This is a genomic window from Paracoccus mangrovi (assembly GCF_042648425.1).
GTDB classification, from domain to species: Bacteria; Pseudomonadota; Alphaproteobacteria; order Rhodobacterales; family Rhodobacteraceae; genus Paracoccus; species Paracoccus mangrovi.
The window spans coordinates 1-57,004 of sequence record NZ_JBHRXJ010000001.1 but is presented as its reverse complement, the minus strand read 5'-3'; the positions used below and the strand labels follow the sequence as shown (position 1 = coordinate 57,004).

Below are 57,004 nucleotides of genomic sequence, written 5' to 3'. Positions count from 1 at the left end.
GGCACCATCGGTGTCGATCAGCGCGCCAAGCCCGACGACTGCGCCAGCCAGAAGGGTACCGAGGTCACCACCATCTTTGAACTGGCCGAGGCGGCCGGACTGGCGACCGGGATCGTTTCGACCGCGCGCATCACCCATGCCACCCCCGCCGCCACCTATGCCAAGGTCGCCGGCCGCGACTGGGAGGCGGATACCAATCTGCCCGAGGGCGCCGGCGGCGTCTGCAAGGACATCGCGGCCCAGCTGGTCGACTGGCCGGCGGGGGACGGGTTCGAGGTGGTTCTGGGCGGCGGCCGCGCCAATTTCATGCTTGAGGATCAGAAAGACCCCGAGGACGAGACCAAGACCGGCAAGCGCAAGTCGCGCGATCTGGTCGCGGAATGGAAGGCGCGCCACAATGACGGCGCCTATATCTGGAACAAGCAGGAATTCGACGCGCTCGACCCGGCGGCGACCGGCCGTGTGCTGGGTCTGTTCAACGCCAGCCACATGCAATACGAGGCCGACCGCGAAAAGGATGCCGGCGGCGAGCCGTCGCTGGCGGAAATGTCGTCCAAGGCCATCGACATGCTGTCGCGCGACGAGGACGGTTTCGTGCTGATGATCGAGGCGGGCCGCATCGACCATGCCCATCACGCCGGCAATGCCGCGCGCGCGATGGTCGATACCGTGGCGCTGGCCGATGCGGTCAAGGCGGTCTATGACAAGGTTGATCCGGCCGAGACGCTGATCATCGTCACCGCCGACCACGCCCATACCTTCAACATCGCGGGCTATCCGAAACGCAACAACCCGATCCTCGGGATCGCGGGCATGGGCGATGACGGCAAACCCTATACCACGCTGGGCTATATGAACGGCCCCGGCGCCCGCATGGACGAGCCGCGCGCCGATCTGAGCGGGGTCGACACCACCGATCTGGACTTTCTGCAACAGGCGCTGGTGCCGCTGGGCGAAAGCGAAACCCATGCCGGCGACGATGTCGCGATCCTCGCACAGGGTCCCTGGGCGCATCTGTTCCACGGTGTGGTCGAACAGAACCTGATCTATCACGTCATGGATCAGGCCTCCGGGCTTGCGACCCGCGCCGCGCTTGCCGCGAAATAAGGGCAGGGATGTCCGGCCGCCGCGCCCGCAAGGCGCGGCGGCAGATCGCCGTTTCGGGACTATTGCCATGACGACGCGCCGTGACCTTTTGACCGCGCCCCTTCTGACCGCGCCCTTCTGGCTTTCATTGCTGGGCCGGCCGGCGCTTGCCGCGCCCGAGGTGCTGAAATTCCGCGATCTCTATCTGCGCGGCCGCGCCCTGACCCCGCGCGCGCAGGGCCTGCAAGGGCAAGAGGTCGAGATGGTCGGCTATATGGCGCCGCCGCTGAAGCCCGAAATCAATTTTTTCGTGCTGACCCGCTTGCCGATGTCGGTCTGTCCGTTTTGCGAATCCGCCGCCGAATGGCCCACCGATATCGTGCTGGCGCTGACCGATGATCCGGTGCGTCCGGTGCGTTACACCGACCTGATCCGGGTCTCCGGCCGCTTTGAGACCGGGTTCGAGACCGATCCCGAAACCGGCTTTGTCAGCTTTCTGCGCCTGCGGGCCGCCCGGTATGCGCGGCTGTGATGGGTGCGGCCGGGGTTTCACGCCAGCGGGATCCGGTCTTGGGACCCCAGGGTCCGGGACTGCGCGTCCTGGGCCTGCGGCATGGGTTCGATGGCGGCATGGCGATCGAGTTGGGCGAGCTGTCTTTGTCGCCGGGGGCGCTGGTGGTGCTGACCGGGGCTTCGGGTTCGGGCAAGAGCACGCTGCTTTACCTTTTATCGGGGCTGATCGCGCCACAGGCGGGACAGGTGCTTTGGGGCGGCACCGATCTGGCGCGATTGTCGGAACGGGCGCGCGACCGCTGGCGGCGGCAGAATGCCGGCTTTGTGTTTCAGGATTTTCATCTTCTGACCGAGCTGTCGCCCCTGCAAAACGTGCTGATCCCGGCGGGCTTTGGCCGCTTTTCGGCGCGGGCGCTGCGGGGGCGGGCGGAAACGCTCTTGGCGCGGTTTGGCGTGCCCGCCCGGCCGCGCGCCGCAGTTTTGTCGCGCGGCGAACAGCAGCGCACGGCCTTGGCGCGCGCCTTGCTGGGCGATCCCGCGATCCTTTTCGCCGATGAGCCGACGGCCAGCCTTGATGCCGGGGCCGGGCGCGAGGTCGCCGATTGCCTGCATCAGCTTGCCGGCGAGGGGCGCCTGATCATCGCGGCCAGCCATGATCCGGCGCTGATCGCGCGGGCCGATCTGCGGCTGCATCTGGCCCATGGCCGGATCGGGGGCGCGCCATGAACCCGCTGCCATTCGTTCGCGCGCTTCTGGCCCGCAATCCGCGCACCGTCTGGCTTTTCGCGGCTCTGGTGGCGCTGGCCTCGGCGCTTGGCATCGCCATCAGCGCGCAGGAACGCGCGCTGCGACAGGGGTCGGCCCGGGCGGCGGACGGGTTCGACCTGATCGTGGCGGCGCCGGGCAGCCAGACCGATCTGTTGATGGCCACGGTCTATCTGCGCCCCGGCGCGGTCGAGCTGTTGCCGGGGCCGGTCGCGCATCGGGTGCTGAACGACCCGGACGCGGCCTTTGCCGCGCCGCTGGCATTCGGCGACAGCCATGGCGAGTCCCCCGTCGTCGGGACGACCGCAGAGCTGGTCCAGCATCTGGGCTGCGATCTGGCCGAGGGGCGCGTCTTTGCCCGGATGAACGAGGCCGTTGTCGGCGCGCTGGTCGAGACGCCCATCGGCGCGGAACTGGCCATTCATCACGGGCATGGCATCGAACCCGGCGCGGGACTGGATGCCGATCTTGCCGCCGACCTTCCGGCCGCGCCGACGCATCACGATGACCACCCGCAAGGCGCGCATGGAGACCATCACGAGGGTGACCATGAGGGGGTCCTGGTCACTGGGCGCATGCGTCCGACCGGCACGCCCTGGGACCGGGCGGTGATCGTGCCGGTCGAATATGTCTGGTCGGCCCATGTCATGGGCACCGGCCATGCACCGGGCGACGACCGCATCGGCCCGCCCTGGCAGGCCGAATTGATGCCGGGCCTGCCCGCCATCGTCATGAAGCCAGAGGGCATCGCCGATGCCTATGGCTTGCGCGCGCGCTATCGCGACGCCGAGACCATGGCCTTCTTTCCGGCCGAGACCCTGACCGGGCTTTACGAGGTGATGGGGCAGGCGGCGCAGGTCATGCTGGCGCTGACGCTTGCGGCACAGATACTGGTCATAGCCGCCATTTTCGCCGGCATTCTGGCGGTGCTGGGCTTGCAGCGGCGCAGTTTCGCGGTGCTGCGCGCGCTGGGGGCGCCGGCGGGCTATGTATTTCTGTCGGTCTGGCTTTATGTCGCCATCATGGTGATGGGGGGTGCTGCGGTCGGGCTGCCGCTGGGCTGGGCGGCGGCGCATCTGGTCTCGGCGATGGTCGCGCAGCGGACCGGGATCGCCATCGTGCCCATGCTTGGCGCGCCCGAGCTGATGTTGGCGGGGCTCATGGTCTTTTGCGGGCTGGTGCTGGCCTTGTTGCCGGCATGGCTGTGCTATCGCCGGCCGGTGGTCGAGGCGCTGCGCTAGCGCGCGTCGGGTTCCGTCGGCGTGATATGGACCGCCCGATGCGCCTCGTCCGATGCGTCCAATTGCCTCTTTCTCAGCCGGGCGATTTCTGGCATTTGTCTGCGCGGTTGGGCGGATCAGGGCGGTTTGCCCGCGCGGGACATGCTGTGAACGGACGCAATGACATCGGCCCTGCGCGCAGGCGCGCCGTGGCAAGGGCGCGGGGCGGGATGCATCCGCTGCGCTGGCTCTTGGTCGTGCCGTTTCTGCTGTTGTCGCTGGTGTCGCAGGGCACGATGCTGACGCAGGATGCGCAGGGCGGGGTGACCGTGGTGCTGTGTTCGGGCGACGGGCTGGTCGAGATGGTGCTCGACCCGGATGGCGGTCTGCGCGACAAGGCGCCGGGATCCGCGCATCAACCCTGTGACTGGTCGCTGCATGCCCAGGCCGCCATGGCCCATGCCGATGCCGCGCTGCGCGTTCCGCTAGAGCCGCCGATCCTCCAGAATTTCCGACCCGCGCCCCCCGATCACCTGCGCCGCGCCGAGATCCTTGCCCCCTCGGCCCGCGGGCCGCCATCCGTCGTCTGATCGCCTGACTTTTTCATGCGCGCCACGGCGATGTGCCGCAGCGCCGGATCCTTCGACATCAGATGAGAGCTATCATGCAGAAATCCCTTTCCGTGGCGCTTTGCGCCCTGACGCTTGGCCTTTCGGGCGGCGCGGTCCAGGCCCATGTCACGCTGGAACAGCCCGAGGCGGCGGCCGGTTCGACCTATCGCGCGGTTCTGCGCGTCGGGCATGGCTGTGACGGCCAGGCCACCCAGACCCTGCGCGTGACCTTGCCCGAGGGCTTTTACAACGCCAAGCCGATGCCCAAGGCGGGCTGGTCGCTGAAGGTCGAACAGGGGCCCTATGCGACGCCCTTTGACAATCACGGCAAGGAAATGACCTCGGGGGCGCGGGAAATCAGCTGGTCGGGCGGCGAACTGGCCGATGACTGGTATGACGAATTCATCATTCGCGGCACCGTCGGCCCCGAGGTCGCGCCCGGTACGGTGCTCTATTTCGCCGCCGTTCAGGAATGCGCAAAGGGCACGGCCGACTGGACCGATGTGTCGGGACGTTCCGACGTGGAAAATCCGGCCCCCGGCGTGACGGTGACCATGGCCAGCGTAGGCATGGATCACGGCCATAATCACGGCGCGCCGGCCCATGACGCGCAGGCCGCCGGCCATGGCCACGACCATGCGGCCGGGCATGACGCCGCCATGGGCGCCGCGCCCGGGGCGGCTTTGCGGCTGGGCGATCTGACCCTGTCGGGGCCCTTCAGCCGCGCCACCCCGCCCGGCGCGCCCGTGGCCGGCGGTTTCGTGACCATCGCCAATGGCGGCGCAGAGGACGACCGGCTTATCTCGGTGCGCGCCGATGAGGTCACCGACCGCGCGGAAATCCATGAAATGGCGATGCAGGATGCGGTGATGACCATGCGCCAGATGCCCGAGGGCCTGCCCATTCCGGCCGGCGCCACCGTCGAGCTGAAGCCCGGCGGCTATCACATGATGTTCTTTGATCTGAAACAGCCGCTGGCCGAGGGGCAGATCGTCAAGGTCACGCTGGAATTCGAAAAGGCCGGCGAGATCGAGCTGCCGCTCGTGGTCGGCCCGCGCAATGCCGGAGCAGGCGGCGACAAGGCAATGAAAGGTGGTGAACATGCCGGACACTAAACAGGGATCGGGCGGTTTGCGCCGGGTGCGCTATGTGCTTTGGGGGCTGGTCATCCTGGCCCTTGGCGCCATTGGCTGGCTGAAATTCGGCGCGCCCGCGCTTGAGGACATGGCCGATGCCGGGACCGCCGCGCTGGGGCAGGGCGAATATCGCCTTGCCGCCACCGATGGCGGCGAATTCACCGCCGAGACGTTGAAGGGACAGCCTTCGGCGGTGTTTTTCGGCTTTACCCATTGCCCGGATGTCTGTCCGACCACGCTGGGCGATATCGCCGGCTGGCAAGAGGAGCTGGGCGATGCGGCCAAGGATCTGCGGGTCTTTTTCGTCACCGTCGACCCCGAACGCGACTCGGTCGAGACGCTGCGCGAATATGTGTCCTGGGTGCCCGGCGTGATCGGCGTCTCGGGCAGCCCCGAAGAGATCGCCAAGGCGGTCAAGGCGTTCCGCATCTATGCCCGCAAGTCGCTGTTGGCGGGCGGCGGCTATAATATGGACCATTCCTCAATGCTGTTGCTGTTTGACCGCAACGGCGAATATGCCGGGCTGATCGGCTATCAAGAGGAAGACGCCCGCGCGCTGGCCAGCCTGCGCAAGCTGCTGGGCAGCTGATCGAACGTTAGATCGGCGGCCCGGACCTTTGATCCGCCCCGCCTATCCGCCCCGCCTATCCGCCGCCCATGGGGCATGCGCGGGGCATCCGCCGCCGATGCGCAGGGGCCGGGCGGCAAGGTTTCCGAAATGTTTTGGATAAGGCGATTGGGCCGGATTGGTGCGCCATAACCGGCGGTCGCACCGGAAACCGGCGCCCCATATCCGGCGTTCGGGCGGAAATCCGGCATTTCATCGCCATTCCCGGTCGTTCCTCGCGAATAAATCCCGCCGCGTGGCGCGGATTCGCCCATGCGTTGTTTTCCGCATTCACGAATCGTTGACCGTATGGGGTGAATCGGTTAATTATTCCGAAAGGTTTCGGATGACGTCCCCAACCGGGAATGCCAGCCAGGCACGGTGCTGGGAGGCACCTAATCTGAGGGAGGATTGCATGACGAAATTTACCCCGCGCGGGCAATGGATGCTGCGCCCTGTCGCGATGGCGGCGCTTATGGGTTGTGTGGCGCTGCCCGCCATGGCCGATGAGCTCTTCTATGTCTCGGGCGGTGTCGGCAAAGAGGCCGAGGTCTTTAAGCAGGTCGTCGCCCCCTGGGAGGAAAAGACCGGCCATAAGGTGACCGTGGTGCCGATGCCGAATTCCAGCTCGGACCAGTTCGCGCAATACCGCCTGTGGCTGGCCGCCGGCACCACCGATGTCGATCTGTATCAGACCGACGTCATCTGGGCGCCGCAGCTTTCGGAATATTTCGTCGATCTCAGCGGGCCGGCCAAGGATCTGATCGGCCAGCATTTCCCCTCGGTCATCGAAAGCCAGACCTCGGATGGCAAGCTGGTCGCGCTGCCCTTGTTCACCGACGCACCGGCGCTTTATTACCGCACCGACCTGCTGGAAAAATACGGCAAAGAGGTTCCCAAGACCTGGGCCGAACTGAAGGCCACGGCGCAGGAAATCCAGGACGGCGAACGCGCCGCCGGACAGGCCGATCTCTGGGGCTTTGTCTGGCAGGGCAATGCCTATGAGGGGCTGACCTGCAACGCGCTGGAATGGATCAAATCCTATGGCGGCGGCCAGATCGTCGAGCCGGACGGCACGATTTCGGTCAACAACCCGCAGGCGGCTGCGGCTCTGGAAGAGGCCAAAAGCTGGGTTGGCACCATCAGCCCCGAGGGCGTCCTTGCCCACAAGGAAGAGGATGCGCGCGGCGTCTGGCAGACCGGCAACGCGGTGTTCATGCGCAACTGGCCCTATGCCTATGCGCTGAGCGCGGGCGATGACAGCGCGGTCAAGGACAAGTTCGACGTGGCCCCGCTGCCGGCCGGCACCGCCGAGGGCGGCTCGGCCGCGACGCTGGGCGGCTGGAACGTGGCGGTGTCCAAGTTCTCGACCAAGCAAGATGCGGCAATCGAGCTGGCGCTGTATCTGGCCTCGCCCGAGGCGCAGAAGCTGCGCACCGAACTCAGCGGCCAGCTGCCGACCGTGATGGCGCTTTACGACGACCCCGACATCGCTGCCGCCGCCCCTCTGGTGCCGCGCTGGAAAGAGGTCTTTGCCAATGCCGTTCCGCGCCCCTCGGGCCCGACGCGCAGCAAATATAACGAGGTTTCGGCCAAGTTCTGGTCGGCTGTGCATGACACGCTGTCCGGGAATGGCACGGCTGCCGAAAACCTTGAAGTTCTTGAACTGGACCTGACCGATATCGAAGGTTCCGGCTGGTAATCCGGCCCACGCGCCAAGGGGCTGGCGAGACCTCGCGCCAGTCCCGTGCCCCGGCCCCTGTGGCCCCATGAGGAGTTTCCCAATGACTGACCGTATTGCGGGCCATGCAGATGGTCCCAGCCTGCGGCAGCGTCGGCAAAGGGCGGCATTCTGGTTTCTGGCCCCCATGCTGTTTGCGCTGTTTCTTGTCGCGGCCTGGCCGCTTGGACGCACGATCTGGTTTTCGCTTACGAACACCACGCTGTCGAACCTTTACGGCGGCGAATGGATCGGCTTTGACAATTATCTTTCCATGCGCACGCTTGGCTCGGGCAAGGTGATCTGGCGCGGCACGCTGGTCGATCCGGCCTGGTGGAACGCGGTCTGGAACACGCTGCGCTTTTCCTTTGTCTCGGTGTTTTTCGAAACCTGTCTGGGCCTGATCGTGGCCCTGGTGCTGAATGCCGAATTCAAGGGCCGCGCTTTCGTGCGCGCCGCCATCCTGATCCCCTGGGCGATCCCGACCATCGTGTCGGCCAAGATGTGGGCATGGATGCTGAACGACCAGTTCGGGATCCTGAACGACATCATGCTGAATCTGGGCCTGATCAGCCACAAAATCGCCTGGACCGCCAGCCCGGACACCGCAATGACGGCGGTGCTGATCGTCGATATCTGGAAAACCACGCCTTTCATGGCGCTGCTGATCCTGGCCGGTCTGCAGATGGTGCCCCGCGACATTTATGAGGCGGCAAAGATCGACGGCATCAACCCGGTCAAGGTGTTTTTCAAGGTCACGCTGCCCTTGATCAAGCCGGCGCTGATGGTCGCGGTCATCTTCCGCATGCTGGACGCGCTGCGCATCTTTGACCTGGTCTATGTGCTGACGCCCAACTCGACGGCGACCAAGACCATGTCGGTGATCAGCCGTGAAAACATGATCGACTTTGACAAGTTCGCCTATGGGGCCGCGCAATCGACCCTGCTGTTCGCCATCATCGCCGTGTTCGTCAGCCTGTATATCTGGCTGGGCCGCGTCGACCTGTCGGGGGAGCGTGGCTGATGACCCAGCACAAGCTTTTGAAGCAGATCGGCTTTTACGCGCTGGTCGTGGTGATCGTCGTGTTTTCGGTGTTCCCGTTCTATTACGCCATTGTCACCAGCTTTACCTCGGGGACGGCGCTGTTTCAGATCAATTACTGGCCGAAATCGCTGGATCTGAGCAATTATCACGCGGTTCTGACCAGCCGGAACTTTCTGCTGTCGATCCTGAATTCGCTGATCATCGCGACGGCGACGGTGGGCTTCTCGCTGCTTTTGGGCGTCACCGCGTCCTATGCGCTGGCGCGGGTGCGGTTCCGGGGGCGGGGCCTTTTGCTGATGACCATTCTGGCGGTCTCGATGTTTCCGCAGATCGCGGTGCTGGCGGGGCTGTTCGAGCTGGTGCGGTTTCTGGGCATCTTCAACACCCATTGGGCGATGATCCTCAGCTATACGATCTTTACGCTGCCCTTTACGGTCTGGGTGCTGACCACATTCATGCGCGACCTGCCGGTCGAGATCGAAGAGGCGGCGATTGTCGATGGCGCGACCCCCTGGGTCATCATCACCCAGGTGTTCCTGCCGCTTTTATGGCCGGCGATGGTGACCACGGGGCTGCTGGCCTTTATCGGGGCATGGAACGAATTCCTGTTCGCGCTGACATTCACCAGCACGGAATCCATGCGCACGGTGCCGGTCGCCATTGGGTTGCTTTCGGGCGCCTCGGCACAGGAAATCCCATGGGGTCCGATCATGGCGGCATCCGTCATCGTGACCGTGCCGCTGATCATCCTTGTTCTTATTTTCCAACGCAAGATCGTGGCGGGCCTGACCGCCGGCGGCGTGAAAGGTTAAGTCATGGCCAAGATCGAACTGAAGAACGTCACCAAATCCTATGGTGCGGTGAATGTCATCAAGGGCATCGACCTTGAGATCCGCAAGGGCGAATTCATGGTCTTTGTCGGTCCCTCGGGCTGCGGCAAGTCCACGCTCTTGCGGTTGATCGCGGGGCTTGAGGAGATCAGCACCGGCGACATGACCTTCGACGGCCAGCGGGTGAACAACCTCGTGCCCTCGGATCGCGGCATTGCCATGGTGTTCCAAAGCTATGCGCTTTATCCGCATATGAAAGTCTATGACAACATGGCTTTCGGCATGAAGCTGGCCAAGACCGACAAGGCCGAAACCGACCGCCGGGTCCGCGCGGCCGCCAAGATGCTTCAGATCGAGCACCTGCTGGACCGGCTGCCCAAGCAGCTGTCGGGCGGCCAGCGCCAGCGCGTGGCCATCGGCCGTGCCATCGTGCGCGATCCGCGGGTGTTTCTGTTCGACGAGCCGCTGTCGAACCTTGACGCCGCGCTCAGGGTGGCGACGCGTCTGGAAATCGCCAAGCTGCACCATGACATGGGCAGCGCGACCATGATCTATGTGACCCATGATCAGGTCGAGGCGATGACGCTGGCCGACCGCATCGCTGTTCTGCGCGACGGGCGGCTGGAACAGGTCGGCACCCCCGAGGAACTGTATGAACGGCCCAATTCCGTCTTTGTCGCGGGGTTCATCGGCAGTCCCAAGATGAACTTCCTGACCGGCGCGCATGCCGAACGGCACGATTGCGCGACGCTGGGCATCCGCCCCGAACATATCGACATCGTTCCCGAAGGGACGGGGATGTGGACGGGACAGGTCATCCATGCCGAGGATCTGGGTTCGGACAATTTCCTGTTCGTCGATATCGGCGCGGCCGAGCCTCTGGTCGTGCGTCAGCCCGGCAAGCAGGCGGTGACGCTGGGCACGCATCTGACGCTGGCGCCGCGGCCCGGTCACATGCATCGTTTCGATGCCAATGACGCGCCGATCCGCTGATCAGCCCTCTTTCAACCGATCCCTTCGCTGGGAAATCAGGAGCATTCTATGACTATCCGTGTCACCGTCTGGGGCGAGAACGTCCATGAACATGAAAACGAAATCGTCGCCGGCATCTATCCCAAGGGCATGCACACCACCATCGCCGACGCGCTGAACCGCGACAGCGGCGTGTCGGCCAGCACCGTCGTCATGCAGGACACCGATCACGGCATCACCCCCGAAAAGCTGGCCGATACCGATGTGCTGATCTGGTGGGGTCACAAGGCGCATGGCGAGGTCAGCGATGCCGTGGTCGAGCGCGTGGCCAATGCCGTCTGGTCGGGGATGGGCGTGATCTTTCTGCATTCGGCGCATTTCTCGAAACCCTTCAAGCGGCTGATGGGCACGCCCTGCAACCTCTCGTGGCGCGAGGCGGGCGAACGCGAACGGCTTTGGCTGACCTCGCGCAACCACCCCATCGCCGCCGGCCTGCCCGATCATTTCGAGCTTGAGAACGAGGAAATGTATGGCGAGCCCTTTGGCGTGCCCGAGCCGCTGGAAACCGTGTTCGTCAGCTGGTTCGCGGGTGGCGAGGTGTTCCGGTCCGGCCTGACCTACAAGCGCGGCGCGGGCAATGTGTTCTATTTCCGCCCCGGCCATGAAACCTATCCGACCTATCACGACGCCAATGTGCAGCGGGTGATCCTGAACGCGGTGAAATGGGCCTATAACCCTGCGCCCCGCATCGCCGATCCCAGCGCCGCGCCGAATGTGCCGGTCGAAAGCGCGCTCGAACCGATCGTCGAGCGTGGCCCGAAACTGCATAAGGATGGCGAAGAGGGGTATCGTTGATGGTTCGTGTTCTGATCCTTGGCACCGGCGGCATGGCCGCCAACCATGCCAGCGCATTCGCCGCCATTCCGGGCGTCGAGGTGGTGGCGGGCGTCGATACGCGGCCCGAACAGCTGGCCGAATTCAACGCCACCCATGACATCCCGCGCGGCTTTGCCTCGGTCGACGAGGCCCTGGCCTGGGGGCAATTCGACGCGGTCGCCAATACCACGCCCGACGGCGCGCATTACCCCACGACCATGCCGCTTCTGGCCGCGGGCAAGCATGTGCTGTGCGAAAAGCCCCTTGCCACCAATGCCGCCCATGCCGAGGCGATGGCGGATGCCGCCGCAAGGGCGCGTGTGGTGAACATGGTCAATCTCAGCTATCGCGACGTGCCGGCCCTGCAAAAGGCGGCCGCCATGGTCCGCGAGGGTGCGATCGGCAATGTCCGCCATTTCGAGGCCAGCTATCTGCAAAGCTGGCTGACCCAGCCCGCCTGGGGCGATTGGAAGACCGATCCGAAATGGCTGTGGCGGGTGTCGACCGCGCATGGCTCCAAGGGGGTTCTGGGCGATGTCGGCATCCATATCCTGGATTTCGCGACCTTCATCGCGGCCCAGGATGCGGCCGAGGTGTCCTGCATCCTGAAAACCTTTGACAAGGCGCCGGGGGGCCGGATCGGCGACTATGTTCTGGACGCCAATGACAGCGCGACCATGCAGATCGTGCTGGAAAACGGCGGGCTTGGCACGGTGGCCGCGACGCGTTTCGCCACCGGGCATCTGAACGATCTGCGGCTGCGGCTGTTTGGCGACGAAGGCGGGCTCGAGGTCAGTTTCGAGAACCGCGTCAGCCGCCTGCGCGCCTGTCTTTCACCGGATCTGGAAACCGCCACCTGGCACGAGGTCGAGGCGCCGCCGGTGCCGACCATGTATCAGCGTTTCATCGCCGCCATTCGCGGCGAAGGCGCCATGGATCCCGATTTTGCCCGTGGGGCGGCCTTGCAGCGCCTGATGGACCGGGCCGAGGAATCCTCGGCCGATGCCGGTCGCGCGCTGGCCGTCTAGGGGCCAACCTCTCCGGCGGCGGGCCCTCCCAGCCGCCGCCGGAACCTTTTGCACGAGGAGATGACGCCATGACCCAGACCACCCCCGCGAAAGCCCGTTCGCCCCGCATCCGGCTGGGCATGGTCGGCGGCGGGCAGGGCGCCTTTATCGGCGCCGTCCACCGCATCGCCGCGCGGCTTGACGATCAATATGACCTCGTCGCCGGCTGCTTCTCGTCCTCGCCCGAAAAAAGCGCCGCCTCGGCGGCCGAGCTGGGCGTGCCGCGCGCCTATGACGATTTCGCCCAGATGGCCCTGCGCGAGGCGCGCCGCCGCGACGGGATCGAGGCGGTGGCCATCGTCACCCCGAACCACATGCACGCCCCCGTCGCCCGCCAGTTTCTGAAACGCGGCATCCATGTCATTTGCGACAAGCCCCTGACCGCGACGCTGACCGAGGCCAAGCAGCTGGCGCGCGCGGCGGGGGAATCGGACGCGCTTTTTGTGCTGACCCATAATTATACCGGCTATCCGATGATCCGGCAGGCCCGCGCCATGATCGCGGCGGGCGATCTGGGCGAGATCCGGCTGGTCCAGGTCGAATATGCCCAGGACTGGCTGGCCGAACCGCTTGAGGCATCGGGCAACAAACAGGCCAGCTGGCGCACCGATCCGGCCAAAAGCGGCCTGGGCGGCGCCATCGGCGATATCGGCACCCATGCCTTTAACCTTGCGGGGTTCGTGACCGGGCTGGAACTCGATGCGCTGGCCGCCGATCTGCAAAGCTTTGTCCCCGGGCGACAGGTCGATGACAACGCCCATGTCATGCTGCGCTATCAGGGGGGGGCGCGGGGGATGCTCTGGTGTTCGCAGGTCGCCTCGGGCTGCGAAAATGCGCTGCGGCTGCGGGTTTACGGCACCAAAGCCGGCATCGAATGGTCGCAGGAGGATCCGAATTACCTGTGGGTCACGCCCCTGGGCCAGCCGCGTTACCGGCTGTCGCGGGGGGGCGCGGGCACCGGGCCGGATGCCGCGCGTGTGACCCGCGTGCCCGCCGGCCACCCCGAGGGTTATCTGGAAGGTTTCGCCAATATCTATGCCGAGGCCGCCCGCGCCATCCTTGCCCGGCGCGAGGGCGCGGCCCCCGATCCCGCCATCACCTATCCGGGCCTGAAAGAGGGGCTTGAGGGCGTGGCCTTTGTCGATGCCTGCGTGCGCTCGTCACGGCGCAACGGGGCCTGGGTCAAGCTGGCGCTATGAGCCGCCGGCCGCGCGGTCGCGCGCATGGCGGCGCAGGCCCGGAAACACCGGCAGCCAGGCTTCGCGGCGGCTGACCCATAGCTCATAGGTCGGCCGGAACTGGTCGGGGGCGTCCAGCGATCCCAGATTGACCTCGATCTCGTCTCCGGTGCGGCCAAAGACCGAGGACCCGCAATCGGGACAGAAATGCCGCCCGCCGTAATCGCTGGTCACGCCCGTGACCGTGACCGCATCGCTGCGAAAGATCGCCGAGGCGTGAAACAGCGCGCCGTGATGCTTGCGACAGTCGAGGCAATGACAGAGCCCGACCCGCAAGGGGGCGCCATTGGCGATGATGCGGATATTCCCGCAAAGACAGCCGCCGGGATATGATGTCATGCCTTGCCTCTTTGTCGGTCGGGGGATTCGGGAACAGCATATACCCGATGCGCCGGTTGCGGATGCGGGGCGCGCTTGCCTGTGCAGCCGCGCGGCCGATCAGGCATTGTTCCGCAAGCCGGCGCCGTGCTAGCTGCGCCGCGCGGGAATGGAGATGCGCGTGATCCTTTGCGAATTCGGACCGGATGGGGGGGCTTGCCTGTTTCGGGATCCCGACGAATTGCTGGTCGTCGAGCGCCCGGACGAGGTTGCGCCGGCACTCGCGCGGCTTGAGACGCGCCGCCGCGCCGGGGCATGGATCGCGGGCTATCTGTCCTATGAACTCGGCTATGCGCTGGAACCGGCGCTGGCGGCGTTGATGCCTGCGGGCCGGCGGGTGCCGTTGATGGTCTTTGGCATATACGCCCGCGCGCCGGTGCCCGCGCCGGAGCTGTTGGACGGGATCGCAAACGGGGCTGAAAACGGCGGCGGGGCGCGGCTTGCGCCCCTGGCGCCGCTGATCCATGAGGCGGATTATGCCCGCGCATTCGCGCGCACCCGCGACTATATCGCGGCGGGCGATTGCTATCAGATCAACCTGACATTCCCGCTGAGCTCACGCCTTGTCTCGGGCACGCCGCTTGACCTTTACGCCGCGCTTGCGGCGCATCAGCCGGTGGGCTTTGGCGCCTTTGCCGATCTGGGACAGGGGCCGGCGATCCTGTCGCGTTCGCCCGAGCTGTTCTTTCGGCTGGACGCGCGGGGCCGGATCGAGGCGCGCCCGATGAAGGGCACCGCGCCCCGCGACCCCGATCCTGTGCGTGACGCGGCCTTGGCGGCCGGGCTTGCGGCCTCGGAAAAGAACCGGGCCGAGAATCTGATGATCGTCGATCTGTTGCGCAACGATATCGGGCGCATCGCGCGGGTGGGTTCGGTCCGGGTGCCCGAGCTTTTCACCGTCGAAAGCTATGACACCCTGCATCAGATGACCTCGCATGTGGTGGGGGAACTGGCGCGGCCGGCCGATCTGGCGACGCTTCTGGGGTCGCTCTTTCCCTGTGGCTCGATCACCGGCGCGCCCAAGATCCGCGCCATGCAGATCATCCGCGAGGTCGAACCCTATCCGCGCGGCGTCTATTGCGGCAGCATCGGCTGGATGGCGCCGGATGGCTCGGCCTGTTTTTCGGTGGCGATCCGCACGCTGACGGTCTGGCCCGATGGTGAGGTGATGCTGAATGTGGGCGGCGGCGTCGTGCAGGATTCGACCGCCCCCGGCGAATGGGAGGAGGCGTTGTGGAAAGCCCGCTACGCGCAGGCGCTGACGCGCCCGGACTGAGGCTGATCGAGACCGCGCTTTGGGATGGCGCGGCCTGTCCCCGGCTGGCCGGGCATCTGGCGCGGCTGTCGGAAAGCGCCGCCCTGCTGGGCTGGCCCTGTGACGGGGATGCGGCGCGCGCCGCGCTGACCGGCCCGCCGGGCGCGCCCGCGCGGCTGCGTCTGGCGCTGGACCGGCGGGGCGGGATCGAGGTGACCCGGGCCGCGCTGCCGCCCGCGCAAACCGAATGGCGGCTGGGTCTGGCCGGGGCGCGGCTGGATTCGCGCGATCCCTGGCTGCGGATCAAGACCACCCGCCGCGCCGCCTATGACGAGGCCCGCACCTCTTTGCCGCAGGGGGTGGATGAGCTGATCTTTCTGAACGAACGCGACGAGGTCTGTGACGGCACCATAACGACGCTGTTCTTTGACCGGGGACAGGGGATGCGGACGCCGCCGCTGGCATCCGGGTTGCTGGCGGGCGTGCTGCGGGCCGAATTGCTGGCCCGGGGCGCCTGTCACGAGGAAAACCTGAGCCGGGCCGATCTGCCACGGGTCAGGCTTTGGGTCGGGAATGCGCTGCGCGGCCTGATCGCGGCGCGCTGGATCGGCTAGATTTGCCCGGAAAACAGGCATCCCGCATCGTTTTGGCCGGTCTTTGTCGGGCCTCTTGCCCCAGATCTGGCCAATCAAGTTGCCCATGCGTCAATCATTCGCTACCTGACGCCCGAGCGGCGCGCCTGTGCATAATCGTCTGGCCGGGCCGTCATCGCGCTGTATAAGCAAAGCTCTTCGATGCGGGCGGAATGGGGGGACCACATGCTCGATCTGACATCCATCCGGGACGAACTGGCCCGGCATTACGATCTGGCGGCCTCGCTGGAGCTGGCGGAAAGCATGAAGGAGATTCATGCCCGCATGGACCGGGTCATGCCCTGGCCCGATTGGGCGATCCATGCCCCCTATGTCGCCGCGATCAACCGGCTGAAACGCGAACGCAATGCGGTGGTGCTGGCGCATAACTACATGACGCCGCAGATTTATCACGGCATCGCGGATGTGGTCGGCGACAGCCTGCATCTGGCGATCAAGGCGACCGAGGTTCAGGCCGATGTGATCGTGCAATGCGGTGTGCATTTCATGGCCGAGACCTCGAAGATCCTGAACCCCGCGAAAACCGTGCTGATGCCGGATCTGGAGGCGGGCTGTTCGCTGGCCGAAAGCATCACCGCCGAGGGCATTGCGCAGATGCGCGCGCGTTTTCCCGGCGCGCCGGTGGTGAGCTATGTCAACACCACCGCCGAGGTGAAGGCCGCCTCCGACATCTGCTGCACCTCGGCCAATGCGGCCCAGATCGTCGCGGCGATGGAGGGCGATACCGTCATCATGACCCCCGACAAGTGGCTGGCGCAGAATGTCGCCAATCAGGTGCCGCAGAAACGCGTGGTCTGGTGGGATGGCGCCTGCATCGTGCATGAACGCTTTACCGCCCAGGATCTGCGCGATTTCCGCGACTGGCATCCGGGGCTTAAGATCATCGCCCATCCCGAATGCCCGCCCGATGTGGTGGCCGAGGCCGATTATGCCGGCTCGACCGCCAATATTCAGGGCTGGGTCGAACAGGAACGCCCTAGGCAGGTGATGCTGGTCACCGAATGTTCGATGGCGGGCAATATCTCGGACGCGAACCCCGAGGTCGAGTTTCTCGGCCCCTGCAACATGTGCCCCTATATGCAGAAGATCACGCTGGAAAAGGTGCTTTGGTCGCTGCATTCCATGACCGGCGCGGTCGAGGTCGAACCCGGGGTCGCCCGGCGCGCCCGCGTGGCCGTCGAGCGCATGATCGATCTGTCGCGCCGGCTGGCGGCGGCCTGATCCGATGACCGAAACCATCGCGACGCCCCGCGTCATCATCGTCGGCGCCGGGCTTGGGGCGCTTTATGCGGCGCTTGAGCTGGCGCCGCGCCCGGTGCTGGTTATTTCGCCCGAGGCTTTGGGGCAGGGGGCAAGCTCGGCCTGGGCGCAGGGGGGCGTGGCCGCGGCCATGGATCCGGTCGATACCGCCGCCGCCCATGCCCGCGACACGATGGGCGCCGGGGCCGGGACCGTGGATGCGGCCGTGGCCGACATGGTCACGCAGGACGCGCGCCAGCACATCCTTGACCTGACCCGGCTTGGCACCCCCTTCGACCGCCAGCCCGATGGCGGCTATGTCATGTCGCGCGAGGCCGCGCACAGCTTTGCCCGCGTCGTGCGGGTGCGCGGCGATCAGGCCGGGGCCGAGATCATGCGCGCATTGATCGCGCAGGTGCGCAATGCGCCCTCGGTTCAGGTGCTTGAGGGGGTGACGGCGACCGGGCTTCGGATGCAGGACGGGCGCGTCACGGGCGTCGAGGTGACGCGGGCCGACGGCTCGCAGCCCGTGGCGATCACGGGGCCGGCGGTGCTTTTGGCGGGGGGCGGTTCGGGCGGGCTTTACGCGGTCACGACCAATCCGCCGCGCATCCGTGGACAGGTGATCGGCATGGCGGCGCGCGCGGGCGCGGTGATCGCGGATGCGGAATTCGTGCAGTTTCACCCGACCGCCATCGCCAGCGGCGAAGACCCCGCACCCCTTGCGACCGAGGCCCTGCGCGGCGAGGGTGCGCATCTGGTGAACCGGCGGGACGAACGCTTCATGCCGGCCGTGCATCCCGACGCCGAACTTGCGCCCCGCGACATCGTCGCCCGCGCGGTCTATGCCCAGAGGCAGGCCGGGCTGGAACCGGCGCTGGACACGCGCGATTGCCTTGGCGCGCGCATTCTTGACGAATTTCCCGCCGTGGCGGGGGCCTGTACGCGGGCCGGGATCGATCCCACCCGCACCCCGATCCCGGTCGCGGCGGCGGCGCATTACCATATGGGCGGGGTCGCGGTGGATGTGGACGGGCGCGCCAGCCTGCCGGGGCTTTGGGTCTGTGGCGAGGCGTCTTCGACCGGGCTGCATGGCGCGAACCGGCTGGCCTCGAACGGCCTGCTCGAGGCGCTGGTCTATGCCCGCCGCGCGGCGGGATCGATCAAGGCAGCCTTGGGGACGGATCCGGGGGACGCGGCCTTGATCCGCTTGCCGGATCTGGCCCCTGCGGAGCTGCCCGATCCGGCGCTGGTCGCGCGGCTGCGCCGGGCGATGACCGATGGCGCGGGCGTGGTGCGCGATGGCGCGGGCCTTGCTGCGTGCTTGCGCCGGATCGCGGAAATCGAGGCCGCCCAGCCCGATTGCCCGGCGCTTTTGAACATGACCGCCACCGCCACATTGATCGCGGCGGCGGCGCTGATGCGGCGCGAAAGCCGCGGCGCGCATTTCCGCACCGATTTTCCCCAGACCGCCCCCGAGGGGCGCCGCTCGCGCCTGACCCTGGCCCAGGCGCTGGCCCTGCGCGACGGCCCCACGTCACCGGAGACCCCATGACGCCCGCTTTCCCCCCGTTGCCCGACCTTATCCTTGAGCCGCTGGTCCGCGCCGCGCTGGACGAGGATCTGGGCACATATGGCGACATTACCACCCGCACCGTGATCCCTGCCGGCACCCGCTACAAGGCCCGCATCCGCGCGCGCGAGGCCGGCATCGTATCGGGGATGCAACTGGCCGCCATCGCCTTTCGGCTGATCGATCCGGCGCTGGTGCTGCGCGTCCATTGCCCCGATGGCGCGCCCTTTGGCCCCGGCGACACGCTGGCCGAGATCGAGGGCGAGGCGGCCTCGATCCTTTCGGCGGAACGGGTGGCGCTGAATTTCGCCGGGCGGCTTTGCGGCATCGCCACGCTGACCGCCGCCTTTGTCGCCGAGACGCGCGGCACGCGGACCCGCATCACCTGTACCCGCAAGACCACGCCCGGATTGCGGCTGGTCGAAAAACAGGCCGTGCTGCATGGCGGCGGCTTCAACCACCGCTTTTCGCTCTCTGACGCCATTCTGATCAAGGACAACCATATCGCGGCGGCGGGCGGCATTGCCCCGGTGCTGGCGGCGGTCAAGGCCCGCGCCTCGCATATGATGCGGGTCGAGATCGAGGTCGACCGGCTGGAGCAATTGGCCGAGGTGCTGGATCAGGGCGGCGCCGACGTGGTGCTGCTGGACAATATGGACACGCCCACGCTGCGCAAGGCGGTGGCGATGGTGTCGGGGCGGCTGGTGCTTGAGGCATCGGGGAACATGCGTCTGGACCGCATTGCCGAGGTGGCGGCGACGGGCGTCGACTATATCTCGGTGGGGGCGCTGACGCATTCGGTGCGCACGCTCGATCTGGGTCTGGATTTCTGAACCGATCCGAAGCGATTCGGATCGACCGCCCGATCGGCCCCCGAAACAGCCGTCGCGCCGCCCGTTTCGGGGGGCGCGACAGGCCCCGGATCGGCAAAGCCTTGCTGTTTTGGCCCGCAGAATATGGCGATCAGTTAACGCTAACGCTTTTTTCCGCGACCCGGCTTGCTTTCGAATTAGGATACCTTAATCAGAAACCATGAGGGCCCGCGCGGTGCCGCGGGCGCAGTGTTTTTGCAAGGTGACGACATGGCCCGGGACGACATGCCCAAGACCGATTTCCGCGACGCGATCCTGTGGCATCTGACCTATACGCTGGGCAAGGATCCCGACCACGCACAGATTTTCGACTGGCGGATGGCGCTGAGCTATGCGGTGCGCGACCGTATCGTCGACCGCTGGATGGCGGCGACGCGCGAAACCTATCGCGCCGACGCCAAGCGGGTCTATTACCTGTCGATGGAATTCCTGATCGGGCGCCTGCTCGAGGACAATATCGTCAATCTTGAAATGCAGGATCAGGCCCGGGCGGCGATCGAATCCTTTGGCCTCGATTATCGCGCCGTGCTTTTGGACGAACCCGATGCGGCGCTGGGGAATGGCGGGCTGGGCCGGCTTGCGGCCTGTTTCATGGAATCGCTCGCGACGCTGGGCTGCCCGGCTTACGGTTATGGCATCCGCTATGAACACGGCCTGTTCCGGCAATCCTTTGTCGAGGGCCGCCAGCACGAGGCGCCCGAGGACTGGTTGAAACAGCCCTATGCCTGGGAATTCGAACGCCCCGAGGCGGCCTTTACCCTTGGCTTTGGCGGCCGCGTCGTTAGCCGCGACGGCAAATCCGTCTGGGAACCTGAAACCTTTGTGCAATCCGAGGCCTTTGACACCCCGGTCATCGGCTGGAAGGGGCGCTGGGCCAATACGCTGCGGCTTTGGGCGGGGCGTGCGGTCAATCCCTTCGACCTTGAACGTTTCAACGCCGGCGATTTCGCCGCCGCCGCCGAGGGCGAGGCCCTGGCCCGCACCATTTCGCGCGTGCTCTATCCCGAGGATTCGACCGAAAAAGGCAAGCGGCTGCGGCTGACGCAGGAATATTTCTTTACCGCCGCCTCGGTCCGCGACATCGTCCGCCGCTTTGAGACCGACCACAAGGATCTGCGCCTTTTGCCGCAGAAGGTCGCGATCCAGATGAACGACACGCATCCGGCCATTGCCGGGCCGGAACTGGTGCGCATCCTGCATGACGAACGCGGTCTGCCCTTTGAAGAGGCGCTGCATATCACCCAGGGCTGCGTGAACTATACCAACCACACGCTTTTGCCCGAGGCGCTGGAAAGCTGGGGCGAGGATCTGTTCGCCAGCCTTCTGCCGCGCCATCTGCAATTGATCGACCGCATCGACGACGCCCATGCCAAGGCCTATCCCGCGCGCAGGGTCGCGGCGCGCAGCGACGGGCGGGTCAAGATGGGCGAGCTGTCATTCATCATGTCGAACCGCGTCAACGGCGTCGCGGCGCTGCATACCGGGCTGATGAAAACCACGGTCTTCAAGGATCTGAATGCGCTTCATCCCGACCGCATCGTCAATGAAACCAATGGCGTCACGCCGCGCCGCTGGGTGCATTCGTGCAACCCGCGCCTGTCGGCGCTGATCACTGACACCATCGGCGATGGCTGGATCGGCGATCTGGAACAGCTTGTCGGGCTTGAGCCGCATATCGACAACCCCGACTGGCTGTCGCGTTTCGCGCAGGTCAAGGCCGACAACAAGGCCGATCTGTGCGATTGGGTGGCGCGCGAACACGACCTGATGCTGAACCCCGACGCGATCTTTGACGTACAGATCAAGCGCATCCACGAATACAAGCGCCAGCATCTGAACATCCTCGAAGCGATCGCCCTTTGGCAAGAGATCCGCGACAATCCCGGCGCCGGCTGGACCCCGCGCGTCAAGATCTTTGGCGGCAAGGCCGCGCCCGGCTATTTCTTTGCCAAGGACATCATCCGGCTGATCAACGATGTGGCGGCCGTGATCAATGCCGATGCCGCCACCAACGAGCTTTTGCAGGTCATCTACCTGCCCAATTACAATGTCACCATGGCCGAGCGCCTGATCCCCGCCGCCGATCTGTCCGAACAGGTCTCGACCGCCGGGAAAGAGGCTTCGGGCACCGGCAACATGAAATTCGCGCTGAACGGCGCGCTGACCATCGGCACGCTGGACGGGGCGAATGTCGAAATCCGCGAGCGGGTGGGGGCCGATAACTTCTTCCTGTTCGGCATGACCGTGGACGAGGCCGAGGCCCGCCGCAATGTCCAGAACCATGCCGCCGCGGCCATCGCGGCCGATCCGCGGCTGGGCCGCGCGGTTGCGGCGATCCGCTCGGGCGTTTTCAGCGCGGGCGAGCCGGACCGCTATGCCGGCATCGTCGATAACCTGACCGGGGCGGATTATTTCCTGGTCGCGTCGGATTTCACCGATTATTGGCGCGCGCAGCGCGAGGTGGACCGCGCCTATCTGGACCGGAACAACTGGGCGCGGATGGCGGCGCTGAACGTCGCGCGCTCGGGCTGGTTCTCGTCGGATCGCACCATCCGTGGCTATATGGCGGATGTGTGGCACGCAAAAAGCCTGTTGGGGCAGGAATAGCGCCCAAGTCAAATGCCATCGTAAGGGGGAGCCATGGCCATGATCGACCCGCGCGAAGTTGCTGATATCCCGGTCCTGAACCGCATCGTCGAGGGGCGTTTCGACGATCCCTTCTCGGTGCTGGGTCCGCATCGCAAGGGGCGGCTGCGCTATGTCACCGCCTATGATCCCGGCGCCACTGAGATGGCGGCGCTGGTCGAGGGCAAGGCGCATCCGCTGGCCCCGGTCGAGGGATATCCCGGCCTGTTTCAGGGCAAGGTCGCCGGCGCGCGCCCCTATCGCCTGCGCGGTCGCCGCGATGGCGAGGAATGGCAGGTCGAGGATCCCTATCGTTTCGGACCCGTCCTGGGCGAGATGGACGAATATCTTCTGGGCGAGGGAACGCATCACGGGCTTTGGAACGTGCTGGGCGCGCATGTCATCGACCATGAGGGCGCGCGCGGCACGCATTTCGCGGTTTGGGCGCCGAATGCGCGGCGGGTTTCGGTGATCGGCGATTTCAACGCCTGGGACGGGCGGCGCCATGTCATGCGCAGGCGCGGCGCGACAGGCGTGTGGGAAATCTTCATGCCCGGGCTGGGCGAGGGCACGGCCTATAAATTCGAAATCCTCGGCGCCTATGGCAGCTTGCATCAAAAGGCCGACCCTGTTGGCTTTGGCTCGCAGCACCCGCCGCAGACGGCCTCGGTCGTGCGCGACATCGCGGGCTATGGCTGGTCGGATGCGGACTGGATGGCCTCGCGCGCGGAGGCGCAGCGGACCGATCAGCCGATTTCGATCTACGAGGTGCATCTGGGCAGCTGGCGCCGCAAGGACGGTGGCCGCCCGATCTCGTACAAAGAGGCGGCGGTCGAGCTGGTCGAATACGCCCGCGACATGGGGTTCACCCATATCGAGCTGCTGCCGGTGTCCGAATATCCCTTTGACGGCTCTTGGGGTTATCAGCCGGTTGGGCTGTTCGCGCCGACGATCCGTTTCGGGCCGCCGCATGAATTCCGCGATCTGGTCAATGCCGCGCACAAGGCGGGGCTTGGCGTGCTGCTGGACTGGGTGCCGGGGCATTTTCCGACCGATGCGCATGGGCTTGGCCGTTTCGACGGCACCGCGCTTTACGAACATGCCGACCCGCGCGAGGGCTTTCATCAGGACTGGAACACCCTGATCTATAACTATGGTCGCACCGAGGTGATGAACTATCTGACCTCGAACGCGCTTTACTGGCTCAAGGAATATCACGTCGACGGGCTGCGCGTGGATGCGGTGGCCTCGATGCTTTACCGCGACTATTCGCGGGCCGAGGGGGAGTGGGTCCCCAACAAGGATGGCGGGCGCGAGAATTACGAAGCCATCGCCATGTTGCAGGACATGAACCGCCTGACCTATGGCGAGGTGCCGGGGATCATGACGGTGGCCGAGGAATCCACCTCATATCCCAAGGTGTCGCGGCCGGTTCATGACGGTGGTCTTGGCTTCGGGTTCAAATGGAACATGGGCTGGATGAACGACACGCTGGACTATATCCAGCGCGATCCGGTCTATCGCCGCCACCATCATCACCAGATGACCTTTGGCCTGCATTACGCGTTTTCGGAAAACTTCATCCTGCCGATCAGCCATGACGAGGTCGTGCATGGCAAGGGTTCGATGCTGGCCAAGATGCCCGGCGACGGCTGGGAGAAATTCGCCAATCTGCGCGCCTATTACGGGTTCATGTGGGGCCATCCGGGCAAGAAGCTGTTGTTCATGGGACAGGAATTCGCCCAAGGGTCCGAATGGAACCATGACGCCGAAATCGACTGGGCCTCGATCGGCAATCCGCTGCATTACGGCATGCAGCAGCTGGTGCGCGACCTGAACCATCTCTATCGCGAAACCCCCGCGCTTTATGCCCGCGACTGCGACCCCGACGGTTTCCAGTGGATCGAGGCCAATGACGCCGACAATTCCGTCTATGCCTGGGTCCGGCGCGGCAATCCCGGCGATGCCGAGGTGGTGGTGATCTGCAACTTCACGCCTGTCGAACGCCCGGCCTATCGGCTGGGCATGCCGCAGGCGGGGCGCTGGCGCGAGGCGCTGAATTCGGATGCCGAGACCTATGGCGGGGGTGGGCGCGGCAATCTGGGCCATGTCACGGCGGTCGCGGGCGAAAGCCATGGCCAGCCCGCCCATGCCGATATCGTCCTGCCGCCCTTGTCGACGCTGATCCTGATCCGGGATGAGGCGCCGACCGTTTGATTTCTTGTTTCGCCGCGTCCCGCGCGGCACTGTTTTCCAGGAGGAGGGGAAAATGGCACCTCGGAATGAACGACTTTCCGGCCGCACCATGGCCTTCGTGCTTGCCGGCGGGCGCGGTTCGCGCCTGAAGGAACTGACCGACCGGCGTGTGAAGCCGGCGGTCTATTTCGGCGGCAAGTCGCGGATCATCGACTTTGCGCTGTCGAATGCGCTGAATTCGGGCATCCGCAAGATGGCGCTGGCCACGCAATACAAGGCGCATTCGCTGATCCGCCATGTCCAGCGCGGCTGGAGCTTTTTCCGCGCCGAGCGCAACGAGTTTCTGGACATCCTGCCCGCGTCCCAACGCTATGACGAGGCGATGTGGTATCGCGGCACCGCCGATGCGGTGGCCCAGAATATCGACATCATCGACAGCTATCGGGTCGAATATGTGCTGATCCTGGCCGGCGATCACATCTACAAGATGGATTACGAGCTGATGATCCGCCAGCATGTCGACACGGGCGCGGATGTGACCATCGGCTGTCTGACCGTGCCGCGGGCCGAGGCCTCGGCCTTTGGGGTCATGGCGGTGGATGCCAACGACCGCATCACCAGCTTTCTGGAAAAGCCCGCCGATCCGCCCGGCACGCCCGAGGATCCGAACGTCACGCTGGCCTCGATGGGGATCTATGTCTTCAAATGGGATTTCCTGCGCGACCTGCTGATCCGCGACATGGAGGACAGCAATTCCAGCCATGATTTCGGCAATGACCTGATCCCCGAGATCGTCAGGAACGGCAAGGCGCAGGCGCATCGCTTTACCGACAGCTGCGTGCGCTCATCCCCCGAGGCGCCGGCCTATTGGCGCGATGTGGGCACGGTCGATGCCTTCTGGAAGGCCAATCTGGACCTGACCGATTTCACCCCGGATCTGGACCTGTGGGATCGCGACTGGCCGATCTGGACCTATTCGGAATCGGTGCCGCCGGCCAAATTCATCCATGACGAACCCGAACGGCGCGGCCATGCCGTCAGCTCGATGGTCTCGGGGGGCTGCATCATCTCGGGGACCGACATCCGCCAGTCGCTGTTGTTCACGCAGGTCAAGACCAACTCTTTCGCCAGTCTCGACGGCGCCGTCGTCCTGCCCTATGTGAATGTCGCGCGCCATGCGCGGCTGAAAAATGTGGTGATCGACCGGGGCGTCCATATCCCCGAAGGGCTTGTCGTCGGCGAGGACCCGGCAGAGGATGCGAAATGGTTCCGCGTCACCGAAGGCGGCATCACATTGATCACGCAAGAGATGCTGAATCGAAGGGAAGCGTCTTTATGACAAGGGTTCTGTCCGTCGCCTCGGAATGCGTCCCGCTGATCAAGACCGGCGGGCTGGCGGATGTGGCGGGCGCGCTGCCGGCCGCGCTGGCCCCGCATGGGGTCGGCATGCGGACATTGCTGCCGGGTTACCGCGGGGTGATGGCGGCGCAGGGAACGGCGGCGCCGGTGGTGGCCGAGCTGGGCGATCTGTTCGGCGGCCCGGCCCGCATCCGCCGCGCCGCATTGGGCGAAACGGCGCTTTATCTCCTTGATGCGCCGCATCTGTTCGACCGCGACGGCGGCCCCTATCTGGGCCCGGACGGCAAGGACTGGCCCGACAATCCCCAGCGCTTCGCGGCGCTGGACCGGGCCGCCGCGATCATCGCCCGCGACGGGATCGAGGGCTGGCGCCCGCAGGTCCTGCATCTGCATGACTGGCAGGCGGGGCTGGCGCCGGTCTATCTGCGCCAGCTGGGCGTGCGGGATGTGCGCACGCTGCTGACCATCCACAACGTCGCCTTTCAGGGGCTGGCGCCGGCGCATATGCTGGGCGCGCTGCAATTGCCGGCGCATCTCTTCACGCCCCAGGGCTTTGAATATTGGGGCCGCATCAGCGCGCTGAAGGCGGGGATCGTGTTCGCCGACAAGGTTTCGACCGTCAGCCCGACCTATGCCGAAGAGCTGATGACCCCCGAATTCGGCATGGGGATGGAGGGGGTGCTGGCCGATCGCGGCGCCGATTTCATCGGCATCCTGAACGGGATCGACCTCAAGACATGGACGCCGCCCTATAGCGACACCAAGGGCAAGGCCCGCGCCCGCGCCGCGCTGCGCGCCGAATTCGGCCTGCCCGAGGCGGCGGGGCCGCTTTGCGTCGTCATTTCGCGCCTGTCCGAACAAAAGGGGCTGGACCTTCTGATCGAGGCATTGCCGGCGCTGATCGAAAATGGCGGCCAGCTTGCGGTGCTGGGCGCGGGCGATCCCGCGCTTGAGGCGGCGCTGCGCGCGGCGGCCGAACGCAATCCCACCGGGGTCGCGCTGCGCATCGGCTATGACGAGGCCCTGGCGCATCGCATGATCGAAGGCGGCGACGCCATCCTTGTGCCGTCGCGCTTTGAACCCTGCGGGCTGACGCAGATGTACGGGCTGCGCTATGGCACGCTGCCGGTGGTGTCGCTGACCGGCGGGCTGGCCGATACGGTCATCAATGCCTCGGCGGCGGCGATGGGGGCGGGGGTGGCCACGGGGCTGCAATTTCATCCGGTGACCGCGCAGGCGCTGGCGCGGACGCTGGAACGGCTGGTTGCGCTTTATCGCCAGCCCGAGCTGTGGCAGGGCATGGTCGCCAATGCCATGGCCCAGCCGGTGGGCTGGGATGCCTCGGCGAAAGCCTATGCCGATCTGTTCAATTCGATGACGACTGCCTGATGACCAACTGGACGATTACTGCCGGCCGCGCCGATCCCCTCGGCGCCAGCTTTGACGGCGAAGGTGTCAACTTCGCCGTTTTCTCGGTGCATGCGCGCAAGGTGACGCTGTGCCTGTTCACGCCCGACGGCCAGACGGAAACCCACCGGATCGACCTGCCGGAACGCGATGGCGATGTCTGGCACGGCTATGTGTCGGGGCTGCGGCCCGGCCAGCTTTACGGTTATCGCGCCGATGGCCCCTATGCCCCGGCCGAGGGTCATCGGTTCAATTATCACAAGCTGCTGCTCGATCCCTATGCCAAGCGGCTGACCGGGCATCCGGTCTGGCACGACGCGCTGATGGGCTATACGGTCGGCGCGCCCGAGGCGGATCTGTCGATGGACCGCCGCGACAGCGCCCGCTATATGCCGCGCGCCGTGGTCGAGGATCCGGCATTTTCATGGGGCGCCGACCAGCCGCCCCGGCGCTCGGTCTCGCAGTCGATCATCTATGAGGCGCATGTCAAAGGCCTGACCCAGCAGCATCCCAAAGTGCCCAATCCCGGCAGCTTTCTGGGACTGGCCTCGGATCCGATGCTGGAACATCTGCAAAAGCTGGGCATCACCGCGATCGAGCTTTTGCCGGTGCAGGCATTCCTCAACGACCGCTTTCTGGTCGAAAAGGGGCTGGTGAATTTCTGGGGCTATCAGACGCTGGGCTTTTTCGCCCCCGATCCGCGCTATCTGGCCCATGGCCAGATCGCCGAGTTCCAGCACATGGTCGCGCGGCTGCATGCCGCCGGGATCGAGGTCATTCTGGACGTGGTCTATAACCACACCTGCGAAGGCAACCAGATGGGGCCGACGCTGTCGTTCCGGGGCCTCGACAATCGCAGCTATTACCGGCTGGCCGACGATCCGCGCTATTACATCAACGACACCGGCACCGGTAATACGCTGAACCTGAACCACCCGATGGTCCTGCGCATGGTCATGGACAGCCTGCGCTATTGGGTCGAGGTGATGCATGTCGACGGTTTCCGCTTTGACCTGGCGGCGACGCTGGGCCGGCGGGTAAGGGGCGGCTTTTCCAGCAGCGCCTCGTTCTTTGACGCGATCCGGCAGGACCCGGTGCTGACCCGGGTCAAGCTGATCGCCGAGCCCTGGGATATCGGGCCGGGTGGCTATCAGCTGGGGGCGTTTCCGCCGCCATTTCTGGAATGGAACGACAAGTATCGTGACGGTATCCGCCGCTTCTGGCGCGGTGATGACGGCCAGATTTCCGAACTGGCCGACCGGCTGACCGGCTCGGCCCGGCAATTCGACCATTCCGGGCGCCCGGCCACATCCTCGGTCAATTTTCTGACCGCGCATGACGGTTTCACGCTGATGGATACGGTCAGCTATAGCGAAAAACACAATGACGCCAATGGCGAGGGCAATCGCGACGGCCATAGCGAAAACTTCTCGGACAATATGGGGGTCGAGGGGCCGGCCACCGACCCCGCCATCCGTGAAGCGCGCGCCCGGCGGCGGCGCAACATGCTGGCGACGCTGTTGTTTTCGCAAGGCACGCCGATGCTTTTGGCCGGGGATGAGCTGGGCAATTCGCAATCGGGCAACAACAATGCCTATTGCCAGGACAATCCCATCGGCTGGGTCGACTGGCAGGGGGCGGATCCCGGATTTCTGGACTTTGTCTGCCGCCTGATCGCCCTGCGCCGCGACCATCCGATCCTGCGCCAGAAACGTTTCCTGCATTCGCGGCCGCGTCTGGTCGACGGCTTGGGCGATCTCTTCTGGTGGCGGCCCGACGGCGCGCCGATGACGCCCGCCGACTGGGCCGAGCCGGATCTGCGGGTGATCTGTGTCGAAATGCGCATCGCCTCGGGGACGCCCGCTTATGCGCAGCGCGAAGAGGCGCTGTTCATGGTCTTTAACGGTGGCGCCGCGCCGCTTGAGGTGACGCTGCCGGCGGCGCCCTCGGGTTGGCTCTGGCGGCGCCATATCGACACCGACCGGCCCGCGCGCGCGCCCGGCATCGTCACCGGCGGCAGCGTCGCCGTGGCCGCGCAATCCGTGCAGATGCTAGAGCTGGAGCGCGCCAATGACTGATCCGCGCCTTGCTCTTGCCACGCGCATGGGGGTGCTGCCCGGGTTTCGCGACCTGACCGGCACATGGCGCGAGACCTCGGTCGAGACCGCCGAGGCGCTTCTGGCGGCGATGGGCGTGGCCCCCGACGCCCGTCCCGAGGTGATCGAGGCCGGCCTGCCCATCGACCTTATCTGCGAGGCCGGGGCCGCGCCCGACCATGATTTCCGCGATACGCCCTGGACGCTGGTGCTGGAAACCGGTGAGGAAATGACGGGCGAGGGGGCCTTGCCGCCGCTGCCTCTGGGCATTCACCGGCTGCGGGCCTGCGGGCTGGTCTATACGCTTCTGGCCGCGCCGCCGCGCCTGCCGGAACCCGCGCGCTGCTGGGGTCTGGTGGCGCCGCTTTACGGTCTCGCGGCGCGGGGGATCGGCAGCTATGACGATCTGGGCGAGCTTGCGGCCGGCATGGGACAGGCGGGTGCGGATTTCATCGGCATCAACCCGGTGCATGCGGGCTTTCCAACCCGGCCCGAACTCTTCAGCCCCTATACCCCCTCGCATCGGCGGCGGCTGAATGTGATCCACCTTGCCGCTGGCGAGGGCAGTCCCGGCCCGCTGGTCGATTATGTCCGCGACATCCCTGCGCGGATGGCGGTATTGCAGGCCGAATATGCCGCTTTCCCCGGGGATGCGGGGTTTGATCGCTGGCGCGCGGAACAGGGCGAAAGCCTGGAACGCTTTGTCCTGCATCAGGCGCTTTCGGCGCGGCACGGCCCGTTCTGGAACGATTGGCCGACAGAGCTGCAATCGCCCGATCTGCCCGCCGCCATCGCCGCGCGGCGCGAGCTGGGCGCGGAAATGCGCTTTCACGCCTGGCTGCAATGGCGGGCCGAGGCGGCACTGACCCGTGCGGGCAATGCGGCCCGCGCGGCCGGCATGCGCCATGGGCTCTATCTGGATCTGGCGGTCGGGACCCACCCCTTTGGTGCCGAAACCTGGGAGGATCGCGACAGTTTCGTGCGCGGTGCTTCGTTGGGCGCGCCGCCAGACGCCTTTGGCCCGGATGGACAGAACTGGAACCTCGCGCCGCTGAACCCGCTGGCGCTGCGCGCGCGCGCCTATGCGCCGCTGGCCGAGACCCTGCGCCGACAGCTGCAATTCGCCGGCGCCCTGCGCATCGATCATATCATCGGCTTCGAGCGCGCCTTCTGGGTGCCCGATGGCGCCCCCGGCGCCTATATCCGCATGCCCAGCGAGGCGATGTTCGCCGTCGCCCGGATCGAGGCCGCCCGTGCCGGCAATGCCGTCATCATCGGCGAGGATCTGGGCAATATTCCCGAGGGATTGCAGGCGCTTCTGGCACAGTCTGGGGTGCTGGGATGCCGCGTGGCGATGTTTGAACGGACCGATTGGCAGCCGCCGGTCTTTCGCGCGGCCGCCGATTACGATCGTGCCGCCATCGCCAGCTTTTCGACCCATGACCTGCCGACATGGCGGGGCTGGCGACAGGGGGCCGATATCGACGCCCGGGCCGCCATTTCGGGACAGGGCGCGGCCGATATCGAAAGCGCCCATGCCGAACGTGCGGTCGAAATCGCCGCGCTCGACGTGCTTTTGCCCGATGACGACATGGACGCGCTGCACGGCTTTCTGGCGCGGACGCCTGCGCGGCTGGTCGCGTTGCAGGCCGAGATCCTGCTGGACATGGTCGGGCAACCGAACCTGCCCGGAACCGTTACCGAATATCCGAACTGGCAGCTGCGCCTGCCGGTTGCGGCGGCCGATATTGCGCGGCTGCCCGCCACCCGGCGCACCGCCGACATTATGCGTGACAACGATCGTCAGGAGACGGGAAGATGAGCATTCTGAAAATTCCCACCACCCCCATCGAGGGCCAGAAGCCCGGCACTTCGGGCCTGCGCAAGAAGACCCCGGTCTTCATGCAGCCGCATTACCTGGAAAATTTCGTCCAGGCGATCTGGAACGGCACCGGCGGCGCGGCGGGCAAGACCTATGTGCTGGGCGGCGACGGGCGCTATTTCAACGACCGCGCGGCGCAGGTGATCCTGCGCATGGCGGCGGCCAGCGGCGCGAAAAAGGTCATCGTCGGGCAGAACGCGCTTTTGTCGACGCCCGCCGCCTCGAACCTGATCCGCAAGCGCGGGGCCGATGGCGGCATCATCATGTCCGCCAGCCACAATCCCGGCGGCCCGCATGAGGATTTCGGGGTCAAGTACAACATGGCCAATGGCGGCCCCGCCCCTGAGGGCGTGACCGAGAAGATCTTTCAGGCGACCCGCGATATCGGCGAATACCTGATTTATGAGGCGCAGGATGTCGATCTGTCGACGCCGGGGCTGCGCCAGCTGGGCGACATGCAGATCGAGGTCGTCGATCCGGTTGCCGATTATGCCGATCTGATGCGCCAGATCTTTGATTTCGAAAAGATCCGGGCGCTGTTTGCCGGCGGCTTTCGCATCCGTTTCGACGCCATGCATGCGGTGACCGGCCCCTATGCCAAGGCCATTCTCGAAGGCGAGCTTGGCGCGCCCGCGGGTTCGGTCGTCAATGCCGTGCCCAGCCCCGATTTCGGCGGCGGTCACCCGGATCCGAACCCGATCTGGGCCAAGGATCTGATGGATGCGATGTTTGGCCCGGACGCCCCGGATTTCGGCGCGGCCTCGGACGGGGATGGCGACCGCAACATGATCGTGGGGCGCGGCGCCTATGTGACGCCTTCGGACAGTCTTGCGGTGCTGGCGGCGAATGCGCGGCTTGTGCCGGGCTATGCTGACGGGCTTAAGGGGGTGGCGCGCTCGATGCCGACCTCGAAGGCGCTGGACCGGGTGGCCGAAAGCCTGGGCATTGCCTGCTATGAAACCCCGACGGGGTGGAAATTCTTTGGCAATCTGCTGGATGCCGGGCGCGCCACGCTGTGCGGCGAGGAAAGCGCCGGCACCGGGTCGGACCATGTGCGCGAAAAGGACGGGCTTTGGGCGGTGCTTTTCTGGTTGAACGTGCTGGCCGAACGGGCCGAGCCGGTGGCCCGGATCATGGCCGATCACTGGGCGAAATATGGCCGCAACTATTATTCCCGCCATGATTACGAGGCGGTGGATTCGGCCGCCGCGAACGGGCTGGTCGATGCGTTGCGCGCACGTCTTGGCGATCTGCCGGGTCAGACCGTCGCCGGCCTGCGGATCGAGGCGGCGGATGAATTCGCCTATGACGATCCGGTCGATGGCTCGCACAGCGCGGCCCAGGGGCTGCGGGTGATGACCGAGGGCGGGGGGCGCATCGTGCTGCGCCTTTCCGGCACGGGGACCGAGGGCGCGACGCTGCGGGTCTATCTGGAACGGGTCGAAACCGACCCCGCCCGGATGCAGGACGATCCGCAACAGGCGCTGGCCGGGATCATCGCCGCCGCCGACCAGATCGCCGGCATTCGCGAACGCACGGGACGCGACGCGCCCGATGTGATCACCTGAACCGGTTACCGCATCGACAGCAGAAGACGCCGCCCGGCCCGCCATGGCCGGGCGGCTTTGTCATGAAAAGGGGGCAGGGTTCGATCTTTGGGGGCGTTGCGGAAAGGGTCGAACGGGGGGCGGATCCGGCCGGTCGATGCCGGTCCTTTCGGTGGCGGAATGGTGCCGTTTCGGGGGATCGGAATCGGTAAAGAACTGCTTGACCGCTGTTCCGAACTCGGAAATAGTGTCAAGAATTATTTTTACGCGCGTTAAATGGTTTGTTTCAAGGCCTCGCGTCGACGCCAAGCTCCAGTCACTCGTTCAGGGCAGGATGATGGAAGACCATAAGATCCGCAATATGGAAGAGTTCTCGGCCGCCAGCGGGATCTCGCGGCCGACGGTCTCGAAATATTTCAACGATCCGACAAGCGTGCGTCCCTCCACGCGCGAGCGCATCGAACATGCCATCGCCAAATATGACTATCGGCCGAATCTTTATGCCATCAACCAGAATCGCAAGGCCACGCGCAGCATCGGGGTGATCGTTCCCCATGCCCTGGACCCGTTTTTTGCCGAGGTCGTCCGCCAGATCGAGCAAAGCTGTTTTCAGGCCGGATACCGCGCCGTCGTGCTGAGCTCTCATGGCGATCCCGAACGTGAATTGGGGGTGCTGGATCTGCTTCATTCGATGCGCATCGGCGGTGCGCTGATCGCGCCGCTGGGGGCGGCCTCGAATGTCGAGCGGCTGCACAAATTCTCGGACGATGTGCCGACCGTGACCTTTGACAGCCATCTCAATGGTCCGCAAGCCTTTGTCGGAACAGATAATTTCCAAAGCATCGGGGTGATCGTCGATTATCTGTGCCGCAGCGGAGAGCCGCCGTTCTTTGTGGATCTTCCGACCTCGAACAGCAATCGCGAAGAGCGCCGCGACGCCTATATCCGCGCGATGGAGGCACAGGCCCTGCAACCCCAGGTCATCCACACCCCCGAGGATGGCTGGGATTTCGAAGAGGCGGGGTTCCGAATCGGATCGCAGCTGATCGAGCGGCGGGCATTGCCCACCATGACGGCGCTTTGTGCCAATGATCGCGTCGCCATCGGCTTGATCGCCGCCGCCTATGACAAGGGGCTGCGCATCGGGCGCGGACCCGGTTTCGCGCTGCGCGTCGCCGGTCATGACGACCATCCGATGGCGCGTTTCACCACGCCCGCCCTGACCACGGTGGCCCAGAACTTTCAAGGGATTGCCGATACCAGCCTTGCGATCCTGTTTGACATGATCGAGGGCGGCGCGGGCATGCCGGGGCGCCGCGAACAGATCGAGGGCAAGCTGGTCCTGCGCGCCTCGGCCTGACGCGCGGAAACTTTCTGCATCGCAGAAATAAATTTCCGCGCGTAAAAATCTCGTTGACATCTCTTCGGGGGGCGAATTAACTGTTGTTAGCGTAAACAGTGCACCGAGGGAGGAGTCGGATGAAACTGAAGCTGACGTTGCTTGCCGCGACGGCGATGGCGCTTGCCAGCGCGGCGCAGGCCGAAGAACTGACTATTGCGACCGTGAACAACGGCGACATGATCATCATGCAGAAACTGTCGCCGGAATGGGAAAAGGCCACCGGCAACAAGATCAACTGGGTCATCCTGGAAGAAAACGTCCTGCGCCAGCGCGTCACCACGGACATCGCGACCAAGGGCGGACAGTTCGACGTGATGACCATCGGCTCGTATGAGGCGCCGATCTGGGGCAAGGCGGGCTGGCTTTTGCCGCTGGACGATCTGGGCGAGGGGTATGACTATCCCGACCTGATCCCGTCGGTGGCGGCGGGGCTTTCGGCCGATGGCAAGCTGATGGCGGTGCCGTTCTATGCCGAAAGCTCGTTCACCATGTATCGCAAGGATCTGTTCGACGCGGCCGGCCTGACCATGCCCGAACAGCCGACCTATGCCGATATCGCCGGTTTCGCCGAAAAGCTGACCGACAAGTCCAAGGAACAATACGGCATCTGTTTGCGCGGCAAACCCGGCTGGGGCGAAAACATGGCCTTCCTCGGCACATTGGTGAACACCAATGGCGGACAGTGGTTCGACATGGACTGGAAGCCCCAGATCGAGAGCGAAGCCTGGAAGACCGCGATCAACTGGTATGTCGATGCGATGACCAAATACGGCCCGCCCGGTGCCGTGAACAACGGCTATAACGAGAACCTTTCGCTGTTCCAGACCGGCAAATGCGCGATCTGGATCGACGCGACCTCGTCGGCCGGGCGCGTCTATGACCCGAACCAAAGCCAGGTTTCGGACAAGGTGTCCTTCACCGCCGCGCCCCAGGCCACCAGCCCCGAAGGCTCGGCCTGGTTCTGGGCCTGGTCGCTGGCGATCCCGGCGAGCTCGACCAAGGCCGAGGCGGCGAAATCCTTCATCAACTGGGCAACCTCGAAGGATTACATCAAGCTTGTCGGCGAAAAGGACGGCTGGGTCGCGGTGCCGCCGGGCACGCGCCTGTCCACCTATGCGCTGCCTGAATATCAAAAGGCCGCGCCCTTTGCCGCAACCGTGCTGGACGCGATCCAGTCCGCCGATCCGGCCAAGCCGACCAAGGACCCGGTCCCCTATACCGGCATCCAATATGTGGCGATCCCCGAATTCCAGGGCATCGGCACCTTTGTCGGCCAGCAGATCGCGGCGGCGCTTGCCGGCCAGACGACGGTCGATGCCGCGCTTCAGGCTTCGCAAGCCTATGCGACCACGGAAATGACCCGTTCGGGTTACATCAAGTAAGTGCGAAAGCACATTCCGGGGGCGGGCCATCCGCCCCCGGCTTTGGCGAGAAGCGCCGACCATCTGTGTCATAGGAGTTACGCATGGCTACCGCGCATTCGCGCGCGCTTGCGCGCCTGATGGTCTCGCCCGCGGTCATTCTGCTTTTGTTGTGGATGATCGTTCCGCTGGGCATGACCATTTATTTCAGTTTCCTTCGTTACAACCTTCTGATGCCGGGCATGGAAAGCTGGACCGGCTTCGACAACTATTATTATTTCGTGACCCAGGCCTCGTTCTGGGTGGCATTGAAAAACACGCTCATGCTGGTTCTGGGGGTGCTGTGCATCACCGTGATCGGCGGCATCCTGTTGGCGCTTTTGCTCAACCAGCCGTTTTTCGGACAGGGGATCGTGCGGGTCATGGTGATCGCGCCCTTCTTCGTCATGCCCACGGTGTCGGCGCTGGTCTGGAAGAACTTCTTCATGAACCCGGTCAACGGCATGTTCGCCCATATCGCCAAGGCGCTGGGGATGCAGCCATTCGACTTTTTCGCGCAGATGCCGCTTGGCTCGATCATCCTGATCGTCGCCTGGAGCTGGTTGCCCTTTGCCACGCTGATCCTTCTGACCGCGCTGCAATCGCTGGACAGCGAGCAGATGGAGGCGGCCGAGATGGACGGCGCGGGCTGGATGAGCCGCTTTTACCACCTGACGCTGCCGCATCTGACGCGCTCGATCACGGTGGTGATCCTGATCCAGACGATTTTCCTGCTCTCGGTCTTTGCCGAGATTCTGGTGACCACCAATGGCGGCCCGGGCAATGCCTCGACCAACCTGCCATATCTTGTCTATCAGCAGTCGCTTTTGTCCTTTGACGTGGGTGGCGGTTCGGCAGGTGGCATCATCGCGGTCATTCTGGCCAATATCGTGGCGATCTTCCTGATGCGGATGATCGGCAAGAACCTGGACGCCTGAGGGGGAGGGACAAGCCTATGGCACGCAAGACCTCGCAAACCCAGCGCATGGTGGTGACCATCGCGGCCTGGACGATCGGCTTTCTGATCTTTCTGCCGATCCTGTGGACCATCATCCTGAGCTTCAAGACCGAAGGCGACGCGATCAAGACCCCGCTCGAGGTTCTGTCCGCGCCCTGGACCACGGCAAGCTATGCCGAGGTGCAGAGCCGCTCGAACTATGCCGGGCATTTCATGAACTCGGTCATCATCTCGGTGGGTTCGACGATCATCGCGCTGATCATCGCGATCCCGGCGGCATGGGCCATGGCCTTTCAGCCGGGCAAGCGGACCAAGGATCTGCTGATGTGGATGCTGTCGACCAAGATGATGCCGGCGGTGGGCGTTCTGATCCCGATCTATCTGCTGTTTCGCGATTTCGGGCTTTTGGACACGCGCATCGGGCTGACGGTGATCATGACGTTGATCAACCTGCCGATCGTGATCTGGATGCTTTACACCTATTTCCGCGAAATCCCGTCCGAGATTCTGGAAGCGTCGCGGATGGACGGCGCCAGCCTGAAGAACGAAATCCTTTATGTGCTGACGCCGATGGCGGTGCCGGGCATTGCCTCGACCATGCTTCTCAACGTCATCCTGGCCTGGAACGAGGCGTTCTGGACGCTTCAGCTGACCACCTCGAAGGCGGCGCCGCTGACCCAGTTCATCGCCAGCTATTCCAGTCCCGAGGGGCTGTTTTACGCGAAGCTTTCGGCGGCATCGACCATGGCCATCGCGCCGATCCTGATCCTTGGCTGGTTCAGCCAGAAACAACTCGTCCGCGGCCTGACCTTCGGCGCGGTGAAGTGAGGTAGACATGGGACAAATCACCCTTACCAAAGTGCGCAAGGCCTTCGGCGAGGCCGAGGTCATTCCCGGCATCGACCTTCAGATCAACGATGGCGAATTCGTCGTCTTTGTCGGTCCCTCGGGCTGTGGCAAGTCCACGCTCTTGCGGTTGATCGCGGGGCTTGAGGACATCACCTCGGGCAAGATCGAAATCGACGGGCGCGAGGCGACGAATGCCGCCCCCGCCGAACGCGGTCTGGCCATGGTGTTCCAGTCCTATGCGCTTTACCCGCATATGTCGGTTCGCAAGAATATCGCATTCCCGCTGAAAATGGCGGGCATGTCGGATGCCGATCAGACCGCCAAGGTCGAGAATGCGGCCCGGATCCTGAACCTGACGAATTATCTGGACCGGCGCCCGGGCCAGCTTTCGGGCGGTCAGCGTCAGCGCGTGGCCATCGGCCGCGCCATCGTGCGCGAGCCGGCGGCGTTCCTGTTCGATGAACCGCTGTCGAACCTTGATGCGGCGCTGCGCGTCACCATGCGTCAGGAAATCACCGAGCTGCATCACAACCTGAAAACCACGATGATCTATGTCACCCATGACCAGGTCGAGGCGATGACCATGGCCGACAAGATCGTGGTGTTGCAGGCCGGCCGGGTCGAACAGGTGGGCAGCCCGCTGGAACTGTATAACGAGCCGGCGAACCTTTTCGTCGCGGGCTTCATCGGCAGTCCCAAGATGAACTTCGTCACCGGCGAACATGCCGCGCGGCACGGTGCGGCGACCATCGGCGTCCGGCCCGAGCATGTCGACGTGACCCCGGACGGCATCTGGGAAGGCAGGGTCATTCTGGCCGAACATCTGGGATCGGACACCTTTCTCAAGGTGGATACCCGCGATGTCGGCGAAATGACCGTGCGCGTCAGCGGCGAAATGCGGCTGGGCCACGGGGATACCGTGCGCCTGCAACCGCGTCCCGACCGCATCTATCGCTTTGCCGAGGACGGAAAGGCACTGAAATGAGATTGCAAGGCAAGACGGCGCTGATCACCGGCGCCGCGCGCGGGATCGGGCTGGAATTCGCCCGCGCCTATATCGCCGAAGGGGCGCGGGTGGCGCTGGCCGACATCAATGCCGATGCGGTGCGCGCCGCCGCCGGCAGCCTCGGCGATCAGGCCGTCGCGGTCCAGATGGACGTCACCCGCCAGGACAGCGTCGATGCCGGCTTTGCCGAGGCCATCGGCCAGCTGGGGCATCTGGATATCCTGATCAACAACGCGGCGCTGTTTACCGCCGCGCCCTTCGAGGATATCGCCCGGGCCGATTACGACCGCGTCATGGCGGTGAACCTGACCGGTACGTTTCTGTGCATGCAGACCGCCGCGCGCCACATGATCGCGCGCGGCAAGGGCGGCAAGATCATCAATATGGCCAGTCAGGCCGGCCGGCGGGGCGAGCCGCTGGTCGCGGTCTATTGCGCCAGCAAGGCCGCCGTCATCAGCATGACCCAAAGCGCCGGGCTGGGGCTGATCCGCCATGGTATCAATGTGAACGCCATCGCGCCCGGCGTGGTCGATGGTGAACATTGGGACATGGTGGACGAGCATTTCGCCCGTTTCGAGGGGCTGAAGCCCGGCGAAAAGAAACGCATGGTCGGTGCGGCCGTGCCCTTTGGCCGCATGGGCGTGGCCGGGGATCTGACGGGTATGGCGATCTTTCTGGCCACGCCCGAGGCGGAATATGTCGTCGCGCAGTGTTTTGGCGTCGATGGCGGAAACTGGTTGGCATGATATGACGAACGATGTCGCATTCCCCCGTTATGACCGTGCCCGGCTGGTGCCCGGGATCGTCCATATCGGTCTTGGCAATTTTCACCGCGCGCATATGGCGGTCTATCTGGACGATCTGTTCAATCTTGGCGAAAGCCATGACTGGGCGATCATCGGCGCGGGCGTGCGCGCGCCCGATGCCCGGATGCGCGACGCGCTGAAGGAACAGGATTGCCTGTCCACGATCATCGAGCTGGACCCCCAGGGCAAGACCTGCCGCCGTGTCGGCGCGATGATCGACTTTCTGCCGGTCGCCGCCGATAACGCGCCCCTGATCGCGGCCATGTCGGATCCCGGGATCCGCATCGTCAGCCTGACCGTGACCGAGGGCGGCTATTTCGTGAACCCCGCCACCGGCCAGTTCGACCCGACCGAAGCGGCCATCGTTGCCGATGGTCAGAACCCCGGCCAGCCCGCGACCGCCTTTGGCGCCATCGTCGCCGCACTCAAGGCGCGCCGCGCCGCCGGGACCGCGCCCTTTACGGTGATGTCGTGTGATAACCTGCCGGGCAACGGCCACGTCACCCATGACGCGGTGATCGGGCTGGCGCGGCTGTCGGATCCGGAACTGGCCGACTGGATCGAAGATAACGTCGCCTTTCCGAACGGCATGGTCGACCGCATCACCCCCGCGACCGGCCCCCGCGAACGCGAGATGGCCGCCAGCTTTGGTCTGGGCGACGATCCGGTGCCGGTCACCTGCGAACCCTTCCGGCAATGGGTGGTCGAGGATAATTTCCCCAATGGCCGCCCCGCGCTGGAAAAGGTGGGCGTCACCTTCTCGGATCAGGTGCATGTCTTCGAGATGATGAAGATCCGCATCCTGAATGGCGGTCATGCCATCATCGCCTATCCGGGCGGCATCATGGGCATCGAATATGTCCATGAAGCGATGGCCAACCCGCTGATCCGCGACCTTCTGGACAAGATCGAGACGACCGAGATCCTGCCCATTCTGCCGCCGGTTCCGGGCACCGATCTGGATGCCTACAAGGCCATGATCATCAACCGTTTTTCGAACCCCGAAGTCGCCGATACCGAACGCCGGCTGTGCTTTGACGGCTCGAACCGGCAGCCCAAGTTCATCATCCCCTCGATCCGCGACAATATCGCGCGCGGGGTGATCCCGCAGGGGCTGATCCTGGCCAGCGCGCTGTGGTGCCGCTATTGCGCGGGCACCGATGAGAACGGCGCGGTGATCGAACCCAACGATCCCGACTGGGACCGTCTGACCCGGATCGCCCAAGAGGCGCGGACCAATCCTCCGGTCTGGCTGGAACAGCGCGCGATCTATGGCGATCTGGCCGACAACCCGGAATTCGTCGCGGCCTTTACCCGGGCGCTGAACGCGGTCTGGGACAAGGGCACGGCGGCTGCGATCCGCGCCTATCTGGGCTGACCGATGGAGGCGATCGTCTTTCGCCAGAACGGTCAGGTCGGGGTCGAGCACATCGCCGATCCCCGACCCGGCCCGGGCGAGGTTCTGGTCCGGGTCCGCGCCAGCGGCATCTGCCATACCGATCTTGAGATTTTGCGCGGCAATTACGGGGCCTCGGCCTTTCCGTTGGTGCCGGGGCATGAATATTCCGGCGAGGTGGTCGAAACCGGCCCCGGCGTGACCGGGTTTGCGATGGGCGACCGTGTGGTGGTCGACCCCAATATCGGTTGTGGCACCTGTCCGGGCTGTCGCGCAGGGCGGGTGAATCTGTGCACGGATCTTGGCGCCTATGGGGTGACGCTGAATGGCGGCTTTGCCGAAGCCTGCGTCGTGCGCGCCGGGGCGCTGGTGCCGATGCCCGCGATCAGCCATCACATGGCGGCGCTTGCCGAACCGATGGGCTGTGTCCTGAACGGGCTTTCGCCGCTTGAGGGGCGCGGTATCGATCACGCGCTGATCTTTGGCGCCGGTCCGATGGGGCTTTTGATGGGGATCGCGCTCGGCATTCGCGGGGCGGGGCGCGTCACCATGGTCGATCTGAACGAGGACAGGCTGGTCATGGCCGAAAGCTTTGGCCTTGGCGGCGTGATCTCGGGGTCCGGGGCGCTGGCGGGGTTGCGCCAGTCCTGCGATCTGGTGGTCGATGCGACCGGCATTCCCGCGGTGGCGGGCGGGCTGGTCGATTATACGGCCAATGGCGGCAGCGTGCTTTATTTCGGTGTCTGTCCGCAATCGGCCCGGATCGAGATTTCCCCCTTTGAGCTGTTTCGCCGCCAGCTTTCGCTGTTTGGCACCCATTCACTGAGCCATCGCGACATCCCCGAGGCGCTGAAGGTCATCGCAGCCTTTGGGCCGGGGATCGAGGCACTGGTGACGCATCGCCTGTCCATGGCGGAAATCGCCGCGATCATGGCCGGCGGCGCGCCGAAAAACAGCATGAAGGTGCATATGACCGTCTGAACGGCGCGGATCCGCGATCCCATGGGGCAGGGCGCGGTGGCGCGTTCTGCCCCATGGCTTTGGCTCATATGCGCGGCGCGCGTGCGTTAGACGCGCTGGCCGCGCACCCATGTCGCGCGCAGGACCGGCGTTTCATCCATCATCTGAAACCGGATCAGATCGGCGCGCAGCCCGGTCTCGATCCGCCCGCGATCCGCCAGCCCGGCCGCGCGCGCCGGGTTCTGCGTCACCGTCGCCATGGCACGGGGCAGATCGTCCCAGAGCCGCGCAAGGATCATCGCCCCCGGCAGCAACCCGGCCGGCACATAATCCGAGGACAGGATATCCAGATGCCCGGCCCGGGCCAGATCGGCGGCCGAGACATTGCCCGAATGACTGCCGCCCCGGATCAGGTTCGGCGCCCCCATCATCACCATGATGCCATGATCGTGACAGGCGCGCGCGGCCTCGGGCGTGGTCGGAAATTCGGCAAGCCGCACCCCATATCCCGCCGAGACGGTGACGTGATCGGCGGTGGTGTCGTCATGGCTGGCCAGAACCGCGCCCAGCCGGTGCGCGATCTCGACGGTCGCGGCCTCATGCGCGTCGCCGTAACGCGCCCTGAGCGCCTGAAGCCGGGCGACATGTTCGGCGAAGGCCGTGTCGTCCAGCTTGTATTTGCCCTGCACATATTGCGCCAGTTTCGAGATGTCGCGGAACTGGCGCTGGCCCGGCGTGTGATCCATAAGGCTGATGATGCCGACCCGGTCTTCGGGGCCGAATTCGTCCAGCTCGGCCAGGAGGGTCTGGGAACAGACCTCGGCGCGCAGATGCAGGAAATGGCTGATCCGCAGGGCGCCGCGCGCGCGCACGGCGGCCAGTTCATGGGCCAGCGGGCGGGCATATTTGTCGTAATCCTGATCCGGGCCGTCGCCGGGGATCGATCCCACGCGCATCGCGTCAAAGACCGTGGTGATGCCGCAGCCCGCGAGTTCCGCGTCATGGGCCAGAATGGCGCTGGCATGGGGCCAGTCGACGCCCGGGCGCGGGCGCAGATGCCGTTCCAGGTTGTCGGTATGCAGTTCGACCATGCCGGGGGCCAGGAAATCGCCTTGCAGATCCGTCGCGCCCGGCGGGACATCGTCGCCCGGGGTAATGGCGGCGATGACGCCATCCTCAAGGCTGAGCGCGCCCCGGATCACGCCCTCGGGCAGCACGAGGCGGGCATTAGCAAGCACAGTGGGGGGTATCGTCATGTTCGGGCAACTGGATTGGGGCGCGTTTCGGCGCCAAGGGGATCAGCCCGCGCGGCCAGCGTCAAGAGGGCGCGCCGCGATGGGCACCGGCGCCGGCACTTGCGTCATTGGCGGCGGGCGGGCGCAGGCGCGGTTTCGATCCGCAGACGGGGGGCCGGAAAGACAATGCGCAGCGCCTCGTATCCCGGAATATGGTGCGATGTTTCGTGCGTGAGCCGAAATCGGGGCCGGGAATGGGTTCGATGCCGCGACAGGCCGCCCGGCGCCGGATCAGCACAGTTCCGCCACCCATTCGGGCACGACCCGGGTCGCGGGCCCCGTGCGCATATCGGTGAAATCGCCGCTGACCGCCGAGGGCACAAGGTTCAGCTCGACGGTTTCGGCCCCGTTGCGGCGGGCATGCTGGGCCAGACCGGCCGCCGGATAGACCTGACCCGAGGTGCCGATGGCGGCAAAGATATCGGCATCCTCGACCGCCTTCCAGATCCGGTCCATGTGATAGGGGATCTCGCCGAACCAGACGATATCGGGGCGCGTCGCCGGCTTGCCGCAGCTGGGGCAGGGGTCGAGCGAGCGCATGACCAGCGTGGCCGGCCAGCGATGCCCGCAATTGGCGCAAAGCGCACCCAAAAGGCTGCCATGCATATGGATCACCTCGGGCGAGCCGCCGCGTTCGTGCAGGTCGTCGACATTCTGGGTGATCAGCGTGACGTCATGCGATTTCGCCAGCCGCGCCAGGGCCTTGTGCGCGGCATTGGGCCGGGCGCGGGCGGCATCCGCGCGGCGCATGTTATAGAAGCGATGCACCAGAACCGGATCTCGGCGGAACCCTTCGGGGGTGGCCACATCCTCGATCCGGTGTTCTTCCCACAGCCCGTCCGTGGCGCGGAATGTACGGATTCCGCTTTCGGCCGAAATGCCGGCCCCGGTCAGGACAGTGATCCGCATCGCCGGTCAGTTCGCGCAATAGGCTTCTGCGGTTGTGGCAAAATTCTTGTAGCGCGCCCAGAAGGCGTTGTCGGAATCGCTTTTCGACATGCGCACCTGTTGGGCCTCGTCGGCATCAGCAAAGAATTTGGCCGCGCGGCGCTGATCGGCGCGCGACAGCGTCATGTCCGCGACCTGCTGGATGCAGCCGCAAAGCTGGCGGCTGGCGCTGCGGTCGGAACGCACACAGGCGGAATCGATGGGGCCGGCAACGGCCAACGGTGTGGTCAGGACCACCGCGGCCGCGGCGATCATCAGGCGATTGATCATGTTCTGTCTCCTCGGATCTTGCCTGGCGGCGGGGTTGGACACCCTCTCTGAGCCACCGGTTTATCTGGCCAAGGTTAACAGAACCTCTCTCACGGCTCAATCACGGGCGGGTGACCATGGATCGCGCAGGCGCGGAAAACGGCCGCAAGATATGCGGCCTATTGTCCCGGAGGTTGGATTCCCGCCCCCGATATCGCCGCGAATCACCGCCCTGTCGATTGCGCGTTCCGGCCTTGCGGGTCGGGCGCACCCGTCCCCGGCGGGGCGGGCCGCCGCCCGGCGGGAAAAAACTACGCAAAGCGGTGTTCCATCCTTTCTAATTATGGCCGCCCCTCCTATCATCGCAAAGTTTTGCGCGTGGACCGCGCAGCCTTTCCACAGTGCAAGGTTTGTCTGATGGTCACTGAAAATTTTCGTGGGGCGATCCTGATGATCGTCTCAATGGTGCTTTTCGCCTTTGAGGACATGTTCATCAAGCTTTTGGCGGCGGGCCTGCCTTTTGCCGAGCTGCTGGCGCTGATCGGGATTCTGGGTGCGGTGGCCTTTGGAATCGTGATGAAATTCAAGGGCGAGCGCCTGCTGACCCGCGACCTTTTTCGGCCCGTGGTCGTCTTTCGCAATCTGGCCGAAGGGATCGGCGCAATCGGTGTGGTGATGGCGCTGGGGCTCAGCGATCTGTCCTCGACGGCGGCCATCATGCAGGCGATGCCGCTGGTGATCATGCTGGGCGCGGCCCTGTTTCTGGGTGAGCCGGTCGGCGCCCGCCGCTGGGGCGCCATCGCCATCGGTTTTATGGGCGTGATGATGGTCGTCCGCCCCGGGCTTGCCGGGTTTCAGCCGGTGTCGCTTTGGGCGGTCATGGCGGTTATCGCGCTGGGGGCGCGCGATATCGCCACGCGGCGCATTCCCAAAGAGGTGCAATCGCTGCAACTGGCCGCCTCGGCCTTTCTGGCGGTGTTTCTGGCCGGCATCGTGATGGCGCCGGTGATGGGACAGGCCTTCGTGATGCCCGATCTGCGGCAATGGCTGTTGTTGATCGGCTGTGTCGCGGTCGGGGGGGCGGGCTATGCGCTGTTGATCATTGCCACGCGCGTGGCCGAGGCATCGGCGATTGCGCCCTATCGGTATGCGCGGCTTGTCTTTTCATTGCTTCTGGCCTGGTTCGTGCTGGATGAGCGGCCGGATCTGCTGACATTTCTGGGGGCTGGCATCATCGTTGCCTCGGGTTGCTATACGATGTGGCGCGAGGCAACCCTACGCCGCCGCCAGCTGCGCGACTGCTGCTGTCTGGCCTCCACGGCGTGACCCTGCGCATACCCCCTTTTCGCAACGCGAAAGCCCTTGTATAGCCCGGCCATGACCGACCTTGATCTCATCCGCAATTTCTCGATCGTGGCCCATATCGACCACGGAAAATCCACCTTGGCCGATCGGCTGATCCAGATGACGGGCACGGTCGCCGAACGCGACATGAAAGCCCAGCTTCTGGACAGCATGGATATCGAGCGCGAGCGGGGTATCACCATCAAGGCCAACACCGTCAGGATCGACTATCCGGCCAAGGATGGGCGCACCTATGTGCTGAACCTGATCGACACGCCCGGCCATGTCGATTTCGCCTATGAGGTCAGCCGCAGCATGCGCGCGGTCGAAGGCAGCCTGCTGGTCGTCGATGCGAGCCAAGGCGTCGAGGCACAGACCCTCGCCAATGTCTATCAAGCCATCGATGCGGGTCACGAGATCGTTCCGGTCCTGAACAAGATCGACCTGCCGGCGGCAGAGCCCGAGCGGGTCAAGGAAAACATCGAGGATGTGATCGGCATCGACGCATCCGACGCGATCCCGATTTCGGCCAAGACCGGCCTCGGCATCCCCGAGGTGCTGGAGGCCATCGTCAACCGCCTGCCCGCGCCCAAGGGCGACCGCGATGCGCCGCTAAAGGCGATGCTGGTCGACAGCTGGTATGACGCCTATCTGGGCGTCGTGGTCATGATCCGGGTCATGGACGGCGTGGTCCGCAAGGGCGATCGCATCAAGATGATGCAGACCGGTGCCGTCTACGGCATCGACAAGCTGGCCGTGCTGCGCCCGCAAATGCAGGACATCGCCGAGTTGGGCCCGGGCGAGATCGGCGTTCTGACCGCCTCGATCAAGCAGGTCCGCGACACCCGCGTCGGCGACACCATTACCCATGAACGCAAGGGGGCGGAAAAGCCCCTGCCGGGCTTCAAACCCGCGCAGCCGGTGGTGTTCTGCGGCCTCTTCCCGGTCGATGCGAACGATTTCGAGGCGCTGCGCGATGCCATCGAGAAACTGGCCCTGAACGATGCCAGCTTCAGCTATGAGATGGAGACCTCGGCCGCGCTTGGCTTTGGCTTCCGCTGCGGCTTCCTTGGGCTTTTGCATCTTGAGGTGATCCGCGACCGCCTGGAACGCGAATACGATCTGGACCTGATCACCACCGCGCCCAGCGTGGTGTTCAAGCTGCATATGAAGGACGGCGAGGTGCGCGATCTGCACAACCCCGCCGATATGCCCGACCTGACCTATGTCGACCATATCGAAGAGCCGCGCATCAAGGCCACGATCATGGTGCCGGACGAATATCTGGGCGATGTGCTCAAGCTTTGTCAGGATCGCCGCGGCATCCAGATGGACCTGACCTATGCCGGCAACCGCGCCATGGTGGTCTATGACCTGCCCTTGGCCGAGGTGGTGTTCGACTTCTACGACCGGCTGAAATCGGTGACCAAGGGCTATGCGTCATTCGACTATCAGCTCTCGGAATATCGTGAGGATTTTTTGGTCAAGATGTCGATCCTCGTGAATGACGAGCCGGTCGATGCGCTGTCGATCATGGTCCATCGCGACCGTGCCGAAAGCCGGGGCCGGGTCATGGTCGAAAAGCTCAAAGAGCTGATCCCGCGCCACATGTTCAAGATCCCGATCCAGGCGGCCATCGGCTCGCGCGTGATCGCGCGTGAAACGCTTTCGGCGATGCGCAAGGACGTGACCGCGAAATGCTATGGCGGCGACGCCACGCGCAAGAAAAAGCTCTTGGAAAAGCAAAAGGCCGGCAAGAAGAAGATGCGCCAGTTCGGCAAGGTCGAGATCCCGCAGACGGCGTTCATTCAGGCGCTCAAGATGGATAACTGAGGTCCCGCGCCGGTCTTGGTGCCGGCGGGCGTCCCCCCCAAACATGCGTTGCTTCCCCGGGCGGCTTTGCAGTGATGCGGCCGCCCGCACGCATTCTGTGCGCCACGCCTGCGGCGGGCGATATTGCCACGTTTCGGCCCGATATTTCCGAGCCGGCGCCATTTCGGGCGGGGATCACATGTTCTGACATCTGCGTGCGTTGCGTAACCCTTTGCCCGCGTCCGCGAAATGCAAGCTACCTGCAACATTTAGAACGGTAGATCCGATGAAAAACCTTGCCATTTTGACATTCGCCACCCTGATCTCTGCACAGGGGGCGGCCGCGGCGGACGGCTTTTATCTGAAAGGCTCGATCTCGAATTCGAATATCGGGCACGAAATCGAACGGAATACCGGAGGAACGACTTTGCCGGTTCCGGATGTCGGCGGCGTTTCGCGGACAGAGATTGACGATCTGGGTGTCGGGATCGGGATCGGTTACCAGCGCGCGCTGGGGGTCGGTGACATGTTCTGGGGTGCCGAACTGTTCTATAATGTCGAAACCGGGGAAAGCCGGAATATCAACGGCGTCCTGAGCACCAAGATCGATCATAAGGCGACCTATGGCGCGCGCGCCCTGCTGGGCACAAAAATCAACGAGAAAGTCGCGGTCTATGGCCATGCGGGCGTGGCCCGTGTCGAATTCGATGTGCGCAACACCTATACTTTCGCGCCGCCGGTCAGAGACAAATCCTTTGAGGAAACCGGGTTCATTTTCGGCTTTGGGGCGGAATATGCGCTGACGGATCGCGTGGCGGTCTTTGCCGATTACAGCCGCATCACCGATATCGATTTCGGCGGCATCCCCGAAGTCGCGGGCGGCACCAATCGTTCAAATCCCAACAAGCTGGATTTCGACAAGATTTCTATTGGCGCGAAATTCACGTTCTGATCCGAAATCATATGGCGGAAGGCCATCCCGCCATATGGATTACGCCCAAAGGCGGGAATATGGACCGGTGCCGATGGCATTTGCCGGACCAGGCCGCCGTTACGAATATGCCCGGCCCGCGCATTGCGCGCGGCGCCGGGCGTCCGGATCGCTGTGGAACATGTATGGCAAACGGCGCCGTCCCGCCATCTGGCCCGGGCATGTAATCCCGGCACGGCGGACGGCATCGCCGGGATTACATGCCCTGCTGCGCCTGATAGCCTTCCTGTTGCACGACCTGACCCGCGGTTTGCAGGTCGCGGCCCGCGCCTTGCACGGTTTCGCATGCGGCCAGCGCCAACAGGGCGAGGATCGGAGAAAGCTTGAAGATCTTGCGCATTCCATACTCCCAAGATGCGGTATTCAATGTCAGAAAACGCGCCGGGCCAGCGGTGGTTCCGGTCGGCGTTAGGGTTTGATTAACACCTTCGTGCTAGGCAAAGTCCATGCGCCTGCTTTTGCTCTTTTGTCTTACGCTGCTTTCCGCCTGTGCCTCGCCGGCACCGGCCTATTTCGACGCGACACGCCATAACATCACCTTGCAGGGCATTCGCTTCGCGGTCTTTCACGACGGCAATTCGGCCGAGGTAATCCGGCTTGGCTATCTGAGCCGCCGCGAACGCGACTTTGTCCCCACACTGATGGTCGAGGCGGCGGAAAAAACCACAGGATGCCGGGCGATCCCCAACAGCCTGCGCACCCGCATCCCCGGCGACACGGGCGAGGGGCGGGTTACCCTTGACTGCTATTAGCGTCCGGGATCCGGCGGCGCGGTTGGGTGCCGCTGCCGGGACCGGCGCGATGGCCATCGCGCCCCGCTGGAATCGGATAGCGGGGCTGAAAAACCGACGCCGATCTGCGCCAGATCAAGGCGATGCCACATAGGCCGGGCTATCTTTTTCTCATGTCGCAGCCATGGGGATGCCTGATGACCAGATTGTTCATGCTGTTGTTTTCCATCGCCTTCACGACCCTTGCCGGAATCGGGATCGTTCTGGTTCTGGTGCTCGGGCGCTATGATGCGGTGGCGATTGCCGGTGCGGCGGCTGTTGGCGGTCTGCTTGCGCTGCCGGTGTCATGGCTGGTGGCAAAGCGGATGCAGGACATCGCCTGACGCGTTTTCGGACCGGCATCCGGGCGAAGATTTCAGCGGCCGCAAGGCTACGACAAACGGCGCGCATCCCGGCCGGGAAAGCCGGGGTGCGGCGTCTCAGCCCAGAAACCCGGCGATCGCCTCGGCCACCTCGGCGGGGCGGTCGGCATGCAGCCAATGCCCGGCGCCGGCGAAATACCGGATCCTTGCCTGCGGGAAATGGGCGCGGATGGCCGCGACCTGTGGCTCGCGGCAATATTCTGAATCGGCGCCGGCCAGAACCTGAACCGGGCCGTCAAAGCTGCCTTTCGGGGCGTCCCCGGGCCAGCCGACAAGATCGGCCATCTGATCGCGCAGGGCGGCCAGATTGAATTTCCAGCGCGGCGGATCGGATTTCAGATCCAGCGATTGCAGCAGAAAGGCGCGCACCCCGGCTTCGGGGATATATGCGGCCAATTGCTTGTCCACGTCCGAGCGCAGCCGGACCCCGCGCAGATCCACCGCCTCCATCGCGTCGATCAGCGCGGTCTGGCTGTGGGAATAGGCATAGGGGGCGATGTCCATCACCACCAGCTTGCGCACCAGTTCCGGGTGGCGCAGCGCCAGCATCATCGCCGCCTTGCCGCCCATCGAATGGCCCACGATATCGGCGCGGCCGCCATGCGCGGCGATCACTTCGGCCAGATCGCCGGCCAGCGCGGCATAGCTGTGATCGGGATCGTGAAAGCTGTCGCCATGATTGCGCATTTCGACCGAGAGGACGCGCCGCGTTTCGGCGAGCCGCCGCGCCAGCCCGCCCAGGTTCTTGCCCGAACCGAAAAGCCCGTGCGCCACAATCACCGGCGGCTGTTCGGTATCGGATCCGGTTTCAATCACATTCAGCATCATGCCCGGACCCTAGCGCCACTGGCGAAGCGGCGCCAGTGGCGATAAGCTTGGAAAAAACTGCGGGGCGCGGGCAATGAGCATCGAAAATATCCGGCCGATGGCGGATGAGGTGGCCAACCTGATGGCGGCCCGTTTCGGCGGTGTGAAACGCGGCCATCAGACCGATCTGGAAAGCATGTTTCGCAAACGCGGCGGCGCCCTGCCGCGCAAGTTGCGGCGCGAGGCGCGGATCATGGCCGAGGCCGACCGCATGGCCGGGCAGCCAAAGCTGGCGCGACAGGTGGATTTCGAGCGTTTCGAACAGGCCCATAAACAGCTCACCGCCTATCTGCGGCCTCTGGGCAAGGGCGCGCGGCTACAGGGGGGCGCGATCGGCATCGCGGCCAGCGTCCTCTTTGGCCTGCTGATGCTGGGGGCGGTCGCGGTCTGGATCATGATCGCGCGGGGGCTCATCTAGGGCGATCACCCGCTTTGTGGCCAGCGTCACGGTGACAAAACTGACGTAAAGCAACAGATACCACGAGCCGATCTTGGCAAATGACACCCGGTCGAGCGTGGCCTGACCGGCATAAAGCCAGGTGCCGGTCATGGTGCCGATATTCTCGGCGATCCACAGAAACAGGCTGGTCAGAAAGGCCGCGACGGGCAGCGGCATGAAATACCAGCGGCTGAGCCGGAACCAGATCCGCGTGCGCCCATAGATCAGCACCGTCGCCGCGAACAGAAACCAGCGGATATCGGGCAGGAAATGATGGGCGAAAAAGTTCACATAGATCGCCCCGGCCAGCGCCAGCGTGACCCAAAAGGGCGGATAGGGCTGAAAGCGCATGTCAAAGATGCGGATCACCCGCGCCATGTATGAGCCGACCGAGGCATACATGAAGCCCGAGAACAGCGGCACGCCCATCAGCTTGAAAAAGCCCGGTTCGGGATAGGCCCATGACCCGGTATCGACCTTGAAGATCTCCATCACCGTGCCGGTCAGGTGAAACAGCGCGATCACCCGCACCTCGGCCCATGTTTCCAGCCTCAGGATGAGAAACAGCACCTGCACGATCAGCGCGAACAGAAACAGCGCGTCATAACGATGGATCGGCCAGCCCGCCTGCCAAAGCCAATGGCTGAGCAGGATCGCGGCAAGCATCAATGCGCCGAACAGACAGGCCCAGCCCTGTTTCAGCACGAACATGACGAAATCACTGGCAAAGCCCGGCAACCGGGCACGCGCCCAGTCGCCAAGCCGATGTTCAAGCGCGCGGGTCTGGCCGCGCGCCGGGTCCCGTTCGGGTATCACATCCCGGCGTAAAGCGGGAAGCGGGCGCAGAGCGCCTCGACCTCGGCCTTGACCTTGGCCTCGACCTCGGCATTGCCTTCCTCGCCATTGGCGGCAAGGCCGTCGACAACCTCGACGATCCAGCGGGCGATCTGGCGGAACTCGGCCTCCTTGAAGCCGCGGGTGGTGCCCGCCGGCGCGCCAAGGCGGATGCCCGAGGTGACAAAGGGCTTTTCCGGGTCGAACGGCACGCCGTTCTTGTTGCAGGTGATATGCGCGCGACCCAGCGCCGCCTCGGTCGCCTTGCCGGTCACGCCTTTCGGACGCAGGTCGGCCAGACAGAGGTGGTTGTCGGTCCCGCCCGAAACGATGTCGATGCCGCCCTTCATCAGCTCATCGGCCATGGCCTGCGCGTTCTTGACGACCTGGGCCGCGTAATCCTTGAACTCCGGCTCAAGCGCCTCTTTGAAGGCGACGGCCTTGGCGGCGATCACATGCATCAGCGGGCCGCCCTGCAAACCGGGGAACACGGCCGAATTGATCTTTTTCGCGATCTCGGCGTCGTTGGTCAGCACCATGCCGCCACGGGGCCCGCGCAGGGATTTATGCGTGGTGGTGGTCACGACATGGGCATGGGGCAGGGGCGAGGGATGCTGCCCGCCCGCGACCAGACCGGCGATATGGGCCATGTCGACCATCAGCCAGGCGCCGACCTCATCTGCGATCTTGCGGAATTCGGCCCAGTCCCAGACGCGGCTATAGGCGGTGCCGCCGGCCACGATCAGCTTGGGCTTGTGTTCATGCGCGGAGCGGCGGATTTCCTCCATGTCCAGCAGCTGGTCCTGCTTGCGCACGCCATAGGAAACGACGTTGAACCATTTCCCGGACATGTTCACCGGGCTGCCATGGGTCAGGTGCCCGCCCGAATTCAGATCCAGCCCCATGAAAGTGTCGCCCGGCTGCAAAAGCGCCAGGAACACGGCCTGGTTCATCTGCGACCCGGAATTGGGTTGGACATTGGCGAATTCGCAACCGAACAGTTCCTTGGCGCGCTCGATCGCCAGGGTCTCGACGATGTCGACATATTGGCAGCCGCCGTAATAGCGCTTGCCCGGATAACCTTCGGCATATTTGTTGGTCAGGACCGAGCCCTGCGCCTCAAGCACCGCCTTGGAGACGATGTTTTCGCTGGCGATCAGCTCGATCTCGTCGCGCTGGCGGCCAAGTTCCTTGCGGATGGCGCCAAAGATTTCGGGATCGCGGCTGTCCAGCGTTTCGGTGAAGAATCCGGTGTCGGTCATCTGGTCCTCGTGCAAAAAGCGGCCTCGCGGCGTTCTAGCGGCTTTTGTCCCGGGCCGCTAGGACGGATGCGACGCGGGGGCGGTAGAATGTACCATGCGTCAAGGGCCTTGCGCCCGGCCCCCGTCGCGCCATGATGGCGGGCATGAAGATGCATTTCATTTCCAGCAGCACCGAAGCCGCCGTCACCGCCGCCGAAACCCTGTCGGCGCGTTACGGCCATGTCCCGATCCCCGAGGCCGAGGTGATCGTCGCGCTTGGGGGCGACGGGCTGATGCTGTCGGTCATGCATCAGAACCGCAACCTGCCGGTTTACGGCATGAACCGGGGCACCATCGGCTTTCTGATGAACGGATATTCGGAAAGCGATCTGCCCGAACGCATCGCGGCGGCCGAGGAAACCGTGGTCAACCCGTTGGCGATGACGGCGGGCACCACCGACGGGCACGAGCATTGCGCGCTGGCCATCAACGAGGTCAGCCTGCTGCGCGCGGGCCCACAGGCGGCGCGGTTGCAGATTTCCGTCAATGGCCGGGTGCGGATGCGCGAGCTGGTCTGCGACGGCGCGCTTTTGTGCACGCCGGCGGGGTCCACGGCCTATAACTATTCGGCCAACGGGCCGATCCTGCCTTTGGGCACGGATGTGCTTGCGCTGACGGCGATTGCCGCCTTTCGGCCGCGGCGCTGGCGGGGGGCGATCCTGCCCAGCACGGCGACGCTGCGCTTTGATGTGCTGGAACCCGACAAGCGCCCGGTCATGGCCGATGCCGATTCGCGCGGCGTCAACTCTGTCCTCTGGGTCGAGATCCGGTCCGAGACCTCGATCAGCCACCGTCTGCTGTTCGACCCCGGTCACGGGCTGGAAGAACGGCTGATGCGCGAACAATTCGTTTGAGGCCGCGCGCGGCGCAGGGTAAAGGGCCGGGCATGAACAATCGTCCCGATCTTTCGCCCGAAATCGCCCGCCGCCGGACCTTTGCGATCATTTCGCACCCGGACGCCGGCAAGACCACCCTGACCGAAAAGTTCCTGCTTTTCGGCGGCGCCATCCAGATGGCCGGACAGGTCCGCGCCAAGGGCGAGGCGCGGCGCACGCGTTCGGACTTCATGAAGATGGAGCAGGATCGCGGCATCTCGGTTTCCGCCTCGGCCATGAGTTTTGAGTTCGGGCAATATCGTTTCAACCTTGTCGACACGCCCGGCCACAGCGATTTTTCCGAGGATACCTATCGCACGCTGACCGCCGTGGATGCGGCGATCATGGTCATCGATGGCGCCAAGGGGGTCGAATCCCAGACCCGCAAACTGTTCGAGGTCTGCCGGCTGCGCGATCTGCCGATCCTGACCTTCTGTAACAAGATGGACCGCGAAAGCCGCGATACCTTCGAGATCATCGACGAGATTCAGGAAAACCTGGCCATCGATGTGGCCCCGGTCAGCTGGCCCATCGGCATGGGCCGCGACTTCATCGGCGCCTATGACCTTTTGCACGACCGGCTGGAAATCATGGACCGCGCCGACCGCAACAAGGTGGCGGAATCGATCCAGATCAGCGGCCTTGACGATCCCCGGCTGGCCGATCACGTCCCCGCCGACCTTCTGGCCAAGCTGCGCGAAGAGTTGGAAATGGCGCGCGAATTGCTGCCCGTCTTTGATCGCAAAAGCTTTCTTGAGGGGCATCTGACCCCGATCTGGTTCGGCAGCGCGATCAACAGTTTCGGCGTCAAGGAGCTGATGACCGGCATCGGCGAATTCGGCCCCGGGCCGCAGCCCCAGAATGCCGCCGAGCGCGAGATCGCCCCCGAGGAAAAGCCGGTGACCGGTTTCGTCTTCAAGGTTCAGGCCAATATGGACCCCAAGCACCGCGACCGTGTGGCCTTTGTGCGGCTGGCCAGCGGGCATTTCGAACGCGGCATGAAGCTTTTGCATGTGCGGTCGAAAAAACCGATGGCGGTGTCGAACCCGGTGCTGTTTCTGGCCGCCGACCGCGAACTGGCCGATGAGGCCTGGGCCGGGGATATCATCGGCATTCCGAACCACGGCCAGCTGCGTATCGGCGATGCGCTGACCGAGGGCGAGGGGCTGCGTTTCACCGGCATCCCCAGCTTCGCGCCCGAGCTTTTGCAGACCGTGCGCGCGGGCGACCCGATGAAGGCCAAGCATCTGGAAAAGGCGCTGATGCAATTCGCCGAAGAGGGCGCCGCCAAGGTCTTCAAGCCGATGATCGGCTCGGGTTTTATCGTCGGCGTCGTGGGGGCGTTGCAGTTCGAGGTTCTGGCCAGCCGGATCGAGATCGAATACGGCCTGCCGGTGCGCTTTGAGCCGACGCAATTCACCAGCGCCCGCTGGCTGTCCGGCCCCAAGGACAAGGTCGAGGCCTTCGCAAATACCAATAAACAGCACATGGCGCAGGATCATGACGGCGATCTGGTCTATCTGACGCGGCTGCAATGGGACATTGATCGGGTCGAGCGTGATCAGCCCGAGCTGAAGCTGACGGCGACCAAGGAAATGATGGTGTGAAGGAACGGGCGCTGAGGTGGTTAGAGCCTTTTGGAAAAGGGTTCTGACGAGCCTGCTCGGGAGGCTGTAGGGGCAGCAGGCAGAGTTTAGCTTAAACCAAACTCTACAGAAACGCCGGACCTATCAAGTATAAAGTGCTTGCGCACCCAACAACCTCGTCGCAACATCGAAACAGTTGCCAACGGGTGCTTCGTAAAGCAATCTGCCTTCCCAGCGATATTACGGCGCATTTCCCCGCCACCATCGCCGACCTCTACGACCCCGAAAAGATGCCCGACAACCTCCGCGCCGCCCACGACCGCAACGATGAGACCCTCGAACGCATCTACATCGGCCGCCGCTTCCGCAACGACACCGAACGGCTGGAACACCTGTTCAGCCTCTATACGAAGATGACGACGAAGGTGAGAGCAGTGCAATGACGGCGCATGATCTTCCGGATCTGGAGGCTTTTGAAGATTGCTTCGTCAACAATGCGGATTTGGAGCGAGTGTCCGGTTATCTCAATCGTTTCAACCCGATCCGCGTGATGCGAATGGAGCACATGGAAATCCGCCACTCTGCTATTCTGGCGTGGCTTCTGGATCCCGTGGAAACGCATGGATTTGACGATAGGTTCTTGCGTGCTTTTTTGTCACAGGCGCTCCGCCGACAAAGCGTACGGCGTGAACCATCCGCGCTTGATGTGGCGCAAGCGGATCTGCGCGACGCGGAAATTCGCCGTGAAAAGCATAACATCGACTTGTTTGTCACGTCGCCTGGCAACGGTTGGGCATTCGTTATCGAGAACAAGTTCCACAGCAAACAGCACAACGGGCAACTGAAACGCTATCTTGATCATGCAAAGGGCGAAGCAGAAGATGCGGGACTTACCCTCAAGCATCGAGGGATTTTCCTGACGTTGCATGAAGAGGATCCCGACGAGAATGTTGGGGATGACTACGTTTCGCTCCGCTATGAAGATATTTGTAATATTCTTGATGCCCTTATGGCGGATGGTGGTGTCAAAGTTGCGCCTGAGGTTAGGCAATTTATCAGCCATTACCTCGAGATCATTAAGGACGCAGCCGGTATGAATGAAGAGCAGATGAAAATGGAAATTTTGGCCAAGCAGCTGTACCGGAAGCATAAGAAGGTCCTGAACTTTATCATGGAACATGGCGCCGTAACGGAATTCACTATGGCGGCGGAAAGTCTCTTCGGTAGCGATCTTGAATATGGTGATGAGGTCGAGATTGATGGCGCGCAGTACATGTATAGCTGGAACAGCGACCATCAATACAGCTTTATACCTGTTTCGTGGCGAAAGCCTCTGGGCGGAAAAGATAAGATCGATATCTGGGAGGGGTGTGAAAGTTGGTGGGCCAGATATCCGCTAATCTGCTGGTTTGAGCTTTACGAAGATGCTGATGGGATGAAGGGTCGGCTGCGATTGTTTGCAGAGGTGGGGCCGCTTTCGAACTTTGAGCATCGAAAAAAGCTGATAAAGGGTATAAAAAGGGCTGCGGATAGGGCTGGCCTGGGTGAGGTCCAGTTTCGTGCTGACGCGGAAAGGGAAGGGGCGCGGTACTCTAAATTTCTGAAATCTACCGCAAACAGCATCCTAATCTCCGACGTCAGTGATCTGGAGGTGGAATAACCGGGCACAAACCATGCAATGACGGGAAAGGGGCGGCAGATTGCCGCCCCTTTGTGTTTCGCGGTGGCTTGACCGACGATCCCGGAACGGCAGGGGGCGCCTTCG

At 64.4% G+C, this 57,004-nt stretch carries 51 protein-coding genes and 1 pseudogene (1 of these 52 cut by a window edge); 44 read left to right on the top strand and 8 right to left on the bottom strand.

Features of this window, described 5'->3' with window-relative positions; all coding sequences use genetic code 11:
- From ACFOMH_RS00260 to ACFOMH_RS00195, 14 genes are all read left to right on the top strand, one after another.
- Positions 1 to 1,107, top strand: the 3' portion of a protein-coding gene (locus tag ACFOMH_RS00260) for an alkaline phosphatase (RefSeq protein WP_377741865.1). 390 nt of this gene lie to the left of the window's left edge; 1,107 of the gene's 1,497 nt are visible here — the last part of the coding sequence; its start codon lies off the left edge, out of view; its stop codon occupies positions 1,105 to 1,107.
- Positions 1,108 to 1,174: 67 nt separating this feature from the next.
- Positions 1,175 to 1,618, top strand: a complete 444-nt coding sequence (locus ACFOMH_RS00255; protein ID WP_377741863.1) for a hypothetical protein — start codon at positions 1,175 to 1,177, stop codon at positions 1,616 to 1,618.
- A gap of 38 nt (positions 1,619 to 1,656) precedes the next feature.
- A complete protein-coding gene (locus tag ACFOMH_RS00250) occupies positions 1,657 to 2,325 on the top strand; it encodes an ABC transporter ATP-binding protein (protein WP_374421692.1) in 669 nt (222 codons plus the stop codon).
- Entirely contained in the window at positions 2,322 to 3,605 is a 1,284-nt protein-coding gene (locus ACFOMH_RS00245) for an ABC transporter permease (RefSeq protein ID WP_377741861.1), read from the top strand. The genes ACFOMH_RS00250 and ACFOMH_RS00245 overlap by 4 nt, the downstream gene beginning before the upstream one ends.
- 146 nt (positions 3,606 to 3,751) lie before the next feature.
- Complete coding sequence (locus ACFOMH_RS00240; RefSeq protein WP_377741859.1) at positions 3,752 to 4,174, top strand: DUF2946 family protein; 423 nt, start codon at positions 3,752 to 3,754, stop codon at positions 4,172 to 4,174.
- A gap of 74 nt (positions 4,175 to 4,248) precedes the next feature.
- Positions 4,249 to 5,310: a DUF1775 domain-containing protein gene (locus ACFOMH_RS00235; RefSeq protein ID WP_377741858.1), complete on the top strand. Its 1,062-nt coding sequence runs from the start codon at positions 4,249 to 4,251 to the stop codon at positions 5,308 to 5,310.
- A complete protein-coding gene (locus ACFOMH_RS00230; protein ID WP_377741856.1) occupies positions 5,297 to 5,920 on the top strand; it encodes an SCO family protein in 624 nt (207 codons plus the stop codon). The genes ACFOMH_RS00235 and ACFOMH_RS00230 overlap by 14 nt, the downstream gene beginning before the upstream one ends.
- A gap of 433 nt (positions 5,921 to 6,353) precedes the next feature.
- Positions 6,354 to 7,640 (top strand): ABC transporter substrate-binding protein, encoded by a 1,287-nt coding sequence (locus ACFOMH_RS00225; protein WP_377741854.1) that lies wholly within the window; start codon positions 6,354 to 6,356, stop codon positions 7,638 to 7,640.
- Positions 7,641 to 7,722: 82 nt separating this feature from the next.
- Positions 7,723 to 8,682: a carbohydrate ABC transporter permease gene (locus ACFOMH_RS00220; RefSeq protein WP_377741852.1), complete on the top strand. Its 960-nt coding sequence runs from the start codon at positions 7,723 to 7,725 to the stop codon at positions 8,680 to 8,682.
- Positions 8,682 to 9,515 carry a carbohydrate ABC transporter permease gene (locus ACFOMH_RS00215; protein ID WP_377741851.1) on the top strand — a complete coding sequence of 278 codons (834 nt, stop codon included), beginning with the start codon at positions 8,682 to 8,684 and terminating at the stop codon, positions 9,513 to 9,515. The genes ACFOMH_RS00220 and ACFOMH_RS00215 overlap by 1 nt, the downstream gene beginning before the upstream one ends.
- Positions 9,516 to 9,518: 3 nt before the next feature.
- Positions 9,519 to 10,526: an ABC transporter ATP-binding protein gene (locus tag ACFOMH_RS00210; protein WP_377741849.1), complete on the top strand. Its 1,008-nt coding sequence runs from the start codon at positions 9,519 to 9,521 to the stop codon at positions 10,524 to 10,526.
- A 48-nt stretch (positions 10,527 to 10,574) separates the two neighbouring features.
- On the top strand, positions 10,575 to 11,360 hold the full coding sequence (locus ACFOMH_RS00205; protein WP_377741847.1) for a ThuA domain-containing protein: 786 nt from the start codon (positions 10,575 to 10,577) through the stop codon (positions 11,358 to 11,360).
- Positions 11,360 to 12,409, top strand: a complete 1,050-nt coding sequence (locus ACFOMH_RS00200) for a Gfo/Idh/MocA family protein (RefSeq protein ID WP_377741845.1) — start codon at positions 11,360 to 11,362, stop codon at positions 12,407 to 12,409. Before ACFOMH_RS00205 ends, ACFOMH_RS00200 begins: the two co-directional genes overlap by 1 nt.
- Before the next feature lie 68 nt (positions 12,410 to 12,477).
- Positions 12,478 to 13,647, top strand: coding sequence for a Gfo/Idh/MocA family protein (locus ACFOMH_RS00195; RefSeq protein WP_374421707.1), 1,170 nt, complete (start codon positions 12,478 to 12,480; stop codon positions 13,645 to 13,647).
- Here the strand turns inward: ACFOMH_RS00195 and ACFOMH_RS00190 are convergent.
- Complete coding sequence (locus tag ACFOMH_RS00190; RefSeq protein ID WP_377741842.1) at positions 13,642 to 14,025, bottom strand: GFA family protein; 384 nt, start codon at positions 14,023 to 14,025, stop codon at positions 13,642 to 13,644. The two genes, ACFOMH_RS00195 and ACFOMH_RS00190, sit on opposite strands and share 6 nt — an antisense overlap.
- 160 nt (positions 14,026 to 14,185) lie before the next feature.
- Between ACFOMH_RS00190 and ACFOMH_RS00185 the strand changes: the two genes are divergently transcribed.
- The 20 genes from ACFOMH_RS00185 (at position 14,186) to ACFOMH_RS00090 (ending at position 41,566) form a co-directional block, all read left to right on the top strand.
- Positions 14,186 to 15,340, top strand: coding sequence for an aminodeoxychorismate synthase component I (locus ACFOMH_RS00185; protein ID WP_377742357.1), 1,155 nt, complete (start codon positions 14,186 to 14,188; stop codon positions 15,338 to 15,340).
- Positions 15,298 to 15,933 carry an aminotransferase class IV family protein gene (locus tag ACFOMH_RS00180; RefSeq protein ID WP_377741840.1) on the top strand — a complete coding sequence of 212 codons (636 nt, stop codon included), beginning with the start codon at positions 15,298 to 15,300 and terminating at the stop codon, positions 15,931 to 15,933. The genes ACFOMH_RS00185 and ACFOMH_RS00180 overlap by 43 nt, the downstream gene beginning before the upstream one ends.
- Positions 15,934 to 16,137: 204 nt before the next feature.
- Positions 16,138 to 17,193 (top strand): quinolinate synthase NadA, encoded by a 1,056-nt coding sequence (gene nadA, locus ACFOMH_RS00175; protein WP_377741839.1) that lies wholly within the window; start codon positions 16,138 to 16,140, stop codon positions 17,191 to 17,193.
- Between the two features lie 4 nt (positions 17,194 to 17,197).
- Entirely contained in the window at positions 17,198 to 18,766 is a 1,569-nt protein-coding gene (locus ACFOMH_RS00170; RefSeq protein ID WP_377741837.1) for an L-aspartate oxidase, read from the top strand.
- Positions 18,763 to 19,617: a carboxylating nicotinate-nucleotide diphosphorylase gene (nadC, locus tag ACFOMH_RS00165; protein ID WP_377741835.1), complete on the top strand. Its 855-nt coding sequence runs from the start codon at positions 18,763 to 18,765 to the stop codon at positions 19,615 to 19,617. Before ACFOMH_RS00170 ends, nadC begins: the two co-directional genes overlap by 4 nt.
- A 249-nt stretch (positions 19,618 to 19,866) precedes the next feature.
- Complete coding sequence (locus ACFOMH_RS00160) at positions 19,867 to 22,263, top strand: glycogen/starch/alpha-glucan phosphorylase (protein WP_377741833.1); 2,397 nt, start codon at positions 19,867 to 19,869, stop codon at positions 22,261 to 22,263.
- A 33-nt stretch (positions 22,264 to 22,296) separates the two neighbouring features.
- Positions 22,297 to 24,498, top strand: a complete 2,202-nt coding sequence (gene glgB / locus ACFOMH_RS00155) for a 1,4-alpha-glucan branching protein GlgB (RefSeq protein WP_374421716.1) — start codon at positions 22,297 to 22,299, stop codon at positions 24,496 to 24,498.
- 52 nt (positions 24,499 to 24,550) lie between these two features.
- Positions 24,551 to 25,816, top strand: a complete 1,266-nt coding sequence (gene glgC / locus ACFOMH_RS00150; protein WP_374421718.1) for a glucose-1-phosphate adenylyltransferase — start codon at positions 24,551 to 24,553, stop codon at positions 25,814 to 25,816.
- Complete coding sequence (gene glgA / locus ACFOMH_RS00145) at positions 25,813 to 27,225, top strand: glycogen synthase GlgA (protein ID WP_377741831.1); 1,413 nt, start codon at positions 25,813 to 25,815, stop codon at positions 27,223 to 27,225. Before glgC ends, glgA begins: the two co-directional genes overlap by 4 nt.
- On the top strand, positions 27,225 to 29,321 hold the full coding sequence (glgX, locus tag ACFOMH_RS00140; RefSeq protein WP_377741829.1) for a glycogen debranching protein GlgX: 2,097 nt from the start codon (positions 27,225 to 27,227) through the stop codon (positions 29,319 to 29,321). Before glgA ends, glgX begins: the two co-directional genes overlap by 1 nt.
- Positions 29,314 to 31,161, top strand: a complete 1,848-nt coding sequence (malQ, locus tag ACFOMH_RS00135; protein WP_377741827.1) for a 4-alpha-glucanotransferase — start codon at positions 29,314 to 29,316, stop codon at positions 31,159 to 31,161. The genes glgX and malQ overlap by 8 nt, the downstream gene beginning before the upstream one ends.
- On the top strand, positions 31,158 to 32,789 hold the full coding sequence (locus ACFOMH_RS00130; RefSeq protein ID WP_374421723.1) for an alpha-D-glucose phosphate-specific phosphoglucomutase: 1,632 nt from the start codon (positions 31,158 to 31,160) through the stop codon (positions 32,787 to 32,789). Before malQ ends, ACFOMH_RS00130 begins: the two co-directional genes overlap by 4 nt.
- Positions 32,790 to 33,102: 313 nt before the next feature.
- Positions 33,103 to 34,128, top strand: coding sequence for a LacI family DNA-binding transcriptional regulator (locus ACFOMH_RS00125; protein WP_377741826.1), 1,026 nt, complete (start codon positions 33,103 to 33,105; stop codon positions 34,126 to 34,128).
- A gap of 119 nt (positions 34,129 to 34,247) precedes the next feature.
- A complete protein-coding gene (locus ACFOMH_RS00120; RefSeq protein ID WP_374421726.1) occupies positions 34,248 to 35,552 on the top strand; it encodes an ABC transporter substrate-binding protein in 1,305 nt (434 codons plus the stop codon).
- Between the two features lie 83 nt (positions 35,553 to 35,635).
- Positions 35,636 to 36,508, top strand: coding sequence for a carbohydrate ABC transporter permease (locus tag ACFOMH_RS00115; protein ID WP_374421727.1), 873 nt, complete (start codon positions 35,636 to 35,638; stop codon positions 36,506 to 36,508).
- Between the two features lie 17 nt (positions 36,509 to 36,525).
- Entirely contained in the window at positions 36,526 to 37,356 is an 831-nt protein-coding gene (locus ACFOMH_RS00110) for a carbohydrate ABC transporter permease (RefSeq protein ID WP_374421728.1), read from the top strand.
- Between the two features lie 7 nt (positions 37,357 to 37,363).
- Positions 37,364 to 38,362: an ABC transporter ATP-binding protein gene (locus tag ACFOMH_RS00105; protein WP_374421729.1), complete on the top strand. Its 999-nt coding sequence runs from the start codon at positions 37,364 to 37,366 to the stop codon at positions 38,360 to 38,362.
- A complete protein-coding gene (locus ACFOMH_RS00100) occupies positions 38,359 to 39,129 on the top strand; it encodes an L-iditol 2-dehydrogenase (RefSeq protein WP_374421730.1) in 771 nt (256 codons plus the stop codon). The genes ACFOMH_RS00105 and ACFOMH_RS00100 overlap by 4 nt, the downstream gene beginning before the upstream one ends.
- 1 nt (position 39,130) lies before the next feature.
- Entirely contained in the window at positions 39,131 to 40,567 is a 1,437-nt protein-coding gene (locus tag ACFOMH_RS00095; protein ID WP_377741823.1) for a mannitol dehydrogenase family protein, read from the top strand.
- Positions 40,568 to 40,570: 3 nt separating this feature from the next.
- A complete protein-coding gene (locus ACFOMH_RS00090) occupies positions 40,571 to 41,566 on the top strand; it encodes an alcohol dehydrogenase catalytic domain-containing protein (RefSeq protein ID WP_377741821.1) in 996 nt (331 codons plus the stop codon).
- A gap of 86 nt (positions 41,567 to 41,652) precedes the next feature.
- Here ACFOMH_RS00090 and ACFOMH_RS00085 read toward each other — a convergent pair whose 3' ends face one another.
- The 3 genes from ACFOMH_RS00085 to ACFOMH_RS00075 form a co-directional block, all read right to left on the bottom strand.
- Positions 41,653 to 42,801, bottom strand: coding sequence for an alpha-D-ribose 1-methylphosphonate 5-triphosphate diphosphatase (locus ACFOMH_RS00085; RefSeq protein ID WP_374421733.1), 1,149 nt, complete (start codon positions 42,799 to 42,801; stop codon positions 41,653 to 41,655).
- Positions 42,802 to 43,071: 270 nt separating this feature from the next.
- Entirely contained in the window at positions 43,072 to 43,749 is a 678-nt protein-coding gene (locus ACFOMH_RS00080; protein WP_374421734.1) for an NAD-dependent deacylase, read from the bottom strand.
- 6 nt (positions 43,750 to 43,755) lie between these two features.
- Positions 43,756 to 44,058, bottom strand: a complete 303-nt coding sequence (locus ACFOMH_RS00075) for a hypothetical protein (RefSeq protein WP_374421736.1) — start codon at positions 44,056 to 44,058, stop codon at positions 43,756 to 43,758.
- A 396-nt stretch (positions 44,059 to 44,454) separates the two neighbouring features.
- On the opposite strand from ACFOMH_RS00075, the gene ACFOMH_RS00070 reads away from it, so the two are divergent.
- The 3 genes from ACFOMH_RS00070 (at position 44,455) to ACFOMH_RS00060 (ending at position 48,145) form a co-directional block, all read left to right on the top strand.
- Positions 44,455 to 45,363, top strand: coding sequence for a DMT family transporter (locus ACFOMH_RS00070; RefSeq protein ID WP_377741819.1), 909 nt, complete (start codon positions 44,455 to 44,457; stop codon positions 45,361 to 45,363).
- A gap of 51 nt (positions 45,364 to 45,414) precedes the next feature.
- Complete coding sequence (gene lepA, locus ACFOMH_RS00065) at positions 45,415 to 47,214, top strand: translation elongation factor 4 (protein WP_377741816.1); 1,800 nt, start codon at positions 45,415 to 45,417, stop codon at positions 47,212 to 47,214.
- A gap of 265 nt (positions 47,215 to 47,479) precedes the next feature.
- The gene (locus ACFOMH_RS00060; RefSeq protein ID WP_374421740.1) at positions 47,480 to 48,145 is read left to right on the top strand and encodes an outer membrane protein; all 666 of its coding nucleotides are present in this window, start codon (positions 47,480 to 47,482) and stop codon (positions 48,143 to 48,145) included.
- A 235-nt stretch (positions 48,146 to 48,380) separates the two neighbouring features.
- Here the strand turns inward: ACFOMH_RS00060 and ACFOMH_RS00055 are convergent, their stop codons facing one another.
- Positions 48,381 to 48,524: an entericidin A/B family lipoprotein gene (locus ACFOMH_RS00055; protein ID WP_374421741.1), complete on the bottom strand. Its 144-nt coding sequence runs from the start codon at positions 48,522 to 48,524 to the stop codon at positions 48,381 to 48,383.
- 106 nt (positions 48,525 to 48,630) lie between these two features.
- On the opposite strand from ACFOMH_RS00055, the gene ACFOMH_RS00050 reads away from it, so the two are divergent.
- Entirely contained in the window at positions 48,631 to 48,936 is a 306-nt protein-coding gene (locus ACFOMH_RS00050) for a hypothetical protein (RefSeq protein WP_377741813.1), read from the top strand.
- 176 nt (positions 48,937 to 49,112) lie between these two features.
- A complete protein-coding gene (locus tag ACFOMH_RS00045) occupies positions 49,113 to 49,298 on the top strand; it encodes a hypothetical protein (protein ID WP_374421743.1) in 186 nt (61 codons plus the stop codon).
- 96 nt (positions 49,299 to 49,394) lie between these two features.
- Here ACFOMH_RS00045 and ACFOMH_RS00040 read toward each other — a convergent pair whose 3' ends face one another.
- Positions 49,395 to 50,165: an alpha/beta fold hydrolase gene (locus ACFOMH_RS00040; protein ID WP_377741811.1), complete on the bottom strand. Its 771-nt coding sequence runs from the start codon at positions 50,163 to 50,165 to the stop codon at positions 49,395 to 49,397.
- 73 nt (positions 50,166 to 50,238) lie between these two features.
- Here ACFOMH_RS00040 and ACFOMH_RS00035 point away from each other — a divergent pair, with 73 nt between their 5' ends.
- Positions 50,239 to 50,622: a hypothetical protein gene (locus ACFOMH_RS00035; RefSeq protein WP_377741810.1), complete on the top strand. Its 384-nt coding sequence runs from the start codon at positions 50,239 to 50,241 to the stop codon at positions 50,620 to 50,622.
- On the opposite strand, the gene ACFOMH_RS00030 is transcribed toward ACFOMH_RS00035, so the two are convergent.
- Together ACFOMH_RS00030 and glyA are read right to left on the bottom strand one after the other, a co-directional pair.
- A complete protein-coding gene (locus tag ACFOMH_RS00030; protein WP_377741808.1) occupies positions 50,521 to 51,459 on the bottom strand; it encodes a DUF817 domain-containing protein in 939 nt (312 codons plus the stop codon). The genes ACFOMH_RS00035 and ACFOMH_RS00030 overlap by 102 nt on opposite strands.
- Positions 51,456 to 52,739 carry a serine hydroxymethyltransferase gene (gene glyA, locus ACFOMH_RS00025; RefSeq protein ID WP_374421747.1) on the bottom strand — a complete coding sequence of 428 codons (1,284 nt, stop codon included), beginning with the start codon at positions 52,737 to 52,739 and terminating at the stop codon, positions 51,456 to 51,458. Before glyA ends, ACFOMH_RS00030 begins: the two co-directional genes overlap by 4 nt.
- A 143-nt stretch (positions 52,740 to 52,882) precedes the next feature.
- Between glyA and ACFOMH_RS00020 the strand changes: the two genes are divergently transcribed.
- The 4 genes and pseudogenes from ACFOMH_RS00020 (at position 52,883) to ACFOMH_RS00005 (ending at position 56,899) form a co-directional block, all read left to right on the top strand.
- Positions 52,883 to 53,632, top strand: coding sequence for an NAD kinase (locus ACFOMH_RS00020; RefSeq protein WP_374421748.1), 750 nt, complete (start codon positions 52,883 to 52,885; stop codon positions 53,630 to 53,632).
- Positions 53,633 to 53,664: 32 nt separating this feature from the next.
- Positions 53,665 to 55,260, top strand: a complete 1,596-nt coding sequence (locus tag ACFOMH_RS00015; RefSeq protein WP_377741807.1) for a peptide chain release factor 3 — start codon at positions 53,665 to 53,667, stop codon at positions 55,258 to 55,260.
- Between the two features lie 224 nt (positions 55,261 to 55,484).
- Positions 55,485 to 55,682: pseudogene (locus ACFOMH_RS00010) on the top strand (type IIL restriction-modification enzyme MmeI); the annotation flags it as partial.
- Complete coding sequence (locus ACFOMH_RS00005) at positions 55,679 to 56,899, top strand: PDDEXK-like family protein (RefSeq protein ID WP_377741803.1); 1,221 nt, start codon at positions 55,679 to 55,681, stop codon at positions 56,897 to 56,899. The pseudogene ACFOMH_RS00010 and the gene ACFOMH_RS00005, both read left to right, overlap by 4 nt.
- Positions 56,900 to 57,004: the final 105 nt, after the last annotated feature.

What these genes read in the sequence shown, in the direction of transcription:
- ACFOMH_RS00040 (WP_377741811.1), bottom strand. Translation starts at nt 50,165, where the DNA reads ATGATGCTGAATGTGATTGAAACCGGATCCGATACCGAACAGCCGCCG.
- ACFOMH_RS00230 (WP_377741856.1), top strand. Translation starts at nt 5,297, where the DNA reads ATGCCGGACACTAAACAGGGATCGGGCGGTTTGCGCCGGGTGCGCTAT.
- ACFOMH_RS00050 (WP_377741813.1), top strand. Translation starts at nt 48,631, where the DNA reads ATGCGCCTGCTTTTGCTCTTTTGTCTTACGCTGCTTTCCGCCTGTGCC.
- ACFOMH_RS00225 (WP_377741854.1), top strand. Translation starts at nt 6,354, where the DNA reads ATGACGAAATTTACCCCGCGCGGGCAATGGATGCTGCGCCCTGTCGCG.
- ACFOMH_RS00255 (WP_377741863.1), top strand. Translation starts at nt 1,175, where the DNA reads ATGACGACGCGCCGTGACCTTTTGACCGCGCCCCTTCTGACCGCGCCC.
- ACFOMH_RS00020 (WP_374421748.1), top strand. Translation starts at nt 52,883, where the DNA reads ATGAAGATGCATTTCATTTCCAGCAGCACCGAAGCCGCCGTCACCGCC.
- ACFOMH_RS00105 (WP_374421729.1), top strand. Translation starts at nt 37,364, where the DNA reads ATGGGACAAATCACCCTTACCAAAGTGCGCAAGGCCTTCGGCGAGGCC.
- glgB (WP_374421716.1), top strand. Translation starts at nt 22,297, where the DNA reads ATGGCCATGATCGACCCGCGCGAAGTTGCTGATATCCCGGTCCTGAAC.
- ACFOMH_RS00170 (WP_377741837.1), top strand. Translation starts at nt 17,198, where the DNA reads ATGACCGAAACCATCGCGACGCCCCGCGTCATCATCGTCGGCGCCGGG.
- ACFOMH_RS00085 (WP_374421733.1), bottom strand. Translation starts at nt 42,801, where the DNA reads ATGACGATACCCCCCACTGTGCTTGCTAATGCCCGCCTCGTGCTGCCC.
- ACFOMH_RS00195 (WP_374421707.1), top strand. Translation starts at nt 12,478, where the DNA reads ATGACCCAGACCACCCCCGCGAAAGCCCGTTCGCCCCGCATCCGGCTG.
- ACFOMH_RS00015 (WP_377741807.1), top strand. Translation starts at nt 53,665, where the DNA reads ATGAACAATCGTCCCGATCTTTCGCCCGAAATCGCCCGCCGCCGGACC.
- nadC (WP_377741835.1), top strand. Translation starts at nt 18,763, where the DNA reads ATGACGCCCGCTTTCCCCCCGTTGCCCGACCTTATCCTTGAGCCGCTG.
- ACFOMH_RS00110 (WP_374421728.1), top strand. Translation starts at nt 36,526, where the DNA reads ATGGCACGCAAGACCTCGCAAACCCAGCGCATGGTGGTGACCATCGCG.
- ACFOMH_RS00090 (WP_377741821.1), top strand. Translation starts at nt 40,571, where the DNA reads ATGGAGGCGATCGTCTTTCGCCAGAACGGTCAGGTCGGGGTCGAGCAC.
- glgX (WP_377741829.1), top strand. Translation starts at nt 27,225, where the DNA reads ATGACCAACTGGACGATTACTGCCGGCCGCGCCGATCCCCTCGGCGCC.
- ACFOMH_RS00115 (WP_374421727.1), top strand. Translation starts at nt 35,636, where the DNA reads ATGGCTACCGCGCATTCGCGCGCGCTTGCGCGCCTGATGGTCTCGCCC.
- ACFOMH_RS00235 (WP_377741858.1), top strand. Translation starts at nt 4,249, where the DNA reads ATGCAGAAATCCCTTTCCGTGGCGCTTTGCGCCCTGACGCTTGGCCTT.
- malQ (WP_377741827.1), top strand. Translation starts at nt 29,314, where the DNA reads ATGACTGATCCGCGCCTTGCTCTTGCCACGCGCATGGGGGTGCTGCCC.
- ACFOMH_RS00245 (WP_377741861.1), top strand. Translation starts at nt 2,322, where the DNA reads ATGAACCCGCTGCCATTCGTTCGCGCGCTTCTGGCCCGCAATCCGCGC.
- ACFOMH_RS00055 (WP_374421741.1), bottom strand. Translation starts at nt 48,524, where the DNA reads ATGCGCAAGATCTTCAAGCTTTCTCCGATCCTCGCCCTGTTGGCGCTG.
- ACFOMH_RS00210 (WP_377741849.1), top strand. Translation starts at nt 9,519, where the DNA reads ATGGCCAAGATCGAACTGAAGAACGTCACCAAATCCTATGGTGCGGTG.
- ACFOMH_RS00080 (WP_374421734.1), bottom strand. Translation starts at nt 43,749, where the DNA reads ATGCGGATCACTGTCCTGACCGGGGCCGGCATTTCGGCCGAAAGCGGA.
- ACFOMH_RS00190 (WP_377741842.1), bottom strand. Translation starts at nt 14,025, where the DNA reads ATGACATCATATCCCGGCGGCTGTCTTTGCGGGAATATCCGCATCATC.
- ACFOMH_RS00160 (WP_377741833.1), top strand. Translation starts at nt 19,867, where the DNA reads ATGGCCCGGGACGACATGCCCAAGACCGATTTCCGCGACGCGATCCTG.
- ACFOMH_RS00125 (WP_377741826.1), top strand. Translation starts at nt 33,103, where the DNA reads ATGATGGAAGACCATAAGATCCGCAATATGGAAGAGTTCTCGGCCGCC.
- ACFOMH_RS00100 (WP_374421730.1), top strand. Translation starts at nt 38,359, where the DNA reads ATGAGATTGCAAGGCAAGACGGCGCTGATCACCGGCGCCGCGCGCGGG.
- ACFOMH_RS00075 (WP_374421736.1), bottom strand. Translation starts at nt 44,058, where the DNA reads ATGATCAATCGCCTGATGATCGCCGCGGCCGCGGTGGTCCTGACCACA.
- ACFOMH_RS00005 (WP_377741803.1), top strand. Translation starts at nt 55,679, where the DNA reads ATGACGGCGCATGATCTTCCGGATCTGGAGGCTTTTGAAGATTGCTTC.
- nadA (WP_377741839.1), top strand. Translation starts at nt 16,138, where the DNA reads ATGCTCGATCTGACATCCATCCGGGACGAACTGGCCCGGCATTACGAT.
- ACFOMH_RS00095 (WP_377741823.1), top strand. Translation starts at nt 39,131, where the DNA reads ATGACGAACGATGTCGCATTCCCCCGTTATGACCGTGCCCGGCTGGTG.
- ACFOMH_RS00220 (WP_377741852.1), top strand. Translation starts at nt 7,723, where the DNA reads ATGACTGACCGTATTGCGGGCCATGCAGATGGTCCCAGCCTGCGGCAG.
- ACFOMH_RS00205 (WP_377741847.1), top strand. Translation starts at nt 10,575, where the DNA reads ATGACTATCCGTGTCACCGTCTGGGGCGAGAACGTCCATGAACATGAA.
- ACFOMH_RS00035 (WP_377741810.1), top strand. Translation starts at nt 50,239, where the DNA reads ATGAGCATCGAAAATATCCGGCCGATGGCGGATGAGGTGGCCAACCTG.
- ACFOMH_RS00200 (WP_377741845.1), top strand. Translation starts at nt 11,360, where the DNA reads ATGGTTCGTGTTCTGATCCTTGGCACCGGCGGCATGGCCGCCAACCAT.
- ACFOMH_RS00120 (WP_374421726.1), top strand. Translation starts at nt 34,248, where the DNA reads ATGAAACTGAAGCTGACGTTGCTTGCCGCGACGGCGATGGCGCTTGCC.
- ACFOMH_RS00215 (WP_377741851.1), top strand. Translation starts at nt 8,682, where the DNA reads ATGACCCAGCACAAGCTTTTGAAGCAGATCGGCTTTTACGCGCTGGTC.
- glyA (WP_374421747.1), bottom strand. Translation starts at nt 52,739, where the DNA reads ATGACCGACACCGGATTCTTCACCGAAACGCTGGACAGCCGCGATCCC.
- glgC (WP_374421718.1), top strand. Translation starts at nt 24,551, where the DNA reads ATGGCACCTCGGAATGAACGACTTTCCGGCCGCACCATGGCCTTCGTG.
- glgA (WP_377741831.1), top strand. Translation starts at nt 25,813, where the DNA reads ATGACAAGGGTTCTGTCCGTCGCCTCGGAATGCGTCCCGCTGATCAAG.
- ACFOMH_RS00130 (WP_374421723.1), top strand. Translation starts at nt 31,158, where the DNA reads ATGAGCATTCTGAAAATTCCCACCACCCCCATCGAGGGCCAGAAGCCC.
- ACFOMH_RS00070 (WP_377741819.1), top strand. Translation starts at nt 44,455, where the DNA reads ATGGTCACTGAAAATTTTCGTGGGGCGATCCTGATGATCGTCTCAATG.
- ACFOMH_RS00060 (WP_374421740.1), top strand. Translation starts at nt 47,480, where the DNA reads ATGAAAAACCTTGCCATTTTGACATTCGCCACCCTGATCTCTGCACAG.
- lepA (WP_377741816.1), top strand. Translation starts at nt 45,415, where the DNA reads ATGACCGACCTTGATCTCATCCGCAATTTCTCGATCGTGGCCCATATC.
- ACFOMH_RS00045 (WP_374421743.1), top strand. Translation starts at nt 49,113, where the DNA reads ATGACCAGATTGTTCATGCTGTTGTTTTCCATCGCCTTCACGACCCTT.